We start from the raw sequence: 53,633 nt of genomic DNA on the forward strand, positions 1-53,633 counted from the left end.
CAAGCGCTTGAAACGCGCACCATGTCTGGACATGCAAAACCCCCGAAGGTTGTGTCCAACTTTCGGGGGTCAGTTCAACGTCCGGGGCTTTTTCTTTGCGTGGCCAGCCAGTCACTTTGCGATGCGCTCCTGATCCTGTTTGCAACAGGCATTCACTTTTCCCGGTAGTCCAGCAGCTTCGCGTGCCGAAGCTTCTCCTCACCCTTCAGGAATCGCACGCGACCGACGAGACCTGGCTTCAGCCATTCGGCCTTGTCGCTCTTGAGCCCTACAGGCGCTGGCCCGCCTACCTTTCCTTGCACGCGATCCCATAGGCGTTGGCGCATATCGGCCTTGAAGGTGACGAAAGCGCTGCCGGCATATCTGCCCTTGTCGGCCATGAGCACCATTGCGGGCTTTCCCACCTCGCGCTGCACGCCAATGATATCCATTTCCTTTTCGGCATAGCATTTGATCTTGCGCCAGTTCATCGTCGGCCCGCTGCGGTAGACGCTGTCCTTACGCTTTGAGACCATGCCCTCCAGCCCTGCCCTGTCCACCCGGCTATAGACTGCGGCCCCGGTGCCGGGCATGGCTTTGCTGAACTGAATGCGGCCGACGGCTGGTATCAATTCCTGCAGGATTTCGCGGCGGTCTTCCACCGGCAGTTTGCGCAAATCATGCCCGTTCAGGTGCAGGAGATCGAAGGCCACCAAATACAGGGCGCGCGACGGCTTACGGCTGGTGACGGCTGATTGTAGGGCGGGGAAGTCGGACAAGCCAGCCTCGTTGACCGTGATTGTCTCGCCATCGATGATGAAACTTTCCGCCTCGATCGCCTCCGCCTCTCCGGCAAGTTCGATATAGCGGCCGGTCCAGTCGTAACCGTTCTTGGTGAACAGACGGATCCCGTTTTCATCCTTGATAATCTGGGTGCGATACCCGTCAAATTTGATTTCATGGAGCCATTCGTCGCCTTGCGGTGGCGTGTCGACCAGCTCGGGTTCCATGGGCTTGATGAAATTCAGTGGCATGCGCTAACCCGCATAGTGCGATTCAATTAGCGCGCGCTAAAATGGTTCCGGAACATTTTAGGTAAATCAAATGTTTGATAGCTATGACGAAGCTATCCGACCTTGGACCTGCTATCAAAGGTACGCTTCACGGCGGGCCGCCGGCTAGCGAAGCTGACCATCTCTATACTTGTCCGACGTGTGGCCAGCCCGTGGACCAGCGCGACCTGCGGCAGGTCATCTGGCATGAGCAGCCAGGGCACGAGCCGCTGGAGATGGATGCCTAGAGAACGCTTTGCCCTTTATGTCACCAGCCGAAATGCAAAGCGGTTGCGGATGTGGTCGTTGAAATAGCGGCCTTTGGCAAAGGCAGATTTGAACCCGGCAAAGCTCTCCGGCGGCACGTCCAAGAATTGGTAATGCCTGCCGCTTGCCACGAACCACACCGACAAAATCCTGCTGTCTGGATCGTATTCGAACTTGCGTATCGAGGTCGACGGCACGGCATGCCCGAAAAGGCCCGCCGGCCGGAGCCAGCGGGAAGGTCTAGAGTGCGCTGGGATCAACCAGCACGAGTCAACGAATCGCGGCGGGGTTGGTTGCGATATCCAGGCGGACGCGGCAGGTGGGCCGGTTCGGCCGATTCGGATTATTCGTGGCATGTCTGTGGTTGCGAGCGCCGCGGTCAAACCAAAGGATTCGCTTCCGCCGCTTCCACCTGGCACCCGGAAGGTTTGACGCAATGAACCTTGCCCCTGCGGGAGGGGCGACAAATACAAATTCTGTCACTACCGAGTTGCATAGGGGAACGTGCGGCAATCTCGTTGTTATGTGGGACAAATCTGTGGGATGAGATCAGCCACTGAAGATCCCTCCGCGTAACCTTTGATTCTGTTGGCGCACCCGACAGGATTCGAACCTGTGACCTCTGCCTTCGGAGGGCAGCGCTCTATCCAGCTGAGCTACGGGTGCTTCCCGGGAACCGGAAAACGAACCAGCCGGTGAACCGGCAAGTCACGGCTTCTTAGCGGAAGCCGGGGCGGGCTTCAACGGGCAATTGGCGATTGGCTGTGCGGACCCCTACTGCCCAGCCTCACTCTTCACCGTTGGCCGCCGCACCCCGCGCACGGCTCGCTTCGCCTTCTTCGCACCCGTCAGCTCGTGCATCGCGTCGAGCTGCATCTGCTGCATTTCGGCGAGCCGCGTCCATTGGCGGGAGATGAGGTAGTCGAGTTTTTCGTGCAGGTGGCGCACTTCGAGCTCGGCCTTGAGGTTGACGCGGTAGTCGTTGAAGGAGCGCAGGCGATCCTTGGTCTCCTGGCGCTTCTGGCTCATCATGATGATCGGCGCCTGGATAGCGGCGATGCAGGAGAGCAGGAGGTTGAGCAGGATGAAGGGATAGGGGTCGAAGGCGCTGCTCATGCCCGCGATCAGGTTGATGCCGATCCAGATCAGAAGCACGCTGCCAAACGAGATCAGGAACCACCAACTGCCGCCGAAGGCCGCCATGTTGTCGGAGACGCGGTCGGCGAAGGAGCGGTGCTCCTCGAACTCTTCTTCCGAGTTTTCGGAAATCGTGTCCTGCCGGGCGATCGATTCCACCACCTGGCGGTCGAGCTCGGAGAACTCGCCGTGCTCCTGCTGCAGCAGCTCCTCCATGTAGCGCATGCGGTAGCGGCCGAGCTCCTCGCGGCTGATGCGGGCGCCCTTGGGCAGGTCCGGATGATCCGCGTGGATGCGGTCGGCGAGGCTCGGGCGCAGCGTGTCGATGCGCACCAGGTCGCGCTTGCGGAATTTGCGGCCCGAGATAGCCGACGGTTTCTTCTTCGGCTTGAACCGCGATGCGCCGGGGCCTGAAGGTTCGGAGTCCGGAACCTCGGGCGTGTCGAAATGCTCGTCGGAAACCTCGTGCAGGTCTTCCTGCGTGGTCGACGCCTCGAAATATTCGCCGCCGCTGTCGTTCTCATTGTCCGCCGCCTTCTGCTCGGATGCCTTGGGAACGGTGCTCATGGTGCTGGCTCCTGCTGTGGCGCTAAGGTGTGATGATATCCAGGTGAGGCCGGCCTGCAAACGACGGCCTTCTGCGCTTCCGGTGCTCACGTACGAAAAGTACGCTCCGCTCCGGTTCTCGAAAGCCATCGTTTTCAGCTCGGCCTGACCTGAATCTCAACACACCTTGGGCCTTCTGCCTGTCGCAGGCAGACGATACGCCAACGGGGCGGCGCATAGCCACCGTCGGTCTTCGCAGCCTATGCCATGGCTTCCGGACAATTGCGTGACAGTCGTGAAACAATAGCCGGCTGCCCACCTTTGTTGGCTCAGGCCGCAGGACTACTGCTGTTCGGCGAACATCAGCCGGGTCTTGGTGTCGGCCACCATGGGCGACAGGCTGCGCTGGATCAGCGCCTCGACATGGTCGTTGCGCTGGCGGGCCGAGTCGGCGCCCATCACCACCACGATCAGGCGTCGGCCGTCGGCATTGTAGGAGGTGACGATGTTGAAGCCGGAGGCCCTGATGTAGCCGGTCTTGATGCCGTCGACGCCGCGCACGCGGCCGAGCATGTCGTTGTGGCCGCGCACCAGCCGGCCACGGAACATGAAATCGCTCTCGGAGAAATAGTGGAAATGCTGGGGAAAGCGGGAATGCAGCGCCATGCCGAGCACCGCCATGTCGCGCGCCGTCGTCATCTGGCTGTCGTCTGGCAGGCCGGATGCGTTGCGGAAGGTGGTGCTGGTCATGCCGAGCTGGCGCGCCTTGGAGGTCATCATGGCGGCGAACTGATCCTCCGAGCCGCCGAGATATTCGCCGACCGCCACCGCCACGTCATTGGCCGACTTGACGACGATGGCGCGGATGGCGGAATCGACGTCGATGGTTTCGCCGCGCCGGAAGCGCATCTTGGTCGGCGGTTGCGAGGCGGCGTGGTCGGAGACCGGGATCTGCGTTTCCTTGGTGACGCGGCCGGAGTCCATCGCCTCGAACAGCAGATAGAGCGTCATCATCTTGGTCAGCGAGGCCGGGTAGCGCTGCGCGGTCGAGTTGACCTCGAACAGCTGCTTTCCGGTCTGTGCGTCGACGACGATGGCGGCATATTTCTGCGGCGGCGCGGGCACGGCCAGAACCGAATCCGGCGGCGTCGTGGTCGAGCAGCCGGCCAGCAGCACCAGCAAGGCAAAGGCCGCGAGAACTTTGTGGACGAACGAAAGGGGATGCAGGTGGGACAAGGGGCAGGTCTGTTCTTGGTAGGCCGTTGCTCGAGATGCGGCGAAGCTAACGTAACGCGATTGATGCGTCCATTTGGTTAATGATGGTTAGCCCCAGGAATATGGTGGCCATCGGAGACCTGGGTTCCTCTCCCTCACCGAGCGGTCGGTGATATGCGATCGCCCTGCGGAGTGGGGAGAGGAAGTGGTTGCGAAGGCCGCCCCGAAATAGCCCCGTTCCTATCTTTCTGTGCCAGAATCGCGTTTCCTGTGGGAAGGGGCGCGGCATCTGGCGGCTTTGGGGGGTGGCATGACGAATATCGGGGCCGGGGGCGCAGCGCCCTCGCTTATCAGGGCATCTCTCAGCCGCACCGGCAAATGGGCCGGCAGCATCGCCTTTGTCGGCGGGGCGGTTTCCGACATCCTCAATCCGCTGGCGCCGTTCGCCGCCTATATCGCGCTGGTCGCATCGATCGCGGCGGTCATCATCGCCATTGCCATCGTTCTGCGGCTCGTGCTGGCGGCCAAGGCGCTGCCGGCGCTGGTGTTCGCCACCAGTGCGGCGGCGGTCGCCGGCGGCGTCTATGCCGTGCAGAAGGAGACCAGCTCGCAGAACGGCATCATCGCCAGCCTTGTGCCGGCGGTCGCGAGACTGCAGCAGTCGATCGGCATCGTCTCCGAAAAGGTGGCGAAGATCGAGCAGACGGTCACGCAAACGCAGAAGACCGTCGAAGAGGTCAAGAAATCGACCGACACGGTGGCACAGAAGGCCGATCAGATCGCCTCCGCCCAGCAGCAGCAGACGCAGCAGGGCGCCGAGACGCAAAAGACCGTCGAGGCGGTCAAGCAGACCACCGACACGCTTGCCGCCGGCCAGCAACAGCAGCAGGCCCAGGCGGAGAAACTGCAGGCGACGACCGAGCAGATCGCCGTCTCGATCGACATGATCGCCAAGGGGTTTGCCCAATTGGCAGCGCAGGGCGGGGCGATCGCCGAGCCAAAACGGCCGGACGAGTTCTACCACAATGCCCGAGTCTACGAACTGTCGGGCGACATGCTCAACGCGCGGCGCGCCTACCTTGCCTTTGCCGGCTTCGATGTCGATGCCATCGACCCCTATACGCGCTTCGCCACGCTGCTTCGGGTGCAGGACGGCAAGGCCGGCGCGCGCGAAGTGTTCGGCCAGCTTGCGGAGAAGGCCAAGGCACCGTCGATCAAGCTCGTCCACCTGCTGCAGTTCGACGACGCCCAGCGGGTCGACAAGCTCAATGCGTTCATCGCCGCCAATCCCGGCTACGCGCCGGCCTATTACCTCCTGGCGCAGGAGTTTTCGGAAGACCGCCTCGGTAGCCAGACGCTGGCCGACAAGCGCGGCGAAGCCCAGGCGCTGACGAAATTCGTCGCTTCCGAGAAGGATGGCGGGCTGCTCAAATATTTCGTCGACCAGACCCAGCTGGCCGATTGGCTGGACCGCAGCCGCAGCCGGCTGACAGCGCTTGGCGACGTGCTCGACCCCGCCCGCTTCGCGCCGTCGCTGACGCCGATGCGCTCCAACCAGGGCTGGTCGATGACCATCTCGCTGCCGGAGCCGGCGACCGCGATTTCCTGGCGTCTCGGCGACAGCGGCGCCTTTACCGATACTGGCGTGCTGGCACTCAACGACCAGCGCACCGGCAAGCCGATGCCCAATCCGAGCTTCGAGTTGCCGGACAGCACGGCCGCGACCACCATCGCGATAAAATATCTCGACATCCGGGGCCGCGAGACCGGTCCGTTCGACATCCGCTTCGATCCCGATGCGGCGCTTCAGCAAGGCGACAAGCAGATCCTCGACCAATTCTGGACATCATGGATCGCCTTCGATGCCGGCGGCAATCATGGGCTGGTCTATTTCACGCAGATGCTGTCCTACCGCTGCGCCATCAAGGAAGTCCGCTACAGCCTGAACGGCGCGGCACTCGACAAGCAGATCAAGATGCCGCCCTGCGACAAGAGAGATCCTTATGCCATCCCCTACGACTACCAGCCCTATTTCAAGGTCGCCGACAGCGTGAAATCGATGTCGGTGCAGGTCACCTACACCGACAGCACAAAATCACCGGTGCGGGAATACAAGCGGCAGTAGGTCTGCTTACCCTGCCCCTTGTGTTCCCTGTGGGGAGGGTGAAAGCGGCGCTGATGCGAAATGCCCGACATCACGCTTGCGCAAGCCGCGCCGAACGGGTTCTGGTTGCGCCTTCAGAATCGGGTGAGAGCGCAATGGACATCAGCACGATCAAGGCCAGGGGCATTTCCGTTTCGCTCGATCTCACCGTCGGCCACATCGCCGACATGACCGTCGACGGCGACGGACGCCAGTTGAAGCCGCTGCATCGCGCGCCCTGGGTCGACGCGGGCGAGACCTTGCCGAAAGATCTGCCGCAAGGCACCGTTAGGCTCTCCGGCGATTTCCTGTGCGCGCCGTTTTCGCGCAGCGATGTCGAGGACGCGCCGCTGCATGGCTGGCCGGCCAACAGCGCCTGGGACATCACCGAAAGCAGCGCCACGGACGGTGGCTGGCGCGCCGTTTTCCGGCTGCGCCACAAGGTCATGGGCGCCAGCGTCGACAAGATCCTCACCCTCATCGACGGCCATCCCTTCCTCTACCAGGAGCACGTGTTTTCCGGCGGCCACGGCGCGATTTCCGTCGCCCATCACCCGATGACGGCGATGAAGGGCGGCGGCAGGCTGGCGTTTTCGCCGAAGCGCTTTGCCGCGACGCCGGCCGACCCGCTGGAGCCCGATCCCGCACGCGGCCGCTTCATGCTCGCCTATCCGGCGCGGTCGGCCGACCTCGGCCATTTTCCTGCCGCCGCCGGCGGCACATGCGACCTGACGGACTACCGCATGGACGATCGGCGCGAGGATTTCGTCACCCTGGTCGAGGCCGACCATGGCGGGCCGGGCTGGACGGCGCTGGCCCGCAAGGCCGAGGGCGACCTGGTGCTGGTGTTGAAGAACCCGGCCGAACTGCCTGTTACCATGCTGTGGCTCAGCAATGGCGGCCGCGACTACGCGCCGTGGAGCGGCCGCCATCTGGGCGTGCTCGGCATCGAGGATGGGCGCGCCGCCGTCGGCCACGCCGCCTCGATCGGCGACAACTGGCTGAAGCGCGAGGGCGTGGCGACCGCCTTTGCGCTCGGCGGCAGCTTCTCGTTTCGCCATGTCATCGGCGCCATGCCGCTGCCGGGTGGCGAACCGCCGCAGGAGGTTGTCACGACGGATGGCCGCATGCGGCTGTCGGCCGGCGGCTCGACATGGGACGTGCCGTTCGACAGCGATTTCCTGCGCATCGGCCAGCCTGCCGCGGCATAGGCACGAGATTGCGCAATGGCGGATTTGAAATTTCCGCCGACTGCCGCCAAGATGGGGGCGAAATTGTCCTGCATCATCAGGGCCGACCATCAGGGCCGACCATCTGGGCCGACCATCTGGGCCGACCATCTGGGCAAGTGAGGCTCCCATGTCCGAAATCGCTCACCTCGCCGCCACCATCTTCAAGCGCGCCGGCAAGGCAAAGCGCTTCATCGTCGCCATTGCGGGACCGCCGGGAGCAGGCAAGTCGACATTGTCGGCGAGCCTGCATGACCTTTTGCCCGAAGGAGCCGTGGAAGTCGTGCCGATGGACGGCTTCCATTATGACGACATCGTGCTCAACGCGCGCGGCCTGCGCGCGCGCAAGGGCGCGCCGGAAACCTTCGACTTCGCCGGTTTCGAAACCCTGCTGAAGCGAATCCGGGCCGGCGAGGCCGAGATCGCGATCCCCGTCTTCGACCGCGGCTTGGAGCTGTCGCGCGCCGCCGCCGCGATCGTCGGCACCGCGACCAAGTTCATCCTGGTCGAAGGCAATTACCTGCTGCTCGACGAGGAGCCGTGGTCGCGGCTGGCGCCGCTGTTCGATTATTCGATTTTCGTCGACGTGCCGCGCAACGAGCTCGAGCGCCGCCTGATGGAGCGCTGGCACGAGCATGGCCGTTCCGACGCCGATGCGCGCGCCTGGATCGCCTCCAACGACATGCCGAACATCGAACGCGTGCTGGCACGGCGCCGGGCGGCCGACCTGGTCATTGGTTAACCTGCTTAATTTTCGGTATTCTTGGACGGGAACCTTAAGAGTTTCGCGCCGTTATGCCTCAGAACCAGTTTGTGTGGCGTGAGGGATTTTGCATGGCAACCAAGGCTAGAAAACCCGCAAAGACGAAACCCGCGAAGGCAACGCAAGCGAAAGCCGGTGCTGGCCCCGCGGTAGCCGAACGCTCAAAAGACGCCAAAGGCGCTTTCGGCAAGGCGGCACCTAGAAAAGTGGTCCCGGCCGCCAAGACGGCCAGCCCGCGCAAAGCGGCGCCGAACAAAGCCGGTGCCGTCCGAACCGCAGCGAATGTCGCCGCAGGTGCGGTGGTTGCAACCGCCCGCGGGGCCGCCTCGCTTGCCGCCTCCGTGATCGGCAAGGGCAGTTCGAAGGCGAAAGCGAAGTAGCAGGCAGCAGGGCGGCAGTCCGCCTCAGGCCTTTGCCGGAATGGTCAGGCCCTTTTGCACGGCCGGCCGTGCCAGGCCGCGCTCCAGCCATGCCGCCACATTGGCGAAATCATCGAAACCGACGAGGTCGCGGGCTTCATAGAAGCCGATCAGGTTGCGCACCCAGCCGAGCAGCGAGATGTCGGCGATGGTGTAGTCGTTGGCCATGATCCATTTGCGGCCCTTCAGCCTGGCGTCGAGCACACCGAGGAGCCGCCGCGATTCGTCGCGATAGCGCTCCAACGGACGCTTGTCGGCGATCTCGCGGCCGGCGAATTTGTGGAAGAAGCCGACCTGGCCGAACATCGGACCGACCGAAGCCATCTGGAAGAACACCCACTGGATCGTCTCATAGCGGCGCGCGGCGTCCACGGGCATGAGCAGGCCGGTCTTTTCGGCGAGATAGAGCAGGATGGCGCCGGATTCGAACAGGCCGATCGGCTTGCCGTCCGGGCCGTTGGGATCGATGATCGCCGGTATCTTGCCGTTGGGATTGAGCGCCAGGAATTCCGGCGTCCAGCTTTCGTTCTGGCCGATATTGATCCAATGCGGCTCGTAAGGCAGGCCGATCTCTTCCAGGGCGATCGATATCTTCACTCCATTCGGCGTCGTTGCCGAATAGAGCTGGATCTGGTCCGGGTGCTTGGCCGGCCAGCGCGCGGTGATTGGAAAGGCGGACAGGTCGGCCATGGTGAACTCCTGAAAGGGGATGCGCAAAAGCGCGGTGCTGGCGGGTCCGCAAAGAATTAGGCGCGCAGCCGGGTGTGATCAATATGGCGGCGACGGTTTCGCCATGACGGACCGCCAACCAATCAGACGGGCGCAACCGCCGATGGCACGCGGGATCGCCCGGCAGTTGTAACTGCCGGTGGTGACCGCAGGGATGCGGTGGTGACCGCAGCGATCAAACAGCCTTGAAGGCCAGCACCGCGTTGGTGCCGCCGAAGGCAAAGCCGTTGCTGATCGCGACGCGCACCTTGCGTTCGCGGGCCACATTCGGCGTCACGTCGAGGTCGCAATCGGGATCGGCCTCGCGGAAATTCGCCGTCGGCGGCACGACGCCTTCGCGGATCGCCATGACGCAGGCGATCATCTCCAGTCCGCCAGAGGCGCCCAGGCAATGGGCGTGCATCGACTTGGTCGAGGAGACCGACAGCTTGTAGGCGTGCTCGCCGAAGACGCGCTTGATGGCGGTGGTCTCGATCTGGTCGTTGGCCTTGGTGCCGGTGCCATGGGCGTTGAGATAGTCGATGTCCTCGGGATTGAGCCCGGCATCGGCCAGGCAGAAGCGCATCGCGGCTTCCGGGCCCTCGATGGTCGGCGCGACGATGTCGGACGCATCGGCCGACAGGCCGGCGCCGGCGATTTCGGCGAGGATGGTGGCGCCGCGCGCCGTCGCATGTTCATAGCTTTCCAGGACAGCCATGCCGGCGCCTTCGCCCAGCACCAGCCCCTGGCGATCGGCCGAGAACGGCCGGCACGTGTCGGGCGACAGCACGCGCAATGCCTCCCAGCCCTTCAGCACGCCCCAGACCAGCGGCGCATCGGTGCCGCCGGCAACCATGACGTCGGCGCGGCCGAGCCTGATCTGGTCGACCGCCGAGGCGATGGCGTGGTTGGCCGACGAGCAGGCCGAAGTGACGCCGAACACAGGCCCACGCAGGCCAAGGTGCATGCTGACCTGGCCGGCGGCGGCGCCCGGCATGACCCGGGGCACGGTGAAGATGCCGGCGCGATTCTTGCCCTCGACCAGGATGGCGCGATAGTTCTCCTCGACCGTTTCGAACCCGCAGACGCCGACGCCGACAATGGTTCCCATGCGATAGGTATTGTCGGCGTGGGGGGCCAATCCGGACTGTTGCAGGGCTTCGCGCGCCGCGATCACCGCCAGCAGGCTGAAACGGTCCATCGACACCAATTGCTTGCGCTCGATGCCGTGATCGGGCAGCGCCTTGACCTCGCAGCCCGTCCTGACCTTCAGGTCGTGCAGGGAATGATTTTCGATCGGGCCTATAGCCGAGCGGCCGGCGCGCATCTCGCCCCAGATTGCCGGCGCATTGGTGCCGAGCCCGCATATGCCGCCAAGGCCGGTGATGACGACGCGTTTCAGCATTCGGTCAGGCTTTTTTCGCGATCAGCGCGCGAACGGCCTCGACCATGTCGCCAACGTTCTTCAGATTGCTCCAGGCATCGACCGTGTTCATCTCGATCTCGATGCCATACTGCTCCTCGAGATCGAAGATGATCTCCGTCAGCTCCAGCGAATGGATGCCGAGCGCCGTCAATTCGGTGGCGGTGGTGATTTCCTCACCGCCCGGCTCGGCATGGGCCTTGATCTTTTCGATGATTTCCGTTGCCAGTTGGTCGGCCATTCGGTTTCTTCCCCACTTTTTCGTTTCCCGACGCCAACTGAACAGCGCCTTTTTGTCCTCGATATCAGGCCGCGATTGTCGCCTTCTACCCCCGCCAGGCATCGCATGACCGCACCAAGGTGGCTCCCTCTATAGAAACGGAAACGCCATCAAGCAACAAGCTATATATCGACAAAACCGCCGCAGTGCTTAACCTGGCGGCGTGGACACGATCGAATATACGAAGTTTTCAGGCCAACCGGCCCAGCGCGCCGCTGGCCTGGCCCAGCTTGGCTGCGCCAGCATCGATGGCCGCACGCGGCTGCGCCGCCTCTATCAGGACGGCTCCGCCAAGATAAGGCTGCCGGCGGTTTCGGCCGGACCGCTGGAAGCGGTGCTGATCAATACCGCCGGCGGGCTGACCGGCGGCGACCGCCTCGGATGGGACGTGGATGTCGGCGCAAATGCCAGCGCTGCGATAACCACCCAGGCCTGCGAGAAGGTCTATCGCGCCGCGTCCGACCGCGCCGAGGTGTCGATCAAGCTGACCGTCGGCGAAAACGGCCGTATTGCGTGGCTGCCCCAGGAAACCATCGTCTTCGACCGGGCGGCCTTTGCCAGGACATTGGATGTCGAACTTGCCGCCGGCGCCGAGGCGCTGCTGGTGGAGGCGACCGTCTTTGGCCGCCTGGCAATGGGCGAACGTGCCGCGCAGGGCAATTTCCATGACCGCTGGCGTGTCCGTGGCAATGGGTCCCTCATCCATGCCGAGGATTTCCGCATCGGACCCGACATCGCCGCGATCCTTGGCCGTCCGGCTGTCGCCGGCGGCGCGATCGCGGTGGCAACGCTGCTGCTGGTGTCACCACGGGCAGAGGCGCTGCTCGATCCGGTCCGGGAGATCATCGGCGACCAGGGTGGCGCCAGCGTCTGGAGCGTAGGGACATCTGGCAAGCTTCTTGCGAGGCTTTACGCCGAGGACGGCTACCAGTTGCGCCAGCGGCTGGTTCCGCTCGTCGGATTGCTCAATGGAGAGGCGGGACTGCCCAAATTATGGTCACTGTGATTCTGTTCGCATCATTTCAGGCAAACGCATGAACCTGACGCCAAGGGAAAAGGACAAGCTGCTGATCGCCATGGCGGCAATCGTGGCACGCAAGCGGCTGGAGCGCGGTGTCAGGCTCAACCATCCGGAAGCGATCGCGCTGATCACCGACTTCGTCGTCGAAGGCGCCCGCGACGGCCGCCCGGTCGCCGAGCTGATGGAGGCGGGCGCCCATGTCGTCAGCCGCGCCCAGGTCATGGAAGGCATCGCCGAGATGATCCATGACGTGCAGGTGGAGGCGACCTTCCCCGACGGCACGAAACTGGTGACCGTGCACGAACCCATCAGGTGAGGAGACCGGAATGCTGGATCTGCGTCCAAACTGCGAATGCTGCGACAAGGACCTGCCGCCGGAGGCGACGGACGCGTTGATCTGCACATTCGAGTGCACCTTCTGCGCCGACTGCGCGGAAGGCGTGCTGGGTGGCGTCTGCCCGAACTGCGGCGGCAATTTTTCGGCCCGGCCGATCCGTCCCGCCGCGATGCTGAAGAAATACCCGGCTTCGACCAAGCGCGTCCTCAAGGCCGAGGGCTGCGGCCCGAGCAAGGCCGCGTGACCCTTTCGCCACCGCAAATGAAAGGCAAGTAGAATGATCCCTGCCAAACGCCTGTGCCTCTCGGCGATCCTGCTCCTGGCCGCCGCCATGCCGGCCTATGCCCATGTCGGCATCGGCACGACATCCTCCTTCACGGCCGGCTTCATGCATCCGCTCTCCGGCCTTGATCACATGACGGTGATGATCGCGGTCGGACTATGGGCGGCCCTCAAGGGCGGCAAGGCGATCTGGGCCTGGCCGGCGGCTTTTGCCGGCGTCATGCTGGTGGGAGGCGCCCTCGGCATGCTGCACATGCCGTTGCCGTTCGTCGAGCCGGGCATATTGGCGTCGGTCGTGGCGTTTGGGCTGCTGGTGGCGCTGGCGATCGATCTCCCGGTGTCCACTGGCGCCGCCATCATCGCCCTGTTCGCGCTGTTTCACGGCCATGCCCATGGCACCGAAGTGCCGGAGAATGCCGGCGGGCTCGAATACATGGCCGGCTTTGCCGTCGCCACCGTGCTGCTCCATGCCACCGGCATTGCCGCCGGCCTCAGCCTCGGCCAGAGGTTTCGCGGCCTGGCCCGCATCGCGGGCGCGGCCTGCGCGGCGATCGGCGTCGGCCTTGCCTTCGGCGTGGTGTGAGGTCCAATGATCCCCGGCGAAATCATCCCCGCACCAGGCGACATCGAACTGAACAAGGGCTTGGCGACCATCACCCTGAAAGTCGCCAACAGCGGCGACCGGCCCGTCCAGGTCGGCAGCCACTATCATTTCTTCGAAACCAATGAAGGGCTGAAGTTCGACCGCGAACGGGCACGCGGCATGCGCCTCGACATCGCCGCCGGCACCGCCATGCGCTTCGAACCGGGCCAGGAACGCGACGTCACGCTGGTGCCACTCGGCGGCAAGCGCGAGGTCTATGGATTCCAGCAGAAGGTGATGGGCAAGCTGTGAGATCGGTGGGATCTCATGCGTGGGGCGCCAAGACGGCGACAGGCTTTGGGGCAAGCGCACTAGCACACGGTGCTTTCAGCCCAGCCGGGCGATTTTCAGCCAGGCGGTTTGGCGGCCGCATAGATGACGATCTTTCCGGGATCGTCGAACTCGACGGCAAGGACGTCCTCGGCCAGCACGCGCCTCGAATCGATGGCATTGAAGAGCAAGGCGTTGGCCTCGATTTCCTTGCGCAGCTCCGCCACATCGTCCTGATGCTGCCGAACCTTGTTCTCGATGACCGGCGGCGGGCCGCCTTCGCTGCGTGCCGCATCGGTGAGGAAGACGATGTCGACCTTGTCGAGCTTGGACGTCTTGCGCACGGTGCTGATGTTTTCACGCGTGCGGTCGATCGCCGAACTGACTTTTCCAATTTCCGCGGTGGCCTTGGCCTCTTCCTGATTGACCTGCGACCCGACGATCCTGTCGACGGTCTCCGGGCTTTCGAGGCTCTGCGCGTTGAGCACGGCCTGCGGGATGCTTGCCGCGAGAAAGGCCGCCGCCGCAAAGGCATGCGGCCATCTGGCATCGGGCAGTATCGTGACGGTCATCGCTCGCTTTCGTGGTTCGTTCCAACCTCTGGGAAACGAAACGCTTCCAGCCTTGCCACGGTTCCCTTCACGATGCGCCCGGCGGACCGGATGCCGGCCCGCCAGGCCGGATCGTCAGCTGGCTTTCTTGGTGATCAGGGTCAGCGCGCCATTGGGCTCCATGCTGGCCGCGACCACTTGCGCGGAGGTCATTCCCTTGGCCTCCAGCGCGGATTTGACCTTGGGCGTGGCATCGATCGAGCTGCGCAGTTTCTTCAGGCCGTCATCGCCGCGCTGGGCGATCACCTGGTTGACCTGCGTCTGGGTGTCCTTCGGCAGTTCGGTGATGTCGACGATGTTGACGCTCTGGATCGCCGGCGCGGCCTGCTGACCGCCAGGAGCGGGCGCTGCCGGCGCCTGGGCGGGCTGTTGCGCGGGTTGCTGCTGGGCACTGGCGGCGCCAGCCAGCATGAGGGTGGCGGCGGCTGCAAGAACTATCGCTTTGCGCATGGATCTTCCTTCCATCGATTTGGCAAACGGTCGTTTTGGGGTGACCCCCCAACCTCAACCGCCAAATGGGATCAGAAGGTGTCGCCCAGCGGGTCATTGCATGACCATTGGATGGCGACAATGTGCAAGCCGGCTTCAACCGCACCGCAATTCGGGAGCAATCGCTGATGGCCAGAGTAACCCGTGCCGCCTATGCGCAGATGTATGGCCCGACGGTCGGCGACCGGGTGCGGCTCGCCGACACCGAGCTCTTCATCGAGGTCGAGAAGGATTTCACCATCCATGGCGAGGAGGTGAAATTCGGCGGCGGCAAGGTCATCCGCGACGGCATGGGCCAGAGCCAGGTTTCCCGCGCTCAGGGCGCGGTCGACACGGTCATCACCAATGCGCTGGTGATCGACGCCAGCGCCGGCATCTTCAAGGCCGATATCGGCCTCCGGGACGGCCGCATTGCCGCGATCGGCAAGGCCGGCAATCCGGACACGCAGGATGGGGTCACCATCATCATCGGCCCCGGCACCGAAATCATCGCCGGCGAGGGCAAGATCCTGACCGCCGGCGGCTTCGACGCGCATATCCATTTCATCTGCCCGCAGCAGATCGAGGAAGCGCTGATGTCGGGCATCACCACGATGCTCGGCGGCGGCACCGGCCCCGCGCACGGCACGCTGGCGACAACCTGCACGCCGGGACCCTGGCACATGGCCCGCATGATCCAGTCCTTCGACGCCTTTCCGATGAATATCGGCCTGTCGGGCAAGGGCAACGCCTCGCTGCCGGCGGCATTGGAAGAAATGGTGCTGGGCGGCGCCTGCTCGCTGAAGCTGCACGAGGACTGGGGCACGACGCCGGCGGCCATCGACTGCTGCCTGTCGGTGGCCGACGATCATGACGTGCAGGTGATGATCCACACCGACACGCTGAACGAATCCGGCTTTGTCGAAAACACCGTGGCTGCGATCAAGGGCCGCACCATCCACGCCTTCCACACCGAAGGTGCGGGCGGCGGCCACGCACCCGACATCATCAAGGTCTGCGGCCTGCCCAACGTCATCCCGTCCTCGACCAATCCGACGCGACCCTACACGGTCAACACGCTGGCCGAGCATTTCGACATGCTGATGGTCTGCCATCACCTGTCGCCGTCGATCCCCGAGGACATCGCCTTTGCCGAAAGCCGCATCCGCAAGGAGACGATCGCCGCCGAGGACATCTTGCACGACATCGGCGCCTTCTCGATCATCTCGTCCGACAGCCAGGCCATGGGCCGGGTCGGCGAGGTGGCGATCCGCACCTGGCAGACCGCCGACAAGATGAAGCGCCAGCGTGGTTCACTGCCGCAGGAGACAGGCAACAACGACAATTTCCGCGTCCGCCGCTACATCGCCAAATACACGATCAACCCGGCCATCGCGCATGGGCTGTCGAAAGAGATCGGCTCGATCACGGTCGGCAAACGCGCCGACCTGGTGCTGTGGAACCCGGCCTTCTTCGGGGTGAAGCCGGATATGGTGCTGATCGGCGGCATGATTGCCGCCGCCCCGATGGGCGACCCCAACGCCTCGATCCCGACGCCGCAGCCGATGCATTACCGGCCGATGTTCGGCGCCTATGGTAAGGCCAGGACCAACTCGTCGGTGACCTTCGTTTCCAAGGCAGCGCTCGAGTCGGGCCTGCATGGCCGGCTTGGCGTCGACAAGCAGATGGTCGCAGTCGAAAACACCCGTGGCGGCATCGGCAAGCATTCGATGGTGCTCAACGACGCCACGCCGCATGTCGAGGTCGATCCGGAAACCTACGAGGTCCGCGCCGATGGTGAATTGCTCACCTGCGAGCCGGCAACGGTGCTGCCGATGGCGCAGCGGTATTTTCTTTTTTGATGCCTCCCCAGGTCATGACTGGTTCATGAATTCGGTTATGCGTCTGACTGAAGATGCGCGCATTGCGTCAATCGCTAGCGCAAAAACCGTACGCGGTTGGTCAACCTCGACGCCGACAAAGTTTTCGCTGGATCGCCTTATCGCCCTATCCTTTGCGTCCAACTTGGAAATTCGGGGCCATTGGAGCAATATAGGCTGCATGAACAAGATTTTTCGCAAACAGCAATTGACGCCCTACGAGGCGGACTATGCTCAGTGGTGCGCCGAGCAAGGCGCGCTGTTGCGCGAAGGTCGTCTGTCCGATCTTGATCGCGAGAATCTTGCCGACGAGATCGAGAGCTTGGGGCGGGGCGACAAGAGGGAAATTGCGAGCAGGCTTGGCACCTTGATCCTGCATTTGCTCAAATGGGAGTTTCAGCCCGAGCAGCGCAAAACCGGATGGCTGCTCACAATCCGTGAACAGCGATATCGGATTGAAAATCTGCTCGATGAAAGTCCGAACCTGAAAGCCTATCCGGCGCAGATGCTCGGACGAGAGTTCAAGATAGCAAGGTTAAAGGCGCTGGACGAAACCGGCTTGAGCGATCGCGATTTTCCTGTTGATTGCCCATTTACAATCAGGGAAATTCTGGACCATGGCTATTTTCCAGGCACGCCGTGGTCTTCGGATAAACTTATTCGCGAGTAGCCGCGAAGTGGCCCGTCGCAAATATTTCATCCCGTCGTGAGCATTGTTATTATCCGCCCATGGCCACCGAAATAGCCTCTCCCCACGACATCTTCCCGCATATCCGCATCGTCATGGGCATGGTGATCGGGCTTGGCGTCGCCCGCCTGCTGTCGGGCGTGGCGCGCATCGTCCAGCATCCGGGCCAATACCGGCTTTATCCCGTGCATCTGGCCTGGGTCGCTTCGGTGCTGCTGATGCTGGTGCATTTCTGGTGGTGGGAGTTCGGCCTTTACGCCATCGAAACGTGGACCTTCGGCAAATACCTGTTCATCATCTTCTACGCGATCACGCTGTTCCTGCTATGCGCGCTGCTGTTTCCGGATTCGATGCTGGACTACACCAGCTACGAGGATTTCTTCTATTCGCGCCGCGCCTGGTTCTTCGGCCTGCTGGCGGCGACCTACCTGCTCGATGTGATCGATACGCTGCTGAAAGGGCCGGAGCATTTCGCCCGCTTCGGCAACGAGTATCTGTTCCGCACGCCGGTCTTCGTCGCGCTGTGCATCGCCGCGATCCTGGTGCGCGACCGCCGCTTTCACATCGCCTTTGTCACGGCAGCGCTGATCTATCAGATATCGTTCATCCTGCGGCTCTTCGACACGATCGTGTGACCAAGGCGCATGGTCTAGAGTTTAGGGAAAGGCAGGGTCCAACCATGTACAAGGCCGTCGGATCGCGAGGCTGGGCCCGCGCCGGAAAATTTCCGATCGAGTCCGGGCGCCTCAACGCTTATTTCGACCGTGTTCTGGCGCGCCCTGCGCTCGTCCGGGCACAGGCTAATGGAGGCTCGATGAAATGAAGCTCAATCTCAACACCGACTTCACGAAATTCCCGCGCGCCGTCTCGGTGCTGACCGCCGGCAATACCGGAACCGGCGCGCCATCGGGCCGTGCGGTTCTGGCCCATGACGAACGGCATCTACGCCGCCGCGCCATCGAACTTGCCGACGGCAGCAAGGTGCTGGTCGACCTGCCCGAGCCTGTCGCTCTCAACGACGGCGACCGGCTGGTGCTGGAGGGTGGCGGCCATATCGAGATCATCGCGGCGCCGGAGGACGTCTATGACGTCCGCGCCCGGGACGCCGTGCATCTGACCGAACTTGCCTGGCATATCGGCAACCGTCACCTCGCGGCGGGTATCGAGGCGGACCGCATCGTCATCCTTCGCGATCATGTCATCAAGGCGATGCTGGAGGGGCTCGGCGCCACGGTGCGCGAGGTCTCCGAGCCGTTCAAGCCGGTGCGCGGCGCCTATTCAGCCCATGGTGGTGCCCATGGTCATGATCAAGGCCATCATCACGCGGAGGCGCATGCCCATAGCCACTCGGAGGCGCATTCGCACGCGCACGGCGAACAGCATTCCCATTCGCACAGCCATTCCCACGACGGTCACCACCACGACCATGACTGACCAGCCTTCCAACATCGCCCTGCTGCGGCTGATGGCGTGGCTGTCGCCGGCCTTTCCGGTCGGTGGCTTTGCCTACAGCCACGGTCTGGAGCGCGCGGTGCATGACGGGCTGGTTGCCGACGCCGCAACCCTCGCCGGATGGCTGGAAACGCTGGTCGAGATGGGTTCGGGCTGGAACGATGCCGTGCTGTTCGCCGAGGCCTGGCGCCGCGCCCGCAACGTCGGCGATCTCGTCGAAGTGGCCGCGCTCGCCGAGGCGCTCGCCGGTTCGCGCGAACGCCACACCGAGACCATGCTGCAAGGTACCGCCTTCATCAAGGCCGCATCGGCCTGGCGAAATCCCGTGCTGGAGCGCTTGCCGGCCGAATGCGCCTATTGCATCGCTGTCGGGACCATCGCCGGCGGCAATGGCATCGCGCTGCGGGACGCGCTGTCCGCCTTCCTGCAAGCCTTCTTCTCCAACCTTGTCCAGGCGGCGATCAGGTTGGGTGTCGTCGGCCAGTCGGAAGCAACAGTGCTGCTTGCGGGCTTCGAGCCGCTGGCCCTGGCAACCGCTGCCCGCGCCGCCAGTTCCTCGCTCGACGATCTCGGCGGCTGTGCCTTCGTCTCCGATGTCATGGCGATGAAGCACGAAACCCAATATTCGCGGCTGTTCCGCTCATGATCGCCCTCGCCTTCGTCCTTTCATTCGTCCTGCTGCTGATCACGACGCTGCATGTCTATTGGGGCATTGGCGGCATCTGGCCGGGCAGGGATGCCACGTCATGCGCCCATGCCGTCATCGGTTTTCGCGGCATCGATGAAATGCCGACGCCATCCGCCAGTTTCGCCGTTGCCGCCTGTCTCGCCCTGGCAACGTTGTGGCCTCTGGCGCTGATCGGCTTTTTCGCATCGCCCTTCCCGAGGGAAGGCCTCGCCGCCACCGCGCTGCTCATCGGGCTGGTGTTTCTCGGGCGCGGCATTGCCGGCTTCACGCCCTGGTGGCGCCGGCTGACCCCCGAGCAGCCCTTCGCGCGGCTCGATACCAGCTATTATTCGCCGCTGTGCCTGTTGATCGGGCTCGGCTTCGCAGTCCTTGCCATCACGGAGTTCCCGACATGACCCAAGCCAACGGTCCCCTTCGCATCGGTATTGGCGGCCCCGTCGGCTCGGGCAAGACGACGCTCACCGAAAAACTCTGCAAGGCGCTGCGCGATGAATTCTCCATCGCGGTCGTCACCAACGACATCTACACCAGGGAAGACGCCATGATGCTGGCGCGGCTGCAGGCGCTGCCGGAGGACCGCATCGTCGGTGTGGAAACTGGCGGCTGCCCGCACACCGCCATCCGCGAGGATGCCTCGATCAATCTGCAGGCGATCACCGAGCTCAACCGGAAGTTTCCCGATCTCGATATCATCTTCATCGAATCCGGTGGCGACAACCTTGCCGCCACCTTCTCGCCGGACCTTGCCGACCTGACACTCTACGTCATCTCGGTCTGCCAGGGCGAAGAAATCCCACGGAAAGGCGGACCGGCGATCACCCGCTCGGACTTCCTCATCATCAACAAGAGCGACCTGGCGCCCTATGTGAACGTCAACCTCGACGTGATGGAGAGCGACGCCGGCCGCATGCGCGGCAAGCGCCCGTTCGGCTTCACCGATCTGTCGCGCGGCAAAGGGCTGCAGGAGGTCATCGATTTCATCGTCGAGCATGGGGGACTGAGGGCCGGCACTGCCGCCAGCACCGCGGCCTGACCGGCAGCCGCCTCTTCCTGCACCAACCGAAACCCGTTGCGGGCGGACGTGGGTCGCGGCATTCTTGGCAAAACCGGAGGATCTTCGATGAGCATCGCCCGCCTGCAGAAGGAAACGCTGACCAACCTGCCCTTCTACGAGGAGCGCGTCGATCTCGCCTGCGCCTTCCGCTGGACGGCACGGCTCAACATGCATGAGGCGGTGGCCAACCATTTCTCGCTAGCGGTCAACGAGGACGGCACGCAATTCCTGATGAACCCCAACCAGGTGCATTTCTCGCGCATCAAGGCGAGCGACCTGTTGATGATCGACGCCAACGATCCCGACACGCTTACGGGGCCGAACGCGCCCGACCCGACCGCCTGGGGACTGCACGGCGCCATCCATCGCAATGTCCGCCATGCGCGCTGCGTCATGCATGTCCATTCCATCCACGCCACTGTACTGGCCTCGCTTGCCGATTCCCGCCTGCCGCCGATCGACCAGAATTCGGCGATGTTCTTCAACCGCCATGTCGTCGACGCCCATTATGGCGGGCTGGCCTTCGAGGAAGAGGGCGAACGTTGCTCGCAGCTTCTGACCGACCCCAAGGTCAAGGTGATGGTGATGGGCAATCACGGTGTGCTGGTTATCGGCGATACCGTTGCGGACGCCTTCAACCGCATGTTCTATTTCGAGCGCGCCGCCGAAACCTACATCAAGGCACTTTGGACCGGCCGGCCGCTGCGCACGCTGTCCGACGCGATCGCCGAGAAGACGGCCAGCGAAATGGACGACTATCCCGGCCAGGCCGAGCGCCACCTCAGCGAACTGAAGGCGATCCTCGACGAGCAGGAACCGGTCTACCGGAACTGAGCGTCTGAGAACTCAGAGCCCAAGCTCTCTGCGCAACTCCTCGGCGCTGTTGATGACGGCGGCGCCGGGCGGTCCTTCCATCGGCTTCTCCGGCCAGAAGATCGTCTTCATGCCCGCCGCCAGCCCTGCCAGGGCGCCCGGCCAGCTGTCGTCGATCGCCACGGCGTGCGCGGGATCGACATCGGCGAGATAGGCGGCGCGCAGGAAGGGTTCGGCGTGCGGCTTGCCTTCGCGCACGTCGTTGCGGCTGATCGTCTTCATGCCCGGATAGGTCAGCCCGACCATGCGCAGATTGGCATCGACGATCATCCGGTCCGAATTCGACACCACGGCTTGCGCCACGCCCTTTGCCCGCAACTCGTTGAAAACCTCGATCGCGCCGGGGCGCGGCTGCAAGCTTTCGACAAGCGGCAGATAGTGCTCGTATTTGTGGACGATCCATTCGTCGAAGGGCAGGTCCAGGCCGAACTCGTCGCGCATCATCTCGTAGACCGGCCAGGCGGCAACGCCGAGCACCCGCTCATGCAAATTATCAGGCGGTATCAGACCGGCATTGCGCATCGCCGCCACGAGGGCTGCCTCATGCAGCGGTTCGCTGTCGACCAGCGTGCCGTCCATGTCCCAGAAAACCGCTTTCGGTGTCATGCAGCGCTCCTTTTTTCGATCCCTTAAAGGGTTTGCGCCGGGAGATAAACCTTCGAGGCGGCAGAACGCGGCTCCGGCCGGCAACCGACGCCGGATTGCTTCTCCGACCAGACATTGGTGGATACAAAATCCGGGTTGGACAGACGCAGGCATTTGCCCTTTCGATTGACAATTGCACAGCAGGCAGTTCCCTGCGAAACTAGGCATGGACCGCCTCGATGACCGGCGGCCTCGGGGAGGCAGGACGTGAATACGCGGCAGGATGGCGGCAACAACAGGCTGGACGACGCGGCGCGCGCCGGGTGGCTTTACTATGTTGCCGGCAACACACAGGACCAGATCGCCGCGACGCTCGGCATATCGCGGCAGACCGCGCAGCGGCTGGTGTCGCTGGCGGTGTCGGAAGGGCTGATCAAGGTGCGCGTCGACCATCCGATCGCCAACTGCCTGGACCTCGCAGCCCGGCTCAAGTCGCGTTTCGCGCTCGACCTGGTCGAGGTGGTGCCGAGTGACCCGAATTCATCCTCCACCACCATCGGTATCGCCGAGGCGGCCGCCGCCGAGATCGAGCGCCGGCTGCGGTCACCGACGCCGATCGTCATGGGGATCGGCACCGGGCGCACGCTGAAGGCGGCGATCGAACAGCTGCCGCCGATGGAATGCCCGCAGCACAAGGTGGTTTCGTTGACCGGCAACATCTCGCCGGACGGCTCGGCCGCCTTCTACAACGTCATCTTCACCATGGCCGACAGGGTCAAGGCGCGCTCCTTTCCGATGCCGCTGCCGGTCATCGCCTCCTCGCCGCAGGAGCGCGAGATGCTGCTCAACCAGCCGATGATCCAGCCGACGCTGGCGCTGGCGGCCGAGGCCGACGTCACCTTCATCGGCATCGGCGACCTCGGCCCGAAGGCGCCGCTCTACGAGGACGGCTTCATTTCAGAAAGCGAGCTGAAAGCCCTGCAGAAGGCGGGAGGCATCGCCGAGATCGTCGGCTGGGTGTTCGATCGCGAAGGCCGCATGATCGAGGGCATCACCAATGACCGGGTGTCGTCGGCATCGCTGCCGTCGCGCGAGAAATCGCTGGTCATTGCGCTGGCCATGGGCGAGCGCAAGCTGCCGGGTATCCTGGCGGCCGTGAACCGCCGGCTGGTCAACGGGCTCATCACCGACGAGCGGACGGCAGCCGCGCTGCTGGCCAGCATCTGACTGGAACCCGCTGCGATCGATTTGCGATAAAGAGAGCAATGCTATCCGTGCCGCCCGAAAGGGTCGTTGCCATCGAGGAAACCGAGGTCGCGCTGCAGATGCGGCGACAGGTCCCTAATGTCGAGATGTGCCTTTTTTCTCACTGAAAACCAGCCGAATCCGTCCGCGAGCCACGAAATCCAGCGATGATCGGGGGCGGGAGTGCATTTTTGCTGTGCCATGGTCATGATCGTCAACCTTCGCTATCCTGGACCCGAATGACGGGTTGACGCTGAATGTCGGTCTTGCCGGCCGCCTTGGCCAATCGAACGTCGATAAGGACCCATAAGGAGGCTTTATGCCGGACCTCAGCTCGCGGCAGGTTTCGCAGCTCCCGCCGTTGCAGGCGATCCGGGTGTTCGAAGCGGTGGCGCGGCACCTTTCCTTCACCAAGGCGGCCGAGGAACTTGCCATGACGCAAGCGGCGGTCAGCTATCAGATCAAGGTGCTGGAGGAACGGGTCGGCGCGCCGCTTTTCCTGCGGCGGCCGCGCCAGATCGCACTCACCGAGGCCGGACAGCGCCTCGCGCCGGCGGTCAGCGAGGCCTTCGCCATTCTTGGCCAGGCCTATGCCGCGGCGCGCGGCGGCGCGGATGGCGTGCTGTGCGTCACCACCGTGCTGACCTTCGCCTCGAACTGGCTGGCACACCATCTGGGCTCGTTCCAGATCGCTCATCCTTCGCTCGCCGTGCGGCTCGAAACGTCGAGCCGGCTGACGGATTTCGCCCGCGAGGATGTCGACCTCGCCATCCGGTCGGGCGGCGGCAAGTGGCCGGGGCTGGAAGCCTACAAGCTTCTCGATGCCGATTTCACGCCGATGCTGAGCCCGAAGCTCGCGGCAAGCATCGGCGGCGTCAGGGAACCGGCGGACCTGTTACGGCTGCCGATCCTCGATCCCGGCGACGTCTGGTGGACGCAATGGTTCGAGGCTGCCGGCGTGCATTCGCACGATCTCGCCAAGCGGCCCGGCAGCAGCATGGGCGCACAGGCCTATGAGGCCAATGCGGCGATCGCCGGCCATGGCGTGGCCATCCTGACCCGGGCACTGTTCAAGGCGGAACTCGCCGACGGCCGCCTGATCCAGCCCTTCGACCTCGTCGGCGACGATGGCCACGCCTATTGGCTGGTCTATCCGGAGGCGCGGCGCAACGTGCCGAAGATCCGCGCCTTCCGCGACTGGCTGCTGGCCGAAATAGCCTGCTGACTGGCAAGGTGCATCGCTTCGAAGCGAAGTTCCGCGACGCGTCTTAATGCATGCCGTTCAAAATGCCGGTCGTTTTGGCCTCCGGATCCGATCGGGCTGCGCGACCTCTGAATTATGAGAGGCAGCAGCCACAGCCTGCCCGGCTATTTCCTCTACTCCATATCCGGCCAGCGTCGTGCTGCGCTGCAGCATCGAATCTGGCTTGACATAATATGGGACTTAATGAGTAATTGCTCACAGCCAAGGCAAATGCTCATCTTGGTCCATGGGAGGAATTTGATGAAACTTCGTACGCTCATCCTGGGCTTGTGCTCGACCAGCGCGCTGGCGTTCGCTGCGCACGCCGAATCCATCACCATCGCCACCGTCAACAATGCCGATATGGTCCGCATGCAGACGCTGACCGACGACTTCACCAAGGCGAACCCCGACATCACGCTCAATTGGGTGACGCTCGAAGAGAACGTGCTGCGCGAGCGTGTCACCACCGACATCGCCACGAAGGGCGGCCAGTACGACGTGATGACGATCGGCACCTATGAGGTTCCGATCTGGGCAAAGCAGAGCTGGCTGTTGCCGCTCGACAAGCTTGGCGACGACTACGACGCCAAGGACATCCTGCCGGCCATCGCCGGCGGCCTTTCGGTCGACGGCAAGCTCTATGCCGCGCCCTTCTACGGCGAGAGCTCGTTCGTCATGTACCGCAAGGACCTGATGGACAAGGCCGGGCTGAAGATGCCCGATGCGCCGACCTGGGACTTCATCAAGCAGGCCGCCGACAAGATGACCGACCGCGCCAATGGCGTGAACGGCGTGTGCCTGCGCGGCAAGGCCGGCTGGGGCGAAAACATGGCCTTCCTGACCGCCATGTCGAACTCCTTCGGCGCCCGCTGGTTCGACGAGAACTGGAAGCCGCAGTTCGACCAGCCGGAATGGAAGAACACGCTGCAGTTCTATGTCGACCTGATGAAGGCCGACGGCCCCGAGGGGGCGTCCTCCAACGGCTTCAACGAAAACCTGGCACTGTTCCAGCAGGGCAAGTGCGGCATGTGGATCGATGCCACGGTCGCAGCCTCCATGGTGTCCGACCCGAAGAGCTCCAAGGTCGCCGACAAGGTTGGCTATGCGCTGGCCCCGGACAATGGGCTGGGCAAGCGCGGCAACTGGTTGTGGGCATGGTCGCTGGCCATTCCGGCCGGTACGCAGAAGGGTGACGCAGCCCAGAAGTTCGTCGGCTGGGCGACCAGTAAGCATTACTCGGAGCTCGTCGCTTCCAAGCTGGGCTGGGCCAGCGCTCCTCCAGGAACGCGCACCTCGCTCTACGCCAATGCCGAGTACCAGAAGGCGGCTCCGTTCGCCAAGATGACGCTGGACTCCATCAACGCCGCCGACCCGACGCATCCGACCGTCAAGCCGGTGCCCTATGTCGGCGTGCAGTTCGTCGCCATCCCTGAATTCCAGGGCCTTGGCACCACTGTCGGCCAGCTGTTCTCGGCGGCTCTCGCCGGCCAGTCGAGCGTCGACGATGCCCTGAAGCAGGCCCAGGACGCCGCCACGGCGACAATGACCGAAGGCGGTTATATCAAGTAGGCTCCTCCCGGTGCCGAATGCCGGTCGCGCATCATGACCGGCAATGGCCGCCCGAGTCCCAGTTCGGGCGGCCATCTTCAAAATCCTGGAATTTCTGGCGCAACTCTAAAATCCAGCTGACCTTTGGAGGGTGACCGTCATGGCTACTCAGCAGACCCGTTCGCTTGCCCGTTTCATGATGGCGCCATCTGTCGTCCTGCTCCTGGTCTGGATGGTTGTCCCACTGGCGCTCACGCTGTGGTTCTCGTTCCAGCAGTACAATCCGCTCAATCCGATCCGCGACGGGTTCGTCGGCGTCTCCAACTACGCGCTGTTCTATTCCAATCCAGCCTTCCTGCAGTCGATCCTCAACACGCTCGTCCTGGTGATCAGCGTGCTGCTGATCACGGTGATCGGCGGCATCCTTTTGGCGCTGCTGATCGACCAGCCGATGTGGGGGCAAGGGATTGTGCGCATCCTCGTCATCTCGCCGTTCTTCGTCATGCCGCCGGTGGCCGCCTTGGTCTGGAAGAACATGATCATGCATCCGCAATACGGGGTGTTCGCCGATATAGCGCGGTTCTTCGGGGCGCAGCCGATCGACTGGTTCGGGCAGCATCCGATGACGGCGATCATCATCATCGTCGCCTGGCAATGGCTGCCTTTCGCGACCCTGATCCTGCTCACCGCCCTGCAGTCGCTCGACGGCGAGCAGAAGGAGGCCGCCGAGATGGACGGCGCCGGCTTCGTCAGCCGCTTCATCTATCTGACGCTGCCGCACATGTCGCGCGCGATCACCGTCGTCATCCTGATCCAGACGATCTTCCTTTTGTCGGTCTATGCCGAGATCCTGGTCACCACCAATGGCGGCCCGGGATATGCCTCCACCAACCTGCCATTCCTGGTCTACCAGAAGGCGTTGCTGGAATTCAAAATCGGCCAGGCATCCGCAGGCGGTGTGATCGCCGTCATTCTCGCCAACATTGTTGCCTTCTTCGCCATGCGCGCCGTCGGCAAGAACCTGGACAAGTAAGGGAGGATACGATGGCACGCTCAGTCACCACCCAGCACAAGACGATCGCGACCGTTGCGGCCTGGATTGTCGCCCTGCTGATCTTCTTCCCGATCCTCTATACGATCATCACCTCGTTCAAGTCCGAACAGGAGGCGATCCAGGGCTTCAACCTGATCCCATCGGGAACATTCGAGAGCTATACCGAGGTCCAGGCGCAGAGCGGCTACTTCAAATTCTTCTTCAACTCGGTGCTGCTCTCGGTCGGCTCGACCATCCTGGCCTTGCTGGTCGCCATTCCGGCGGCATGGTCGATGGCTTTCTCGCCGACCAAGCGGACCAAGGACATATTGATGTGGATGCTGTCCACCAAGATGATGCCGGCGGTCGCCGTGCTGTTCCCGATCTACCTGATCTTCCGCAATCTCGGACTGCTCGACAGCCGCATCGGCCTGATGGTCATGCTGATGCTGATCAACCTGCCGATCGTGGTGTGGATGCTCTACACCTACTTCCGCGAAATCCCCGGCGAGATCCTGGAAGCGGCACGCATGGACGGCGCATCGCTGTGGAACGAGATCGTCTATGTGCTGACCCCGATGGCGGTACCCGGCATTGCCTCGACCATGCTGCTCAACATCATCCTGGCCTGGAACGAGGCGTTCTGGACAATCCGGCTGACCACCACGGACGCTGCCCCGCTGACCGCCTTCATCAGTTCCTTCTCCAGTCCGCAAGGCCTGTTCTGGGCCAAGCTTTCGGCGGCCTCGACACTGGCCATCGCGCCGATCCTGATCATGGGCTGGTTCAGCCAGAAGCAGCTGGTGCGCGGCCTGACATTTGGCGCCGTCAAATAATGGCGGTGCGGTGAAGTAACGGAATTTGCCTGAAGCAACCGGCAGGAAAATAACCCCTCGGGGAGGAAACCATGGGAAACATCACGCTCAAGAACGTCTCCAAATCCTTTGGATCGACGTCCATCATCCCCGGCCTCGACCTGGTCATCGAGAATGGCGAGTTCGTCGTCTTCGTCGGTCCGTCCGGTTGCGGCAAGTCCACGCTGCTGCGGCTGATCGCCGGTCTCGAAGACACCAGCGGCGGCACCATCAACATCGATGGCCGTGATGTCACCGGCGAGGCGCCGGCCAAGCGCAAGCTCGCCATGGTGTTCCAGTCCTACGCGCTCTACCCGCATATGACGGTGGCCAAGAACATCGCCTTCCCGCTGAAGATGGCGGGCGAGGATCAGGCCACCATCGACAAGAAGGTGAAGGACGCGGCGCGCGTGCTCAACCTCACCAACTATCTCGAGCGCCGGCCGGGCCAGCTCTCGGGCGGCCAGCGCCAGCGCGTCGCGATCGGCCGCGCCATCGTGCGCCAGCCATCGGCCTTCCTGTTCGACGAACCGCTGTCCAACCTCGACGCCGCATTGCGCGGCACGATGCGGCTGGAGATCAGCGAACTGCATCATCAACTCAAGACCACGATGATCTATGTCACCCACGACCAGGTCGAAGCCATGACCATGGCCGACAAGATCGTGGTGCTCAACGCCGGCAACATCGAGCAGGTCGGCTCGCCGATGGAGCTCTACAAGACGCCGCGCAACCTGTTCGTCGCCGGCTTCATCGGCTCGCCGAAGATGAACCTCATCGAAGGCGCACCGGCGGCCAAGCATGGCGCCAAGACCGTCGGCATCCGTCCCGAGCACATGGAAATCTCGACCACGGCGGGCGAATGGAAGGCGACCGTCGGTGTCGCCGAGCATCTGGGATCGGACACGTTCCTGCATGTCCAGGCCGATGGCGTCGGGCCGCTGACGGTGCGCGCCGACGGCGAGCTGGCGGTTCATCACGGCGACACCATCTACCTCACGCCCGACAAGGCCAAGCTGCATCGCTTCGGTGCCGACGGAAAGGCAATGGTGCAGTGAGGTTGAACGGCAAATCGGCGCTGGTCACGGGTTCGGCCCGTGGCATCGGCAGGGCCTTCGCCGAAGCCTATGCGCGCGAAGGCGCTGTCGTGGCGATTGCCGACATCAACCTGGAAGCTGCCGAGAAGACAGCCGCCGAGATCGGTGCCAAAGCCTACGCCGTGAAACTCGATGTCACGGACCAAGCCTCCATCGACGCGGCGGTGAAGGCGGTCGAGACCAGGACCGGCGGCCTCGACATCCTGATCAACAACGCCGCTTTGTTCGACCTGGCGCCGATCGTCGAGATATCGCGGGCAAGCTACGAGAAACTGTTCTCCGTCAATGTCGCCGGCACGCTGTTCATGCTGCAGGCTGCGGCCCGCTCGATGATCGCGCGTGGCAAGGGCGGCAGGATCATCAACATGGCGAGCCAGGCCGGGCGGCGCGGCGAGGCCCTTGTCGGCGTCTATTGCGCCACCAAGGCCGCCGTCATCTCGCTGACCCAGTCGGCCGGGCTCGACCTGATCAAGCACCGCATCAACGTCAACGGCATCGCGCCCGGCGTCGTCGACAGCGATATGTGGGATCAGGTCGATGCGCTGTTCGCCAAATACGAGAACCGGCCCAAGGGCGAGAAGAAAAGACTGGTCGGCGAAGGCGTGCCTTACGGCCGCATGGGCCGACCGGAGGATCTGGCCGGCATGGCCGTGTTCCTGGCCAGCGACGACGCCGAATACATCGTCGCCCAGACCTACAATGTCGATGGCGGCCAGTGGATGAGTTGAGGGGGGACGGCCTCTTCTTCCCGTACCTCCGCGGGGAGAGGAGGCCGACAGTCCGGTGAGAGGCGAGCACTCGTGCCGATGGTGCGCCGCCCTCGCCTTTGCCCTTCCCGTAGAAGACGGGGAGAGGAGCGTAACGAAGGCCGGAGCCCGGCCAAAGGGTAAAGCAGATGACCGTGAAACTCTCTTCCTCCAATCTAGCCAGGCTTCCGGCCAACGTCGCCGGACCGAAATACGACCGTTCGAAGCTCAAGGCCGGCATCGTGCATTTCGGCGTCGGCAATTTCCATCGCTCGCATCAGGCCGTCTATCTCGACGATTTGTTCAATGCGGGCATCGGCCATGACTGGGCGCTGGTCGGCGCCGGCGTATTCGAGGGTGAGAAGATCGGCCGCGGCAAGCTGGAAGAGCAGGACTGGCTGACCACGGTGGTCGAGCAGGATGAAGGTCACATGAGCGCCCGCGTCACCGGCGCCATGATCGACTTCCTGATGCCGGGCGATGCGGCTGAAATCATCGAGAGGCTGGCCGACCCGGCGATCAAGATCGTTTCGCTGACCATCACCGAAGGCGGCTATTTCATCGATCCGGCGTCCGGCGTCTTCAACCCGGCCCATCCCGACATCGTCGCCGACGCGCAACCGGGCGCCACGCCGAAGACGGTGTTCGGCATCATCCTCGCCGGCCTGATGCGCCGCCGCGACGACGGCATCGTGCCGTTCACCGTGATGTCCTGCGACAACATCCCTCACAATGGCCACGTCACGTCGGATGGCGTCATCGGCCTGGCCCGCCTGATCGACGAGGATCTGGCGGCCTGGGTCGGCGAGCATGTCGCCTTCCCGAACGGCATGGTCGACCGCATCACGCCCGCCACCACCGATCGCGAGCGCGGCATCCTGGCCAAGGATTTTGGCGTCGAGGACAGCTGGCCGGTGTTCTGCGAGCCGTTCCGGCAGTGGGTGCTGGAAGACCATTTCACCGATGGCCGTCCGCCGCTGGAAAAGGTCGGCGTGCAATTCGTCAGGGATGTCGCGCCCTACGAGTTGATGAAGATCCGTATCCTCAATGGCGGCCACGCCACCATCGCCTATCCGGCCGGACTGATGGACATCCATTTCGTCCATGAGGCGATGCAGGAGCCGCTGGTGCGCGGCTTTCTCGACAAGCTCGAGCACGACGAGATCATTCCGACCGTGCCGCCGGTACCGGACACGGTGCTGGAAGACTACTACCAGCTCATCGAGAAGCGCTTCTCCAACCCGAAGATCGGCGACACGGTGCGCAGGCTCTGCCTCGATGGCTCCAACCGCCAGCCGAAATTCATCATCCCGACCATCGCCGACCGGCTGAAGGCCGGAAAGGGCGTCGCGGGTCTGGCGCTGGAATCGGCGCTTTGGTGCCGCTACTGCTTCGGCACGTCAGACAGCGGCGCCGTCATCGAGCCCAACGACCCGAGCTGGGACCGGATGCAGGCAACGGCCAAGGCGGCAAAGGACGCGCCCGCCGCCTGGCTTGCCATGGAGGACATCTATGGCGATGTCGGCCGCGCGACGGCGTTCGTCGAGGCCTTTGCCCATGCCCTCAAGATGCTGTGGGCGAACGGCGCGCGCGCCACGCTGACACGCTACATCGCCGGCAAGCTCTGAGAGCCATTCGACGCCATGACGCCTGAATTGGTCATTTTCGACTGCGATGGCGTGCTGGTCGACAGCGAGGCGCTCTCCGTTTCGGCGCTGCTCGGCATGATCGCACTGGCCGGCGGCAATGTCGGCGAGGACGCCGCCTACGAGCATTTTCTGGGCAAGAGCATGAAAAGCGTGCGCGAAATCCTCGGCCGCGACTTCGGCCTGGAGATCAGCGACCAGCACCTCACCGCCATGCGCGTCGACCTGATGCGAAAGTTTCGTGAAGAGCTGAAGCCGATCCCCGGCATCAGTGAGGTGCTGCCGAAGCTCGGCCTGCCGTTCTGCGTCGCCTCCTCCGGCACGCTGGAGCGAATCCGCTACGCGCTCGACGTCACCGGCCTGCTCGGGCTGTTGGAGCCGCATCTGTTCAGCGCCGCCATGGTGGCCAAGGGAAAGCCGGCGCCCGACCTTTTCCTGCATGCCGCCGCCAGCATGCGGGCGCATCCGCGCAAATGCCTGGTCATCGAGGACAGTCCGGCGGGCATCGCGGCAGCGCGGGCGGCGGGCATGCGCGTGTTTGCCTTCACCGGCGGCTCGCATGCCGGCAACCCCGCACTGAAAGCGCGGCTTGCGTCGAGTGAACCGGACTTTATATTCGCTGACATGCTGCAATTGCCCGATCTGATTGCAGGCCTGGGAGCGAGAGTTAGAGCATCTTGACGAAACAGTTTGTTTGCGCGGTCGATGTCGGCACCGGGAGCGCCCGCGCGGGCATTCTCGACACCAGTGGCAGCTTGCTTGGCCGCGCCGAGCGGCCGATCGCCATGCACCAGCCGAAGGCCGATCACGCCGAGCACGATTCGCGCGATATCTGGTCGGCCGTCTGCACCGCCGTGCGTGCGGCGCGCGAAAAGGCTGGCGTCGCCGCTGAGGATATTGTCGGCATCTCCTTTGACGCCACCTGTTCGCTGGTGGTGCGCGACCGGCAGGGCGATCAGCTCAGCGTTTCGACCACTGGCGACAAGCGTTGGGACACCATCGTCTGGCTCGACCACCGCGCCATCGCCGAAGCCGACGAATGCACGGCGAGCGGCCACGAGGTGCTCAACTATATTGGCGGCGTCATGTCGCCCGAAATGGCAACCCCGAAGCTTATGTGGCTGAAGCGCAACCTGCCGAGGACATGGAACGAAGCCGGCTATCTATTCGATCTCACTGACTTCCTGACCTGGCAAGCGGCGGGATCGCTCGCCCGATCGCAATGCACGCTGACAGCCAAGTGGACTTATCTGGCGCATGAGGAAACAGCCTGGCAGCGCGATTTCTTCGCGATCGTCGGCCTCGATGACCTCTTCGAGCACGGCAATCTGCCCGAGCGGGCGAGCCTCGTCGGCGGCTACATCGGCTCGCTGACGGCAAAAGCAGCAGACGAGCTCGGCCTCACCGAAAAATGCCGGGTCGGCGCCGGGGTCATCGATGCCTATGCCGGCGCGCTTGGCGTGCTCGGCGGCTTTGCCGGCGACGAGCAGAATATCGGCCGGCATCTGGCGCTGATCGCCGGCACATCCTCCTGCGTCATGGCGATGTCGCCCGACCCGCAGCCTTTCGCGGGCGTCTGGGGGCCTTACTACGGCGCGGCGCTGCCGAAGCTGTGGCTGTCGGAAGGCGGCCAGTCGGCCACCGGCGCGTTGCTCGACCACATCATCCGCTGGCATGGCGCCGGCGGCGAACCGGATGCAGCCATGCATGCCAGGATCGCCAAGCGTGTCGCCGAACTGCGCGCCGCCCAAGGTGACAATCTCGCGGCAAGGCTGCACGTGCTGCCGGACTTTCACGGCAACCGCTCGCCGCTCGCCGACCCACATGCCGTCGGCGTGGTCAGCGGACTGACGCTGGATTCCTCCTTCGACAGCCTGTGCAAGCTCTACTGGCGCACGGCCGTCGGCATCGCGCTCGGCGTGCGCCATGTGCTGGAGGCGCTGAACGAGAACGGCTATCTGATCGACACGCTGCATGTCACCGGCGGCCACACCAAGAACCCGCTCCTGATGGAGCTCTATGCCGACGCCACCGGCTGCACAGTGGTCGAGCCGCTGGCCGACGAGGCGGTGCTGCTCGGCACCGGCATGGTGGCGGCGACCGCGGCCGGGCTGTTCCCCGACCTCAACGCCGCCTGCCTCGCCATGCAGCAAGGCGGCAAGACGCGTGCGGCAAACCCGGCCGCCGGCGCCCGTTTCGATCGCGACTACCGGATCTTCCTCGAGATGCACCGGCAGCGGCAGGCGCTCGACGCGATCCGGTAGAACGCGCCCTACCGTGCCAGCAAGGACAGGCCGGATTTGGCATCGAACAGATGCATGTTCGATTCGTCGAACGTATAGCGGACATCGCTGCGGACAACGGGACAGGCGCGGCTTGATACCAGCGCGCTGATCTCCTTGCCGCCGAGAGCGAACGTCACCAGCGCATCATTGCCGTGGAATTCGATGAGATCGGCGGTTCCCGCCAGGACATTTTCGGAGCGGTCGGCTGCCGCGATCCTCAGATCGGGAGGCCGGATCCCAAGCACCGCCTGCTCGCCGTGCTGAAGCTTGAAGCGCGAGCCATCGACGGTGAAGACAGTCGCGCCATTGGTCAGCGTCCAGCCATTGCCTTTCCGGCCCACCGTCACATCGATGAAATTCATGTTCGGCGTTCCGATGAAGCCGGCAACGAACAGATTGCCCGGCCGCTCGTAGATTTCCGCTGGCGAGCCGATCTGCTCGATCCTGCCGTCGCGCAGCAGCACGATACGGTCGGCGAGCGTCATCGCCTCAAGTTGGTCGTGGGTGACGTAGACGGTGGTCGTGTTCAACGACTGGTGCAGCCTAGCGATCTCGACGCGCATGTGGTTGCGCAGCTTGGCATCGAGATTGGACAGCGGCTCGTCGAACAGGAACACCTTCGGCGTCTTGATCATGGCACGGGCGATGGCGACGCGCTGCTGCTGGCCGCCGGACAGTTCGGCGGGCTTGCGGCCGAGATAGGGGTCGAGACCCAGGGTCTTCGAGACCGCCTCGACGCGCTTCTGTATCTCGGCCTTCGGCACCTTCTGCCGCTTCAGGCCGAAGGCGATGTTGTCGAAGATCGTCATGTGCGGGTAGAGCGCGTAGTTCTGGAACACCATGGCGATGCCGCGATCGCCGGGATCGAGGTCGTTGACCACCTTGCCGCCGATCGAGACCTCGCCGCCGCTGATGTCCTCCAGGCCGGCCAGCATCCTGAGCAGGGTCGACTTGCCGCAACCGGACGGGCCGAGGAAGACGACGAACTCGTGATCCTCGATGGCGAGGTTCAGGTCGCGGATGACTGACGTGGCGCCGTAGGATTTGTCGACATGGGAACAGACGATCGCGGACATGGTCTGGTCAGGCCTTCTCGCTCGAAATCAGGATCTGCAGCTTGACGTCTTCCGGCTTGCCGGCCGCCGCCCGCTCGAACGCCGCGATGCTGTCGGAGAAATCATAGGTGCCGGTGATCAGCGGATTGAGGTCGACCTTGCCCGATGCGATGAGCTGCAAGGCGCGGTCGAAGATGTTGGCGTAGCGGAACACCGTCTCGATGCGTACTTCCTTCGATATGGCCGCCGGCACGTTGAGGGCCACCGGCTCCACCGGCAGCCCGACCAGGACCACCGCGCCGCCGGGGCGCACGACGTCGAACAAATTGGTGAACGCCTTTGGGCTGCCGCTGGCCTCGAAGACGATATCGGCTCCCCAATTGTCGGTCGCTGCCGCCACCGCATCGGCCAGCGACTGTTCGCCGATGTTGACCGGAACGATGCCGGGATAACGCGCCCCGATTTCGAGCTTGGGGGCGGAGAAGTCGGAAATCAGCACCTTCGAGCAACCGCCGGCGAGAGCCGCCAACGCGATCATGATGCCGATCGGGCCGCAGCCGACGACGACGGCGACGTCGCCCGGAACGATGCGTGCGCGGGCGGCCGCCTGCATGCCGATGGCGAAAGGTTCGACCATCGCGCCTTCGGCGAAGGAGACATTGTCCGGCAGCCTGTAGGTGAACGCCGCCGGATGGACGGCTTCAGGGGCGAGAATGCCATGCACCGGCGGCGTCGCCCAGAAAGTGACGTCCGGGTCGACATTGTAGATGCCGAGCTTTGTCGCGCGCGATGACAGGTTCGGCACGCCCGGCTCCATGCAGACGCGGTCGCCGACCTTCAGCGTCCTGACGTTGGCGCCGATTTCGATAATCGTTCCGGACGCTTCGTGGCCGAGCACCATGGGCGCGCGCACGACATAGCTGCCGATGGCGCCGTGGGTGTAGTAATGCACGTCGCTGCCGCAGACACCGACCGTGTGGATGGCGATCCTGACGTCGTCCGGCCCGACATCGAGCGGCAACGCGATCTCGCGCAAGGCCAGCTCACCCTTTTTCTCAAGCACCAGTGCCCGCATCGTATCGTCCTCGCTTCAAGTCTTTTTTTGCCGGAAAACGGAATTCAGGAAGCCGCTGAGCACGCCGAGAAACAAAAGCGGCGGCAGCGACAAAAGCACGACCGAGGCGTTGAGGATCCCCCACGGCACGTTCATGCCTTGCTGGGACAGTTCCGAAGCGACGATCGGCAAGGTCTTAGCGTTGGAGCTGGACAGCATCAGCGCGATCAGGAACTCGTTCCAGACCAGCACGAAGCTGAAGGCGACCGCGCCCGCCAGGGAGCGGGCAGCCACGGGCAGTGCGATCCGCCAGAACACCGAATAGGCGCCGTAGCCATCGACGAAGGCGGCTTCCTCGACCTCCTTCGGCACGGCCTGGAAGGCGGGGATGGCCAGCCACATGATCACCGAGATGGTGAGCAGCGAATAGGTGACGATCAGCGCCGCCAGCGTGTCATAAAGCCCGAGCTGAAGCCAGATCACCATCAGCGGGATGGCGACCGCCACCGGCGGCAGGAAGCGCAGCGACAGCACGAAGAACTGGATGTCGCCGGCCCAGCGGTTGGGATAGCGCGCGACGGCGTAGGCGGCCGGCAGGCCGAGCACCACGCCGATCAGCACCGCGACCCCGCAGGCGATGACCGAGTTGTAGAGACCGGTCATGACGCTGTCGCGGCCGATGATGTAGCTGATGTTGGCAAGGGTCGGCGTGAACACCAGGCGCGGGACGCGGGTGATGATGTCGACATTGTTCTTCAGCGAATTGAGAGCTGTCCACAGCAGCGGAAACACAGCCATGAAGCCGGCAAATGCCAGCACGGCCTTGCCGATGAGCCTACCCGGCCTCATGCCTGCACCCGCTTCCACAGCATGGTAAAGGTGATGACGGTGGCGATCATCATCAGCACGGCCATCGCCGAGGCGTAGGACACCTTGCCGGATTCGATGAAGCCTTGCGAGAAGGCGTACATGTCGAGGGTTTCGGTGGCCACGCCCGGGCCGCCGCGGGTCATGACATAGATCAGGTCGAAGGAGCGCAGTGATTCGATCATCTTGACGAACATCAGGCTGATCAGCGGCGCCTTGAGCATCGGCAAGGTCACATAGGCGTGGATCTGCCAGCGCCTGGCATGGTCAAGCCGCGCGGCCTCGATCGGCTGCGGCGGCAGCGTTTCCAGGAGCTTCAGGACGATGACGGCGAAGAACAGGCCCCATTGCCAGACATCGACCGAGGCGACGGCGAACAACCCCGTCGCCGGCTTGGAGAGTGGGTCGAAGATCAGCCCGCCGGTCAGCAGGCGATAAGGGTAGGTGGCGATGCCGTAGAGCGGGTGATAGGCGAACTTCCAGACGAAGGCCGCCGAAACGCGCGGCAGCAGCACCGGGATGATGAACAGCAGGCAGTAGACATTGCGCAGGCGTGGGCTGGCGACCTCGAACATCAGGACGCCGAGGCCAATGGCCACGGCCATCGTCGCGACAACGGTGACGAACTCCCATTTCACCGACACCCAGACGGCGTTGAGAAAGCGTCGGTCGGCGAACAGGTCGGCGAAATTCGAGAGCCAGACATAGGAATAGGCTGTCGAAGAGAGCTCGCGGTTCTGCAGGGCGATGACAATGGCATAGAGCGTCGGCACCATCGACAGGATCAAGAGAATGACGAGCGTCGGCACCACAAACGTGACCGGCAAGGAGGAGCGTCGCGGCATCTGTCTATCCCTGGCTGCGTCTCGAGCGATTGAGCATGGCTGGACCTTTTCGCGATGGCTGCTCGAACGGCAATGACGGGAACCCGCGGCGCACAGGTCCCGACATCCGCTTGAATGCCGTGGACCGTGCGCCGCGGGGGGAGGATGGCTTATTTCTTCACCAGATCGTTGGCATAGGCCTCGAGTTCGTTGAGGCCGCCCTTGATGTCGGTGCGGGTGCCGGTGACCAGTTCCTCGAGGATGATGCCCCAGCGGTCGCCGAGATCCGGCCAGCGCGGGTCCTGCCAGAAGTTGACCGCCGTGACCTTGCCGGTTTCGGCCAGCGCCTGTCCGAGATCGGCGCCGTAGATATCGGAGAATTCCTTGCTGGACAGGACGCTGGTGCGGTTCAGCTCACCGAACTGGTGGGCATCGAGCCGACGCTTCTCGTTTTCCTTCGAAGTCGCCCAGGCGATGAACAGGCCGGCGCATTTCTTCGAGGCATCGTCGGCATTGGCCTTCGCGGCGATGGCGAGGCCATGGCCATAGCCGCCGCCGGTGAGCGGCGATGGCGGCGGCAGGAAGCCGATCTTGCCGACCACTTGCGAGGTCTTCGGGTCGACCGCCATGCCGGACAGCGGCGTCGATTCGACGAGGATGGCGACCTGGCCCGACAGGAAGGCGCCGGTCGATTCATCCCAGCTGCCGGTCTGCGTGCCGGGCGCAGAATCCTTGAACAGCTTCAGATAGGTCTCGGTTGCCTTGACCGCCGCATCCGAATTGAAAGCCGGCTTGTCGCCGTCGAACCACTTGCCGCCATAGGCCTTGAAGAACGGCATCCAGCGCCAGACATTGGCGCCCGAGCCGCGTGCGCCGCGCAGCGCGATGCCGTACATGCCCTTGTCCGGATTGGTCAGCTTCGGCACATCGGCGATCAGCTCGTCCAGCGTCTTTGGCGGCTGGATGCCGGCGGCTTCAAGCACGTCCTTGCGGTAGACCATCAGGTCGCCGCCACCGGTCAGCGGCGCAAACCACACCTTGCCGTCATAGGTCGCGACCTTCTGGCGGCCAGGATCGAAGTCGGCGTAGTCATAGTCAGCCGGATAGTAATCGGTCAGCGGCACGATCCATTTCGAGGAGGCAAACAACGCGACGTTGGCTTCGTCGACATAATAGACATTGTAGTTGCCGACAGTAGACGCATCGGCACGCGATTTGGCCCGGCGGTCGTTCTCGTTCAGATAATCGATCTGGAAACCGGCGCCGGCTAGCTTCTCGAACTCGGCCTTGGAGTCCTCCAGAAGGGTCAGGCCATCACGTGGCTGAGCCAGCACCTTGACCGGCGCCGAGCAGACCGGTGCCTGCGCAAGCGCAAGGGTGGAAACGGTAGCGGAAAGCAAAAAAGCTGCGCCAAGGCTGGCAGCGAGCCGAACTGGTTTCATGGTCTTTCTCCTCCAGGAACACTTCGCAGGAAGCGCAAAGTCCTCGGTTCAGCGATCCTCACCATCGCCCGAGCGACATGCCACCCATCGCCAAAATGCGGAGTTGCGGCGCCTCGTGCTAGAAGCTCCGTTGCAGCAGACCGGTACTTTTATGCATTGTGCAGCGCAAAAAAGGGCACCCATCCAGGGCACCATTCACGTGAGTACCGATTGCACCTGAAATGGCGGTTTATGGGCGCATCGTCAGCCGCTGCCGCGACAGCTTGCGATAGGACGACGGTGTCATCTTGTGCTTGCGCATGAACGCACGGTTGAAGTTCGAGATGTTCATGTAGCCGACCTGGAAACAGATGTCGGTGATCGGAATATCGGTGTCGGCCAACAGCTTGCAGGCCTGCCACAGCCGGAGCTTGGCGAGGTGGTCGCTGAAGGAGTTGCCGGTGTTCTTCTGGAAGAAGCGCGAGAATGTGCTCTCGGTCATCCCCGCGAGTTCCGCCACTTCCGGCAGCTTCAGGTCCTCGGCGAAATGCTGGAAGAGATAGGTCAGCGCGCGCTGGATGATGTCCAGCGAAGCGGCATCCAGGACCGGCGAGAAATCCGGCGACGACAGCAGTTCGTATTCGTCGGTCCTGGCGAGGAGATCGACCAGTTCGAGGAACAGGCAGAGGCGGGCGAGCCCATGCACGGTTCCCATCCGCTCCATAAGCGCGGCGCCTTCCAGCGCGGTGCGGCCATGGAAGACCATGCCGCGCAGCGACCGCTCGAGGAACGGCTCCAGTTCGCGCAATTCAGGCAACAGACCGGCCGAGCCGCGCAACCTCTGCGCATCGAACTGCAGGACGATGTCGCGGCCCTCGATCAGTTCGCCCGGCTGCACCGCCGTGACCCAGTCGTGCGGCAGCCCGCCGCCGACGATGGTCAGGTAACCCGGCCCGAACTCGCCGATATGATCGCCGACCAGGACCACGCCGGAGGATTTCCGCAGCAGGTGGATTTCGTATTCCGGATGGAAGTTCCAGACATTGCGCTCCCACGGATAGTCGTCCAGCCGCCACAGGAAACTGTCGCTCGCCTCGGTGACGATATGTTCGAAGGCCGGCGCCGTGCGCAGCGTCGCAACCGGGTTCCTCCTGCGTTTGAACGGCATGCTGCCTCCTAGTTATCTACCTATCGCGGTAGTGCCGCTTGCGATCAGCTCAGACGATGAGGCGAATTCGACGAAGAAATGTTTTTAAGGCCGCGTCGTCAGTTGCGGCTCGGTGAACTCCAGCCATGGATATCTTCCTGGAGACCTGCAGGCTGGTCATCGGCTTTTTGTAGTCTGGCCAAACTTCCAGTAACGCGGTTAGTGCGAGAGTTGGCGTAGCAGGGCGGTGATTATGGTATCCTTCAAAGTGTCGTAACAAAAAAGCTTCGTGGCAGGGTTGCTGCCATACAATGGAGATGCCGCAACTGGCGGCCAGCGTCTCGACCTGTTGGGGTCTCTGGTGATCATTTTCGATTTGATCCGAATCCATTAAAATCGTTTTGAACCTAAATTCGGCTCGACGATTACTGCGGCGCTTCACTTCCTGCTCGGCTCGCTTGATGCGAGCAACTGGATCACCCGCGCCAGGGTTGAGATTCACCACCTCGATATGAAATGGCAGGTTCGACTCTCTGACTATGGTATTTAAGAACTGGCCGTAGGCTTGTTCGGACTCCCCTTCGCAGCCGAGAAAAATCGGAATGCGAGGCGGTATGATTGTCCCGCGCCGCCTCATCCGATTTGCGGAACCGCCCCATATGTTCCACTAAGGTACTTCTTGTAGAGGTTGTCGCTCCTCCTGACAGCCTGCACGTCCATCAAGCTATAGATTCGCGATATTCCCAAGCGGTCCTTCTCGCAAAAAACGATCTCTTCCTTGGTCAGATCATCAAGCAGGGAAACTGAATGGCACGACGCCCATAGCTGAGCCGCATAAGGGTTCCTCTCCTTGTCGTAGAACCACCGCACGATCTCGGGCAAGATCAATGGGTGGATAGAAAGATCGAGTTCATCGACGATCGCGATCCCCCCTTTCTGCAATGCAAGCTGCAAGAGGGGGAAAATCTTGATGAAGGATCTGGTGCCTTGGCTCTCCAATTGCCATGGCATATTCACATGCAGGCCTTCATGTTTGAATAGAGCGGTAGGTCCGGTCGCTGTCTGCACTATCTGCATCTGCTCTACGCCGACGTCAATGCGTTGAAGCTCCCGATTGAGAGCTTCAACAGCGGACGGGTTCTGAGCTAGAAATTGCACTACGTCCCGATCAGTAAAGTCGATATGATCAGTCCAGATATTCCTGAAAACGGCCTCAGCAGCCTGCAAAAGTACCTTCGAAGGTTCGTGTTCAAACAATGCAAGTGTGGCAACGACGCTTGCATCCGGCCTAACTTTATCGATCACTTGGCTGAACCCGGAAAGAGCGAATGCCCGTGACCCCTGGATAGTTTTGTCGCTCTCGCGTTCAAAAACCTTCAGCCATTTCCCCTGTCCATTCCGCTTTTGGCGAAGCACTTCGCGCGTAACGGTCCGAATTTCACCATTCTTCGGCAATAGCTCAAGTTCATAGCGATACGTTCCAAAATCGCTATTGTCATGCGTAACAGCGTTCTGCGCTGCAAACGACAAATCCATCAATCCGCCTGCCTCGATCGCGAGGCGGATTGGTCTATTGGCAGATTCTTCATCGTTAAAGCGCTCACATGGCAAAGCGCCTTTGTTTTGAAAACTCTCCCTCAAAAACCAAGGAATGAAGGCCAGCGCTTTCAGTACAGAAGATTTGCCTGAGCCATTCGCTCCGAAAAGCGCCACCACTTTGGGGGCTCTTTCATCTGCTCCTGGAAAAATTGGAGCGAACCGCTCCGGGTAGTCAGGCACATTCTTCGGTATCCGAAGATCGAGCACCTGTAAGTCCCGCACGGAATAAAAATTCTCAATCTCAAGCCGATACAGCATAGCGCACAAGATAAGACCTTACAGCCGAACTTCAACAAAAAAATGTCAAACTGAAGAGTAGGCTCACAAAGATGGGCGATATGGGTGAGAATTTCACACAATGGGTATGATGCAAGACGACACCCAAATCTCCCCACCACGGTCAAAGCTGAGCTCCTTGGCTCAATCTGTTCCCGCCCCTCCTCCCTTGCCTTCATGTCGCGTTTCGTCCAAAAGCTGACGCAAACGCCGCGAAACCGAAGGTTTTGCCGTTTGACATGCGGCTTCCGGCTTTAATGCCGACGTGCCGTATCTGGAAAGAGCGGAACAATGTCTGCGATCGAAGCCGGCGCTCGCGCGCCGGAAAACCTTTGGCGTCAGGAAATCAGGGCGACGCTGGCGCTCGCCTGGCCGATGGTGCTGACCAATCTCGGCCAGACCGCGATGACGGCGACCGACGTCATGATGATGGGGCGTTTGGGGCCGGACACGCTGGCCAGCGGCGCGCTTGGCGCCAATCTCTATTTCATGCCGCTGATCTTCGGCCTCGGCCTGATGCTGGCGACCTCGCCGATGATCGCCACCGAGCTTGGCCGCCGCCGCCATTCGGTGCGCGACCTGCGCCGCACCGTGCGCCAGGGCCTGTGGCTGGCGATCCTGATCTCGATCCCGATCTGGCTGGTGCTCTGGCATGGCGAGGCCATCCTTCTGGCCATGGGCCAGGAACCGGCCCTGGCGCATCAGGCCGGCATTTACCTGCGCTGGCTCGAATGGGCGGTGCTGCCCTTCTATGGCTATATCGTGCTGCGCTCGTTCATCTCGGCGCTGGAGCGGCCGGGCTGGGCGCTGGTCATCGTCTTCGTCGCCGTCGCCTGCAACGCCTTCTTCAACTGGGTGTTCATGTTCGGCAGTCTCGGCGTGCCGTCGATGGGCATCGCCGGCTCGGGCCTTGCCACCTCGCTATCCTCGACGCTGATGTTCACCGGCATGGCTGTTGTGGTGATGCTGGAGAAGAAGTTCCGGCGCTACCGCCTGTTCGGCCGCTTCTGGCGGTCCGACTGGCCGCGCTTCAAGGGCCTGCTGCGGCTCGGTCTGCCGATCGCCGGCATCCTTGCCTTCGAGGTGACGATCTTCAATGCGGCGGCGCTGCTGATGGGCCTGATCGACGCGGACTCGCTTGCCGCGCACGCCATCGCCATCCAGATCGCCTCGATCTCCTTCATGGTGCCGCTTGGCCTCAACCAGGCGGTGACGGTGCGCGTTGGTCTTGCCCATGGCGCCGGCAATCCGGAAGGCGTGTCGCGCGCCGGTTGGACCGCCTTCGTCATCGGCGTCTCGTTCATGGCGCTGATGGGCTTGGTAATGGTGCTGTGGCCGCACCTTTTGATCAGCGCCTTCATCGATCTCGCCAACCCGGCCAATGCCAGGGTGATCGCGCTTGCCGTGTCGTTCCTGGTGTTTGCTGCCCTCTTCCAAGTGTTTGACGGCGCGCAAGCGGTGGCTGCCGGCATGCTGCGCGGCCTGCACGACACCAAGGTGCCGATGATCTATGCAGCGATCGGCTATTGGGGCGTCGGCCTGCCGCTCGGCGTGCTGCTCGCCTTCCATTTCGGCTTCCACGGGGTCGGCATCTGGATCGGCCTATCTTCGGGACTGGCCGTGGTGGCGGCCCTGCTTCTGGCGCGCTGGCTGCGGCGCGACAGGATCGCACCGCCACTGGTGTTCGGGCATTGAGATCAGACCGTCGCCGGTTGCCCGCCACCGAACTTTCAGCCGGGATTCATCCCGTTGACGCCGGAACTACGCCGCCTGGACGATCTCGACCAGTTCAACGTCGAACACCAGATCCTTTCCGGCCAACGGATGATTGCCATCCAGCTTGACGCTGGCGTCGTTCACGCCGACGACCGTCACCGGCATGGGGCGCCCTTCGCTGGTTCTGACCTGCAATCGAGTACCGATATCGACATTGATGTTATCCGGCACGCGGGCGCGGTCGATGGTCATGACAGCTTCGGGGCGGTGGGGGCCATAGGCGGCTTCGGCGGGAACGGTGACGGTGCTTTTCGCGCCGACCTCCATGCCCTCGACATGGGTTTCGAGACCGGCGATCACCTGCCCTTCACCCAGGGTGAATTGCAACGGTTCGCCGCCGGAAGCGTCGAATTGAGTGCCGTCGGCCAGACGTCCAGTATAATTGATGCGCACGGTGTCGCCATTCTTGGCCTGTGTCATGGCAGTCATCCTTTTGGGAGCTTTTGAGGGGACCGGCCAGAGGTCGCGGTCCGTTTTCGATCATCCACACACTGAGGTGCACGGCGCGAAACACTAAAACTAGGTGCCCGGCCGCAGATGTAAAGCGCTGGAGCTGCCAACCGGCTTCCCCGTGTGCCGCCTTCACCACCGAAAATCGCTTAATGTAGTCGCCGTCGATGCCGTCGATGCCGGGCCAATACAACGTCCTCGCGGCTCAGTGCGCCGACGCGCGCTTCTCCAGACGGCGGGCGTACTGCGTCAATAGAAAGCGCATGGCGAAGAAAGATCAGCGCCACCAGGCCGTAGACCTTGAACGGTTCGAAAATCGCGTAGGCGGTCATGCCCCCTCAGTCGGGCCAGTCCAGATTTCCGCAAACCCCTCGACGGCGCAGGGGAATCGATGGGCGGCTGCGACCGCCTCTACTCATTCACACTTGTATGGATCGCCATCGCGTGAGGGCTAAAGCCTTTTCGGTCGGCGTCGGTGATCAATGCAATCTGAGCTATCTGCTGCGGCCCTCCAGCAACCTTTCGATCTGTCGGGAGGATACCGGTTTGCTGAAGTGATAACCCTGCATCTCATCGCAATTGTTTTTGCGGAGAAACGCCACCTGCTCGTCAGTCTCGACTCCTTCCGCAATGACTCTCATATTCAGTTTTTGACCGAGCGATATGACGGCACTCGCAACCGCCTGATCGTCTTCGTTCGTAGCGACGTCGTCGATGAAGGACTTGTCGATTTTTAGCCGTGCGATTGGAAATGTCTTGAGAGCAGTCAAGCTTGAATACCCTGTGCCGAAATCGTCGATCGAAATCTGAACCCCTAAGCTTTGGAGTTTGTTCATCGTTGTGACTGCCAGACCGACATCCTGCATGATCAGGCTCTCTGTGAGCTCAAGTTCGAGATAGCAGCCCTCCAGGTCGCTCTCATTGAGCGCGTGAACGACACGTTCAACCAGGTTTTTTTCACTGAACTGGCGAGCCGAGACATTCACGGAAACGGTGATCGGCTCCAATCCGATATCTTGCCATGCCTTGTTCTGTCGACAAGCCTCATGCAGGACCCAATCGCCTATGGGTACGATCAGGCCTGTCTCCTCGGCCGTGGGGATGAAGCCAACTGGAGCCATCGTCCCGTGTGTTGGATGGGTCCAGCGTATCAGCGCTTCTACGGCCATGATCTGCCCGGATCGGAGATCTATCTGCGGCTGATACAAAAGTTCGAACTCTGATCGTTCCAGCGCATTTCGAAGCTCTTCCTGCAATAAGAAGCGTTCATGGGCCCTGGTGTTGAACTCAGGAGCATAGAACTGGAAGTTGTCGCGCCCGACCTCTTTCGCCCGATACATTGCAGCATCGGCATTGGCCACGAGGCTTTCCGGGGCTTTTCCATCTTTTGGGTAATTTGCGATACCGAAGCTTGCTGTCGCCCTTACGCAATGGTCGCCCAATTGAAGCGGCTCCGCTATTGCTGTGCGGAGTTTCTGCAGCGTTTCTGCGATGAGGTCGACGTTCTTCGGTTGATCCGAAAGCACAAGGACGAACTCGTCACCGCCAAGTCGAACAATAGTATCGGTCGAACTGATGCACCCCACCATCCGTTCGGCGGCCGTTTTGAGCAGCCTGTCGCCTGCGTTGTGGCCGAGTGTGTCATTGATGAGCTTAAAATTGTCCAGATCGATGAAGACGACCGAAACCCAGCGATCATATCTTTCGGCGTGTAAAATCGCTTGCGAAAGTCGGTCCTGAAGCAGGGCTCGATTGGGCAGTCCGGTAAGCACATCATGGTTAGCCATGAAGTGGATCTGGTCTTCCGCCTTCTTGCGCTCAATGGCGATGCCGGCGATGCGAGTGGTAAAGTTGATCAGACGGGTCTCGGCCTCCGCGGGCTCACGAACCGTCATAGAGTACATTGCAAAGACACCCAGAACAGCGCCTTGGTGGGAAACTATCGGGGTGGACCAGCAAGAGCGGTAACCGTACCTCTCCGCCAGGTCGCGATAATCCTCCCAGAGAGGATTTCGCATGATGTCCGCAACTACAACCGGTTCGCGTCGAAACACAGCGGTCCCGCAAGATCCGACCTTGGGTCCGATGGCGACTCCATCGATGGCATTTATGTACCCTTCCGCCAAGCTCGGCGCCGCGCCGTGCCGCAGATGCCTGCCCTCCTTGTCGAGGAGCAGCACCGAACCCAGAATCCCCGTGAGTTGCGATTCCATGAGATGCATCAGGCGGTCCAGCACGTCGTCCAGCGGCGCGCCGGTCGCAATCATCTCAAGGATTTGCGCCTGCCCGGTGCGGAGCATGTCTTCCCGCTTGCGGCCTGTTATGTCGTGAGCAATGCCGACCAAGCCAAAGACGTCATTTCGGTCGTTGCGCAACGGTACCTTGGTTGAGGAAAGCCATTTGCCCGCCCCTGATCGATCGACAACGAATTCTTCCTCATCGATCATCGGCTGCCCTGTCTGCAGAACACTCAATTCGTCAGCTCGAAATTTGCTCGCAAGTTCGGGGGCGTGAAGATCGAAGTCTGTCAATCCAATCATGTCGCGGGTCGTTTCGCGTCCGCTGTCAGCTGCGAGCGACCTATTGGCCACAATGAAGCGGCTTTCCGAATCTTTGACCCAAAGATAATCGGGTACCCAGTCGATCAAGGTCTGCAGCGATATCCGCTCGTCGACTATCTGGCGTGTAGCGATTAGCTCGGTGACATCCTCGTGGGTCGAAACCCAACCTCCGTCCGGCATAGGGTGATGATAGACTTGCACCGTTCGTCCGTCGGCAAGATCGGCAGCCCACGTTCGCGATATCGCAGCTGAATTAACTGACCTGGCCAAAGCAAGATATTCGTCGACCGACATTGCGGATGTCCCTGCGGCGACGCGGTGCACCACGATCTCCCGCAGTGTAATGCCCGGGACAAGACGCTCGGGCGGCACCCGGTAGATTTCAGAGTACCGAGGGTTCGATAATATCAACCGCTCCTCGGGATCGAATAAACAGATACCTTGGGAGATGTTATCAATGACAGTCGCTAGCCGAAGGGCCTGAGCTTCGAGATTTTGAAGTTTAGCTTCCAAATCGGACTGGCGGCCTCCGTAGGAAGTCCTGACCAGTTTGGCCAATGCGGCAAGCCCTACCGACTCCGAATCTTCTACCGCCTTCTTCGCTGATTTTGATGCCAAGCTGGGCTCCTCCGGTTAGCTACTCCTCCGAAAGCAACAAACCCAGATTGAGCCTAGCCCGTAAACGTTATTGAAAACTGACTGACCGCAGGTGAATTGGACAGGATTTTGCCAACGCGTTGCGATCGGTCTCGTGGTGAGAAGCCGTGATTGCCTTCTGCCGCCGGGGACTCGAGTCGGCTTGTGGCGACACCACGATCCCAAGGCGGCCGCCTGCGACGTCAGCTTTCGGGAAACGGTGAAGCTGATCTATACGGCCGACATGAAGCGCAACAGTCATCTGCGCCCTCATACTCTCAGCTCAGCGAGCTTGCACCCGCTTCTCCAGCCGCCGCGCGTACTGCGTCAGTGGAAAGCACATGACGAAGAAGATCAGCGCCACCAAGCCGTAGACCTTGAACGGTTCGAAGGTCGCGTTGTTGATGGCGTTGGATGTCCTGACCAGTTCCTCGAAGCCGATGATTGAGGTCAGCGCCGTCGATTTGATCAGCTGCACCAGGAAGCCGACCGTCGGCGCGCGGGTGATCGAGAACGCCTGCGGCAGGATGATCAGCCTGAGCTCCTGCAGATAGTGCAGGCCGAGGCTGGCGCCGGCGTCCCACTGACCCAATGGCAGCGCGTCGACACCGGAGCGCCATATCTCGGCGAGATAGGCGCTGGCGAAGAAGGTCAGGCCGAGCACGGCCGCCGTCCATGGCTCGATGCGCAGGCCGAGCATCGGCAGGCCGAAGAACATCAGGAAAAGCTGCATCAGCAGCGGCGTTCCCTGGAAGAGCGCGATGTAGCCCGAGGCGATGCGCCGGCTCCATGTGTTCTTGGAGATCCTGAAGAACAGCACAATCATGCCGACAATCGCGCCGCAGATGAAGGCGGCCAGCGACAACAACACCGTCCACCGGGCGGCCAGGAGAAGGTTGCGAATGATGTCCCAAAGCGTGAACTCGATCATGACACGCCAGCCCCCAGAACCTGGCGCCCGCCTGTGACCAGGAGCCGCCGCAAGGCCATCGACAGCAGAAGATAGACCAGCGTCACGACGAAATAGGTCTCGAACGAGCGGAAGGTGCGCGCCTGCAGCATGTCGGCTTCGTAGGTCAGCTCACGCACCGCGATCTGCGACACCACGGCCGATTCCAGCATCATGATGACGATCTGGCTGGTGAGTGCCGGATAGATGATCGTGAGCGCCTGCGGCAGCACAATCTTGATGAACACCTGGCGGGGGCGCAGCCCGAGCGCAAGGGCTGCTTCCGTCTGCCCGCCCGGCACCGCGTCGAGCCCGGCGCCGACAATCTCGATGGTGTAAGCCGCCATATTGAGCGTCATCGCCAGCATGGCGGCCAGGATCGGATCGAGCCTGATGCCGAGGCTCGGCAGGCCGAAGAAGATGAAGAACAGCTGCACCAGGAACGGCGTGTTGCGCATCACCTCGACATAGCAGGCGATCGCCCGTTTGAGCGGCACGGGACCGTTCCGCCGTCCCGCGGCGCCAAGGATGCTGAGCAGCGTTCCGGCCAGCGTTGTGACGGCGATCAATAGGATCGTCGTGGCGGCGCCGTGGGCAATGTCGCCCACAGCACCTGGGAGCCAGCCGAAGGCCACGGAAACTCAATCCTTGAGGTTGTCGGGGTTGAGCGGGGTCTTCAGCCAGGCTTTCGAGCTTTCGTCCAGTTTGCCGTCGGCCAGCATCTTGGCGATGGCATCGTTGACTGCCTTCTTGAGGGCGTCCTCATTCTTGTTGAGCCCGATATGCGAGGGCGAGGTGAGAAGCTGGAATTTCTGCTCCGGCTTCAGAGCGTCCTGCTTGGCCAGCACCTGCGCGCCGACATCGTTGCCGACGACCATCAGCTGGGTCTGGCCGGAGATGAAGGCCTGGATCACCGAATTGTAATTGTCGAAACGCTTGATGTCGGCCGAGGCGGGCGCGGCCTCGGTCAGCGAGGTGTCTTCGAGCGTGCCGCGGTTGACGGCGATCGACTTGTCGGCAAGGTCTTCCTTGCCTTTGACGGCCATCGCGGCCGGCCCGATCACCGCGATGTAATAGGGGGCGTAGGCGGCGGCGAAGTCGATGACCTGCTCGCGCTCCTTCGAATAGCCAACGCTCATCAGGATATCGACGCGATGGTCGTTCAGATAGGGAATGCGGTTCTGGCCGGTGACGGCGACCGGATTGAGCTTCACCTTGAGCGTATCTGCGATGTATTGCGCGACGTCCATGTCGTAGCCCTTGAGGCTCATGTCGGCACTGGCCGAGGAGAAGGGCGGGAAGTCGGCGAAGACGCCGACATTGATGCTGCCGGCCTTGGTGATATCAGCCAGCGCGTCGGCGTTGGCGGCCTGCGTGGCGAAGCCCATACTGGCGGCGCCGAGCACCAGGACGGCGGCGATGGATGATTTGAGTGTCGTGCGGATTGTCATTGTCATTCCCCTGTCTGGAAGCTTTGATTGTTGGGTCGGCCGCCGGCTCCAGCGCGGCGGCCGCCTTTGCGTTTTCGAACGTCAGGCGTTCTTGCCAGCAATTGCGGGGCTGAACACCATCAGGCTCAATATCTCGAACAGCACCTGGGCGGCGGCATGGGCGGTGTTGGTGGTGGCGTCATATTGCGGCGCCACCTCGACGACGTCGCCGCCGACAATGTTAAGGCCTTTGAGGCCGCGCAGCAGTTCCAGCACTTCGCGCGTGGTCAGACCGCCGACTTCCGGCGTGCCGGTGCCCGGCGCGAAGGCCGGATCGACGCTGTCGATGTCGAAGGACACATAGGTTGGACCGTCGCCGACGATCTTGCGCGCTTTCTCGATGATGGCCGGGATGCCGAGCCCGGTCACCTCCTCGGCGTGAACGACCGTCATGCCGGACTCGTAGGTGAACTCCCACAGATACTCGGCCGAGCCGCGGATGCCGATCTGGATGGTGCGGGTCGGGTCGAGCACGCCGTCGAGCACCGCGTTGCGGAACGGCCCGCCGTGGTGGAACTTGGTCATGTCGAACAGGCCGCTGGTGTCGCAATGGGCATCGATGTGGATGAGGCCCACCGGCGCCTTCTTGCCGACGGCCTTCAGGATCGGATGGCTGATCGAATGGTCGCCGCCGACCGACAAGGGAATGACGCCAGCATCGACGATCTGGTTGGTACGGCGTTCGATGTCCTCATGGCTGGTCTCGAGCCGATAGCGGCTGCGGAAGGGCGTATCGCCGATGTCGGCGACCCTGAGTTCATGCGTCGGCGCGCATTCCAGCACGTGATTGTAGGGGCCGATGCGTTCGATGGCCCGCAGCGCCCTCGGCCCGAAGCGCGAGCCCGGCCGGTTGGTGACGCCGAGGTCCATCGGCACGCCGATCATCGCCACCTGCAAATCGCCGAAATCCGGATTCTCCGCCGCTATCTCGCGGTAGGGCGCGGCAAGGAAGGTCGGGATACCGGCATAGGGCGCCAGCCGCGTGCCGCTCTTGGAAAAGATCTTGTCGGCGACCTTGCGGAACTTCGGGTCGAACATCTCGCCGCCATGGCTCTCGCCATATTTGCGACGCAACGCGTCGAGCTTGCCGCGATCGTAACCCATATCCGCTCCTCCTGGGCTGATGCAGTGCGATCCGTCGACGATCCGATGCGAACTGGCCGTCATCCGGCCGGGTCGCTGTCCCGCTGGCTGCCTGCAGATTTGACGTCTTGGTGCTATTCCGTGCCAAAGTGTCCGGCAGCCGCCTTGAAAAAGCAATTGATATTGTTAGGGTGTTTCCTGTGAGAAAAACTCACAACCAACCTGGATGCCGATGGCTAAGCGCCTGCCACCCCTGAACCCGCTGCGCGCCTTCGAGGCAACGGCCCGCCATGGCTCGCTGACCAAGGCGGCGAGTGAGCTGAATGTCACGCATGGTGCCGTCAGCCACCAGATCAAGGCGCTGGAGCAATCGCTCGGCGTCAAGCTGTTCGAACGCGTCGGCCAGCGGGTCAAGCTGACACCGCATGGTGCAGAACTCCTGCCGGCGGTATCGACCGCTTTCGATGGCATCGCCGCGGCCACGCAGCGGCTGACGCGGCCGGCAAGCAGCGGCGCGCTGTCGGTGTCCTGCGTCCCGGCACTGCTGCTTTTGTGGATGACGCCCAGGCTAGGCAGCTTCACGGCGCAATATCCCGACATCCAGCTGACGCTCATCCCCTCCAACGACGCCAGGGATATCCGTGCGCCGCATATCGATGTCTGCGTGCACTATGGCAACGGAACCTGGACCGATTGCTGGATGCGCAAATGGTCGGGCCTCGAACTGTTTCCTGTGGTCAGCCCGACCTTGATCAACAACCGCCCGATCCGCAGCGTCAGGGACCTTGCCGACCACGTCTTCCTGCATGGCGACGACGGCCGCGAGTGGCACACCTGGCTGGCCGCCGCCGACGCATTGGACCTCGAACGTGGCCGCCGCCATCATCTCGGCGATGCCCGCATGGCGACCGAGGCCGCGGTGCACGGCCATGGCGTGGCGCTGGGCGATTCCGTCACGGCAAGCGCGCTGCTGGCCAGGGGCATGCTGGTCGCGCCGTTCAGCCTGTCGGTACCGGCGGTCGATGATTTCTATGTCGTCTGCCGCAATGAAATGCGGGCGACGCCGATCGTGCAGGTGTTCATCGACTGGCTGTTCGCCGAGAAGGCCGGAGATGACGGCCGCGCCGGCGCCCCGGTCGCCGGCCGTATCATCAGCCGCCGCAAGCGCCCGGCGCTCAAGGTCATCGGCGCAAAGACCGCGGGCTGAAGCCGGCTGCGGATGGCTATACGCAGGCCGTTCTTTTTGTCGGGCCAGCCTGAAAGCGGGCAGCGTTTTGGCCAATTCGATGCTATGAGGCCTGTCGCGATTGTGGATGGCAGGCAGCGAAGGCGGCAGCGAGCATGGCAAAAACCGATATAGCGCGGCGCGTCTACAACCACACCTGGAAGCTCGATCCGATCGTGCGCAGCCTGCTCGACACGGATTTCTACAAGCTTTTGATGCTGCAGATGATCTGGGGCATGTACCCCAAGGTCGACACTACCTTCTCGCTGATCAATCGTACGACTTCGGTGCGGCTCGCCGACGAGATCGACGAAGGCGAGCTGCGCGAACAGCTCGACCATGCCCGCACCTTGCGCCTCTCCAAGAAAGAGATGATCTGGCTCGGCGGCAACAATTTCTACGGCCGCAAGCAGATCTTCGAGCCGGAGTTCCTTGCCTGGCTGGAAGGCTTCCGGCTGCCCGACTACGAACTGTCGAAGCGCGACGGCCAGTATGAGCTGACCTTCAGCGGGCCGTGGATGTACACCACGCTGTGGGAGATCCCGGCGCTCGCCATCATCAACGAATTGCGATCGAGGGCCGCCATGCGGGCCTTCGGGCCGTTCGCGCTCGATGTGCTCTATGCCCGCGCCAAGGCCAAGATGTGGGCCAAGACCGAGCGGCTGAAGGCGCTGCCCGGCATCCGCATATCGGATTTCGGCACGCGCCGGCGGCATTCCTTCCTGTGGCAGCGCTGGTGTGTCGAAGCGCTCAAGGAAGGCATCGGCGAAGCCTTCACCGGCACCTCCAACGTGCTGCTCGCCATGGACAACGACCTCGAAGCGCTCGGCACCAACGCGCACGAGCTGCCGATGGTGTTTGCCGCCCTTGCCAAATCGGAGAAGGAGCTGAAGCAGTCGCCCTACAAGGTGCTGCAGGACTGGCAGCGCTACTATGGCGGCAATTTGCTGATCGTGCTGCCCGATGCCTTCGGCACCGCCTCGTTCCTGCGCGATGCGCCGGACTGGGTCGCCGACTGGACCGGCTTCCGCCCCGACAGCGCGCCGCCGATCGAAGGCGGCGAGAAGATCCTGTCCTGGTGGCGCGAGAGGGGCAAGGATCCCAAGCAGAAGCTTTTGATCTTCTCCGACGGACTCGAGGTCGAGACCATCGAGGAGACCTACCGCCACTTCAAGGGCAAGGTGCGCATGTCCTTCGGCTGGGGCACCAATCTGACCAATGATTTCGAGGACTGCGCACCGATCGAAACCAACAGGCTGGACGCCATATCGCTGGTCTGCAAGGTCACCGAGGCCAATGGCAGGCCTGCGGTGAAGCTTTCCGACAACCCGGCCAAGGCGACCGGGAACCCTAGGGAGATCGAGCGGTATCTCAGGATTTTTGGCGAGAAGGATCGCGTGGAGCAGCTGGTCAAGGTGTGAGGGGTGGCTACGCCAGCCAAGATCGCAATCTTGGATATGCCGGGTTCCTTCGCGCCCCCCTCTGTCCTGCCGGACATCTCCCCCAC

The 53,633-nt window shown here is 62.6% G+C and carries 57 protein-coding genes, 1 tRNA gene and 1 pseudogene; 32 read left to right on the forward strand and 27 right to left on the reverse strand.

What is annotated here, in order from left to right; translation table 11 throughout:
• Positions 1 to 152: 152 nt before the first annotated feature.
• A complete protein-coding gene (locus LB577_RS27010; RefSeq protein ID WP_224689640.1) occupies positions 153 to 1,013 on the reverse strand; it encodes an RNA ligase family protein in 861 nt (286 codons plus the stop codon).
• Positions 1,014 to 1,294: 281 nt separating this feature from the next.
• A complete protein-coding gene (locus tag LB577_RS27015) occupies positions 1,295 to 1,495 on the reverse strand; it encodes a KTSC domain-containing protein (protein WP_023769281.1) in 201 nt (66 codons plus the stop codon).
• A gap of 235 nt (positions 1,496 to 1,730) precedes the next feature.
• On the opposite strand from LB577_RS27015, the pseudogene LB577_RS33560 reads away from it, so the two are divergent.
• Positions 1,731 to 1,796, forward strand: a pseudogene (locus LB577_RS33560) (SEC-C metal-binding domain-containing protein); the annotation flags it as partial.
• A 91-nt stretch (positions 1,797 to 1,887) separates the two neighbouring features.
• Here LB577_RS33560 and LB577_RS27025 read toward each other — a convergent pair.
• The 3 genes from LB577_RS27025 to LB577_RS27035 all read right to left on the reverse strand — a co-directional run bounded on the left by LB577_RS27025 (position 1,888) and on the right by LB577_RS27035 (position 4,217).
• Positions 1,888 to 1,964, reverse strand: a tRNA-Arg gene (locus tag LB577_RS27025).
• A gap of 108 nt (positions 1,965 to 2,072) precedes the next feature.
• Positions 2,073 to 3,002, reverse strand: a complete 930-nt coding sequence (locus tag LB577_RS27030; RefSeq protein ID WP_224689641.1) for a DUF1003 domain-containing protein — start codon at positions 3,000 to 3,002, stop codon at positions 2,073 to 2,075.
• Positions 3,003 to 3,323: 321 nt separating this feature from the next.
• Positions 3,324 to 4,217: a D-alanyl-D-alanine carboxypeptidase family protein gene (locus LB577_RS27035; protein ID WP_023765539.1), complete on the reverse strand. Its 894-nt coding sequence runs from the start codon at positions 4,215 to 4,217 to the stop codon at positions 3,324 to 3,326.
• Positions 4,218 to 4,506: 289 nt separating this feature from the next.
• On the opposite strand from LB577_RS27035, the gene LB577_RS27040 reads away from it, so the two are divergent.
• The 5 genes from LB577_RS27040 to LB577_RS27055 all read left to right on the forward strand — a co-directional run bounded on the left by LB577_RS27040 (position 4,507) and on the right by LB577_RS27055 (position 8,711).
• Positions 4,507 to 6,321: a methyl-accepting chemotaxis protein gene (locus LB577_RS27040; RefSeq protein ID WP_224689642.1), complete on the forward strand. Its 1,815-nt coding sequence runs from the start codon at positions 4,507 to 4,509 to the stop codon at positions 6,319 to 6,321.
• Positions 6,322 to 6,455: 134 nt separating this feature from the next.
• Positions 6,456 to 7,550, forward strand: coding sequence for a hypothetical protein (locus tag LB577_RS27045; RefSeq protein WP_224689643.1), 1,095 nt, complete (start codon positions 6,456 to 6,458; stop codon positions 7,548 to 7,550).
• Between the two features lie 15 nt (positions 7,551 to 7,565).
• Positions 7,566 to 7,691 (forward strand): hypothetical protein, encoded by a 126-nt coding sequence (locus LB577_RS33185; RefSeq protein WP_263496238.1) that lies wholly within the window; start codon positions 7,566 to 7,568, stop codon positions 7,689 to 7,691.
• Between the two features lie 7 nt (positions 7,692 to 7,698).
• Complete coding sequence (locus LB577_RS27050) at positions 7,699 to 8,310, forward strand: nucleoside triphosphate hydrolase (RefSeq protein WP_224689644.1); 612 nt, start codon at positions 7,699 to 7,701, stop codon at positions 8,308 to 8,310.
• A 92-nt stretch (positions 8,311 to 8,402) separates the two neighbouring features.
• Positions 8,403 to 8,711: a hypothetical protein gene (locus LB577_RS27055; RefSeq protein WP_140574307.1), complete on the forward strand. Its 309-nt coding sequence runs from the start codon at positions 8,403 to 8,405 to the stop codon at positions 8,709 to 8,711.
• Between the two features lie 24 nt (positions 8,712 to 8,735).
• On the opposite strand, the gene LB577_RS27060 is transcribed toward LB577_RS27055, so the two are convergent.
• From LB577_RS27060 to LB577_RS27070, 3 genes are all read right to left on the reverse strand, one after another.
• Entirely contained in the window at positions 8,736 to 9,440 is a 705-nt protein-coding gene (locus LB577_RS27060) for a glutathione S-transferase family protein (protein ID WP_224689645.1), read from the reverse strand.
• 214 nt (positions 9,441 to 9,654) lie between these two features.
• Positions 9,655 to 10,863, reverse strand: coding sequence for a beta-ketoacyl-[acyl-carrier-protein] synthase family protein (locus tag LB577_RS27065; RefSeq protein ID WP_023776050.1), 1,209 nt, complete (start codon positions 10,861 to 10,863; stop codon positions 9,655 to 9,657).
• 4 nt (positions 10,864 to 10,867) lie between these two features.
• Positions 10,868 to 11,122 carry an acyl carrier protein gene (locus LB577_RS27070; protein ID WP_013891779.1) on the reverse strand — a complete coding sequence of 85 codons (255 nt, stop codon included), beginning with the start codon at positions 11,120 to 11,122 and terminating at the stop codon, positions 10,868 to 10,870.
• A 202-nt stretch (positions 11,123 to 11,324) separates the two neighbouring features.
• Between LB577_RS27070 and LB577_RS27075 the strand changes: the two genes are divergently transcribed.
• From LB577_RS27075 to LB577_RS27095, 5 genes are read left to right on the forward strand one after another with little or no spacing between them, the layout of a single operon-like run.
• Complete coding sequence (locus tag LB577_RS27075) at positions 11,325 to 12,167, forward strand: urease accessory protein UreD (protein ID WP_023765532.1); 843 nt, start codon at positions 11,325 to 11,327, stop codon at positions 12,165 to 12,167.
• A gap of 28 nt (positions 12,168 to 12,195) precedes the next feature.
• Positions 12,196 to 12,498 (forward strand): urease subunit gamma, encoded by a 303-nt coding sequence (locus LB577_RS27080; RefSeq protein WP_013891781.1) that lies wholly within the window; start codon positions 12,196 to 12,198, stop codon positions 12,496 to 12,498.
• 10 nt (positions 12,499 to 12,508) lie between these two features.
• On the forward strand, positions 12,509 to 12,763 hold the full coding sequence (locus LB577_RS27085; protein WP_023776051.1) for a DUF1272 domain-containing protein: 255 nt from the start codon (positions 12,509 to 12,511) through the stop codon (positions 12,761 to 12,763).
• A gap of 33 nt (positions 12,764 to 12,796) precedes the next feature.
• The gene (locus LB577_RS27090) at positions 12,797 to 13,384 is read left to right on the forward strand and encodes a HupE/UreJ family protein (protein ID WP_224689646.1); all 588 of its coding nucleotides are present in this window, start codon (positions 12,797 to 12,799) and stop codon (positions 13,382 to 13,384) included.
• Positions 13,385 to 13,390: 6 nt separating this feature from the next.
• Positions 13,391 to 13,696: an urease subunit beta gene (locus LB577_RS27095; RefSeq protein ID WP_023776053.1), complete on the forward strand. Its 306-nt coding sequence runs from the start codon at positions 13,391 to 13,393 to the stop codon at positions 13,694 to 13,696.
• Positions 13,697 to 13,791: 95 nt separating this feature from the next.
• Here LB577_RS27095 and LB577_RS27100 read toward each other — a convergent pair whose 3' ends face one another.
• Together LB577_RS27100 and LB577_RS27105 are read right to left on the reverse strand one after the other, a co-directional pair.
• Positions 13,792 to 14,286 carry a hypothetical protein gene (locus tag LB577_RS27100; RefSeq protein ID WP_023765528.1) on the reverse strand — a complete coding sequence of 165 codons (495 nt, stop codon included), beginning with the start codon at positions 14,284 to 14,286 and terminating at the stop codon, positions 13,792 to 13,794.
• 114 nt (positions 14,287 to 14,400) lie between these two features.
• Positions 14,401 to 14,775 carry a hypothetical protein gene (locus tag LB577_RS27105; protein WP_023765527.1) on the reverse strand — a complete coding sequence of 125 codons (375 nt, stop codon included), beginning with the start codon at positions 14,773 to 14,775 and terminating at the stop codon, positions 14,401 to 14,403.
• A gap of 167 nt (positions 14,776 to 14,942) precedes the next feature.
• Between LB577_RS27105 and ureC the strand changes: the two genes are divergently transcribed.
• The 8 genes from ureC (at position 14,943) to LB577_RS27145 (ending at position 21,389) form a co-directional block, all read left to right on the forward strand.
• A complete protein-coding gene (ureC, locus tag LB577_RS27110; protein WP_411969341.1) occupies positions 14,943 to 16,655 on the forward strand; it encodes an urease subunit alpha in 1,713 nt (570 codons plus the stop codon).
• A 199-nt stretch (positions 16,656 to 16,854) separates the two neighbouring features.
• Positions 16,855 to 17,343: a DUF29 domain-containing protein gene (locus LB577_RS27115; RefSeq protein WP_224689647.1), complete on the forward strand. Its 489-nt coding sequence runs from the start codon at positions 16,855 to 16,857 to the stop codon at positions 17,341 to 17,343.
• Between the two features lie 59 nt (positions 17,344 to 17,402).
• Complete coding sequence (locus tag LB577_RS27120; RefSeq protein ID WP_023776057.1) at positions 17,403 to 17,996, forward strand: hypothetical protein; 594 nt, start codon at positions 17,403 to 17,405, stop codon at positions 17,994 to 17,996.
• A gap of 184 nt (positions 17,997 to 18,180) precedes the next feature.
• A complete protein-coding gene (gene ureE / locus LB577_RS27125; protein ID WP_224689648.1) occupies positions 18,181 to 18,795 on the forward strand; it encodes an urease accessory protein UreE in 615 nt (204 codons plus the stop codon).
• Positions 18,788 to 19,459 carry an urease accessory protein UreF gene (locus tag LB577_RS27130; protein WP_224689649.1) on the forward strand — a complete coding sequence of 224 codons (672 nt, stop codon included), beginning with the start codon at positions 18,788 to 18,790 and terminating at the stop codon, positions 19,457 to 19,459. The genes ureE and LB577_RS27130 overlap by 8 nt, the downstream gene beginning before the upstream one ends.
• Positions 19,456 to 19,896, forward strand: coding sequence for a DUF3995 domain-containing protein (locus LB577_RS27135; protein ID WP_224689650.1), 441 nt, complete (start codon positions 19,456 to 19,458; stop codon positions 19,894 to 19,896). The genes LB577_RS27130 and LB577_RS27135 overlap by 4 nt, the downstream gene beginning before the upstream one ends.
• Positions 19,893 to 20,534: an urease accessory protein UreG gene (gene ureG / locus LB577_RS27140; RefSeq protein ID WP_224689651.1), complete on the forward strand. Its 642-nt coding sequence runs from the start codon at positions 19,893 to 19,895 to the stop codon at positions 20,532 to 20,534. Before LB577_RS27135 ends, ureG begins: the two co-directional genes overlap by 4 nt.
• 87 nt (positions 20,535 to 20,621) lie before the next feature.
• Positions 20,622 to 21,389, forward strand: coding sequence for a class II aldolase and adducin N-terminal domain-containing protein (locus LB577_RS27145; protein ID WP_224689652.1), 768 nt, complete (start codon positions 20,622 to 20,624; stop codon positions 21,387 to 21,389).
• Between the two features lie 12 nt (positions 21,390 to 21,401).
• Here the strand turns inward: LB577_RS27145 and LB577_RS27150 are convergent, their stop codons facing one another.
• The gene (locus LB577_RS27150) at positions 21,402 to 22,034 is read right to left on the reverse strand and encodes an HAD family hydrolase (RefSeq protein ID WP_224689653.1); all 633 of its coding nucleotides are present in this window, start codon (positions 22,032 to 22,034) and stop codon (positions 21,402 to 21,404) included.
• A gap of 246 nt (positions 22,035 to 22,280) precedes the next feature.
• On the opposite strand from LB577_RS27150, the gene LB577_RS27155 reads away from it, so the two are divergent.
• Positions 22,281 to 23,240: a sugar-binding transcriptional regulator gene (locus LB577_RS27155; RefSeq protein WP_013891797.1), complete on the forward strand. Its 960-nt coding sequence runs from the start codon at positions 22,281 to 22,283 to the stop codon at positions 23,238 to 23,240.
• 41 nt (positions 23,241 to 23,281) lie between these two features.
• On the opposite strand, the gene LB577_RS27160 is transcribed toward LB577_RS27155, so the two are convergent.
• Positions 23,282 to 23,467 (reverse strand): hypothetical protein, encoded by a 186-nt coding sequence (locus tag LB577_RS27160; protein WP_023765518.1) that lies wholly within the window; start codon positions 23,465 to 23,467, stop codon positions 23,282 to 23,284.
• Positions 23,468 to 23,577: 110 nt separating this feature from the next.
• Between LB577_RS27160 and gcvA (LB577_RS27165) the strand changes: the two genes are divergently transcribed.
• From gcvA (LB577_RS27165) to LB577_RS27205, 9 genes are all read left to right on the forward strand, one after another.
• Positions 23,578 to 24,483 carry a transcriptional regulator GcvA gene (gcvA, locus tag LB577_RS27165; protein WP_023765517.1) on the forward strand — a complete coding sequence of 302 codons (906 nt, stop codon included), beginning with the start codon at positions 23,578 to 23,580 and terminating at the stop codon, positions 24,481 to 24,483.
• A gap of 279 nt (positions 24,484 to 24,762) precedes the next feature.
• On the forward strand, positions 24,763 to 26,073 hold the full coding sequence (locus LB577_RS27170) for an ABC transporter substrate-binding protein (RefSeq protein WP_224689654.1): 1,311 nt from the start codon (positions 24,763 to 24,765) through the stop codon (positions 26,071 to 26,073).
• 139 nt (positions 26,074 to 26,212) lie between these two features.
• Complete coding sequence (locus LB577_RS27175; protein WP_224689655.1) at positions 26,213 to 27,085, forward strand: carbohydrate ABC transporter permease; 873 nt, start codon at positions 26,213 to 26,215, stop codon at positions 27,083 to 27,085.
• 11 nt (positions 27,086 to 27,096) lie between these two features.
• Positions 27,097 to 27,921, forward strand: coding sequence for a carbohydrate ABC transporter permease (locus tag LB577_RS27180; RefSeq protein WP_013891802.1), 825 nt, complete (start codon positions 27,097 to 27,099; stop codon positions 27,919 to 27,921).
• 71 nt (positions 27,922 to 27,992) lie between these two features.
• Positions 27,993 to 28,997 (forward strand): ABC transporter ATP-binding protein, encoded by a 1,005-nt coding sequence (locus LB577_RS27185; protein WP_023765515.1) that lies wholly within the window; start codon positions 27,993 to 27,995, stop codon positions 28,995 to 28,997.
• A complete protein-coding gene (locus LB577_RS27190) occupies positions 28,994 to 29,764 on the forward strand; it encodes an L-iditol 2-dehydrogenase (RefSeq protein ID WP_224689656.1) in 771 nt (256 codons plus the stop codon). Before LB577_RS27185 ends, LB577_RS27190 begins: the two co-directional genes overlap by 4 nt.
• Positions 29,765 to 29,931: 167 nt before the next feature.
• A complete protein-coding gene (locus LB577_RS27195; protein WP_224689657.1) occupies positions 29,932 to 31,410 on the forward strand; it encodes a mannitol dehydrogenase family protein in 1,479 nt (492 codons plus the stop codon).
• Between the two features lie 15 nt (positions 31,411 to 31,425).
• Positions 31,426 to 32,109 carry an HAD family hydrolase gene (locus LB577_RS27200; protein ID WP_013891806.1) on the forward strand — a complete coding sequence of 228 codons (684 nt, stop codon included), beginning with the start codon at positions 31,426 to 31,428 and terminating at the stop codon, positions 32,107 to 32,109.
• Entirely contained in the window at positions 32,106 to 33,692 is a 1,587-nt protein-coding gene (locus LB577_RS27205) for an FGGY-family carbohydrate kinase (protein WP_224689658.1), read from the forward strand. The genes LB577_RS27200 and LB577_RS27205 overlap by 4 nt, the downstream gene beginning before the upstream one ends.
• 8 nt (positions 33,693 to 33,700) lie before the next feature.
• Here LB577_RS27205 and LB577_RS27210 read toward each other — a convergent pair whose 3' ends face one another.
• From LB577_RS27210 to LB577_RS27245, 8 genes are all read right to left on the reverse strand, one after another.
• A complete protein-coding gene (locus LB577_RS27210; RefSeq protein WP_224689659.1) occupies positions 33,701 to 34,789 on the reverse strand; it encodes an ABC transporter ATP-binding protein in 1,089 nt (362 codons plus the stop codon).
• A gap of 7 nt (positions 34,790 to 34,796) precedes the next feature.
• Positions 34,797 to 35,843, reverse strand: a complete 1,047-nt coding sequence (locus tag LB577_RS27215) for an NAD(P)-dependent alcohol dehydrogenase (protein ID WP_224689660.1) — start codon at positions 35,841 to 35,843, stop codon at positions 34,797 to 34,799.
• 15 nt (positions 35,844 to 35,858) lie between these two features.
• Positions 35,859 to 36,671, reverse strand: coding sequence for a carbohydrate ABC transporter permease (locus tag LB577_RS27220; RefSeq protein ID WP_023765510.1), 813 nt, complete (start codon positions 36,669 to 36,671; stop codon positions 35,859 to 35,861).
• Positions 36,668 to 37,534, reverse strand: coding sequence for a carbohydrate ABC transporter permease (locus LB577_RS27225; protein ID WP_224689661.1), 867 nt, complete (start codon positions 37,532 to 37,534; stop codon positions 36,668 to 36,670). Before LB577_RS27225 ends, LB577_RS27220 begins: the two co-directional genes overlap by 4 nt.
• Before the next feature lie 149 nt (positions 37,535 to 37,683).
• Entirely contained in the window at positions 37,684 to 38,955 is a 1,272-nt protein-coding gene (locus LB577_RS27230) for an ABC transporter substrate-binding protein (RefSeq protein WP_224689662.1), read from the reverse strand.
• Between the two features lie 229 nt (positions 38,956 to 39,184).
• Positions 39,185 to 40,102 (reverse strand): AraC family transcriptional regulator, encoded by a 918-nt coding sequence (locus LB577_RS27235; RefSeq protein ID WP_224689663.1) that lies wholly within the window; start codon positions 40,100 to 40,102, stop codon positions 39,185 to 39,187.
• Positions 40,103 to 40,151: 49 nt separating this feature from the next.
• Positions 40,152 to 40,718, reverse strand: coding sequence for an RloB domain-containing protein (locus LB577_RS27240; protein ID WP_224689664.1), 567 nt, complete (start codon positions 40,716 to 40,718; stop codon positions 40,152 to 40,154).
• A complete protein-coding gene (locus tag LB577_RS27245) occupies positions 40,715 to 41,938 on the reverse strand; it encodes an AAA family ATPase (RefSeq protein WP_224689675.1) in 1,224 nt (407 codons plus the stop codon). Before LB577_RS27245 ends, LB577_RS27240 begins: the two co-directional genes overlap by 4 nt.
• Before the next feature lie 309 nt (positions 41,939 to 42,247).
• Between LB577_RS27245 and LB577_RS27250 the strand changes: the two genes are divergently transcribed.
• Positions 42,248 to 43,651, forward strand: a complete 1,404-nt coding sequence (locus LB577_RS27250) for an MATE family efflux transporter (RefSeq protein ID WP_224689665.1) — start codon at positions 42,248 to 42,250, stop codon at positions 43,649 to 43,651.
• A 66-nt stretch (positions 43,652 to 43,717) separates the two neighbouring features.
• On the opposite strand, the gene LB577_RS27255 is transcribed toward LB577_RS27250, so the two are convergent.
• The 7 genes from LB577_RS27255 to speB form a co-directional block, all read right to left on the reverse strand.
• Positions 43,718 to 44,152 carry a peptidylprolyl isomerase gene (locus tag LB577_RS27255; protein WP_013891815.1) on the reverse strand — a complete coding sequence of 145 codons (435 nt, stop codon included), beginning with the start codon at positions 44,150 to 44,152 and terminating at the stop codon, positions 43,718 to 43,720.
• 179 nt (positions 44,153 to 44,331) lie between these two features.
• Positions 44,332 to 44,514: a hypothetical protein gene (locus LB577_RS27260; RefSeq protein ID WP_224689666.1), complete on the reverse strand. Its 183-nt coding sequence runs from the start codon at positions 44,512 to 44,514 to the stop codon at positions 44,332 to 44,334.
• 162 nt (positions 44,515 to 44,676) lie between these two features.
• Entirely contained in the window at positions 44,677 to 47,361 is a 2,685-nt protein-coding gene (locus LB577_RS27265) for an EAL domain-containing protein (protein WP_224689667.1), read from the reverse strand.
• A gap of 301 nt (positions 47,362 to 47,662) precedes the next feature.
• Positions 47,663 to 48,310 carry an amino acid ABC transporter permease gene (locus LB577_RS27270; protein ID WP_224689668.1) on the reverse strand — a complete coding sequence of 216 codons (648 nt, stop codon included), beginning with the start codon at positions 48,308 to 48,310 and terminating at the stop codon, positions 47,663 to 47,665.
• Positions 48,307 to 48,963, reverse strand: a complete 657-nt coding sequence (locus LB577_RS27275) for an amino acid ABC transporter permease (protein ID WP_224689669.1) — start codon at positions 48,961 to 48,963, stop codon at positions 48,307 to 48,309. The genes LB577_RS27270 and LB577_RS27275 overlap by 4 nt, the downstream gene beginning before the upstream one ends.
• Before the next feature lie 6 nt (positions 48,964 to 48,969).
• Positions 48,970 to 49,779: a transporter substrate-binding domain-containing protein gene (locus tag LB577_RS27280; protein ID WP_224689670.1), complete on the reverse strand. Its 810-nt coding sequence runs from the start codon at positions 49,777 to 49,779 to the stop codon at positions 48,970 to 48,972.
• Between the two features lie 81 nt (positions 49,780 to 49,860).
• A complete protein-coding gene (gene speB / locus LB577_RS27285) occupies positions 49,861 to 50,922 on the reverse strand; it encodes an agmatinase (RefSeq protein ID WP_224689671.1) in 1,062 nt (353 codons plus the stop codon).
• Between the two features lie 211 nt (positions 50,923 to 51,133).
• On the opposite strand from speB, the gene gcvA (LB577_RS27290) reads away from it, so the two are divergent.
• Together gcvA (LB577_RS27290) and pncB are read left to right on the forward strand one after the other, a co-directional pair.
• Positions 51,134 to 52,108, forward strand: coding sequence for a transcriptional regulator GcvA (gcvA, locus tag LB577_RS27290; protein WP_140574285.1), 975 nt, complete (start codon positions 51,134 to 51,136; stop codon positions 52,106 to 52,108).
• Positions 52,109 to 52,242: 134 nt separating this feature from the next.
• Positions 52,243 to 53,547 carry a nicotinate phosphoribosyltransferase gene (pncB, locus tag LB577_RS27295; RefSeq protein ID WP_224689672.1) on the forward strand — a complete coding sequence of 435 codons (1,305 nt, stop codon included), beginning with the start codon at positions 52,243 to 52,245 and terminating at the stop codon, positions 53,545 to 53,547.
• Positions 53,548 to 53,633 lie beyond the last annotated feature (86 nt).

The organism is Mesorhizobium sp. B283B1A, assembly GCF_020165735.1.
Taxonomy (GTDB): Bacteria; Pseudomonadota; Alphaproteobacteria; order Rhizobiales; family Rhizobiaceae; genus Mesorhizobium; species Mesorhizobium opportunistum.

Excerpts from the sequence above, each read along its gene's own strand:
- LB577_RS27240 (WP_224689664.1), bottom strand. The coding sequence starts at position 40,718 with ATGAGGCGGCGCGGGACAATCATACCGCCTCGCATTCCGATTTTTCTC.
- LB577_RS27150 (WP_224689653.1), bottom strand. The coding sequence starts at position 22,034 with ATGACACCGAAAGCGGTTTTCTGGGACATGGACGGCACGCTGGTCGAC.
- ureE (WP_224689648.1), top strand. The coding sequence starts at position 18,181 with ATGAAGCTCAATCTCAACACCGACTTCACGAAATTCCCGCGCGCCGTC.
- LB577_RS27250 (WP_224689665.1), top strand. The coding sequence starts at position 42,248 with ATGTCTGCGATCGAAGCCGGCGCTCGCGCGCCGGAAAACCTTTGGCGT.
- LB577_RS27145 (WP_224689652.1), top strand. The coding sequence starts at position 20,622 with ATGAGCATCGCCCGCCTGCAGAAGGAAACGCTGACCAACCTGCCCTTC.
- LB577_RS27230 (WP_224689662.1), bottom strand. The coding sequence starts at position 38,955 with ATGAAACCAGTTCGGCTCGCTGCCAGCCTTGGCGCAGCTTTTTTGCTT.
- LB577_RS27220 (WP_023765510.1), bottom strand. The coding sequence starts at position 36,671 with ATGAGGCCGGGTAGGCTCATCGGCAAGGCCGTGCTGGCATTTGCCGGC.
- LB577_RS27225 (WP_224689661.1), bottom strand. The coding sequence starts at position 37,534 with ATGCCGCGACGCTCCTCCTTGCCGGTCACGTTTGTGGTGCCGACGCTC.
- LB577_RS27080 (WP_013891781.1), top strand. The coding sequence starts at position 12,196 with ATGAACCTGACGCCAAGGGAAAAGGACAAGCTGCTGATCGCCATGGCG.
- LB577_RS27280 (WP_224689670.1), bottom strand. The coding sequence starts at position 49,779 with ATGACAATCCGCACGACACTCAAATCATCCATCGCCGCCGTCCTGGTG.
- LB577_RS27255 (WP_013891815.1), bottom strand. The coding sequence starts at position 44,152 with ATGACACAGGCCAAGAATGGCGACACCGTGCGCATCAATTATACTGGA.
- LB577_RS33185 (WP_263496238.1), top strand. The coding sequence starts at position 7,566 with ATGGCGGATTTGAAATTTCCGCCGACTGCCGCCAAGATGGGGGCGAAA.
- LB577_RS27160 (WP_023765518.1), bottom strand. The coding sequence starts at position 23,467 with ATGACCATGGCACAGCAAAAATGCACTCCCGCCCCCGATCATCGCTGG.
- LB577_RS27235 (WP_224689663.1), bottom strand. The coding sequence starts at position 40,102 with ATGCCGTTCAAACGCAGGAGGAACCCGGTTGCGACGCTGCGCACGGCG.
- LB577_RS27185 (WP_023765515.1), top strand. The coding sequence starts at position 27,993 with ATGGGAAACATCACGCTCAAGAACGTCTCCAAATCCTTTGGATCGACG.
- LB577_RS27045 (WP_224689643.1), top strand. The coding sequence starts at position 6,456 with ATGGACATCAGCACGATCAAGGCCAGGGGCATTTCCGTTTCGCTCGAT.
- LB577_RS27040 (WP_224689642.1), top strand. The coding sequence starts at position 4,507 with ATGACGAATATCGGGGCCGGGGGCGCAGCGCCCTCGCTTATCAGGGCA.
- LB577_RS27180 (WP_013891802.1), top strand. The coding sequence starts at position 27,097 with ATGGCACGCTCAGTCACCACCCAGCACAAGACGATCGCGACCGTTGCG.
- LB577_RS27065 (WP_023776050.1), bottom strand. The coding sequence starts at position 10,863 with ATGCTGAAACGCGTCGTCATCACCGGCCTTGGCGGCATATGCGGGCTC.
- LB577_RS27210 (WP_224689659.1), bottom strand. The coding sequence starts at position 34,789 with ATGTCCGCGATCGTCTGTTCCCATGTCGACAAATCCTACGGCGCCACG.
- LB577_RS27090 (WP_224689646.1), top strand. The coding sequence starts at position 12,797 with ATGATCCCTGCCAAACGCCTGTGCCTCTCGGCGATCCTGCTCCTGGCC.
- LB577_RS27175 (WP_224689655.1), top strand. The coding sequence starts at position 26,213 with ATGGCTACTCAGCAGACCCGTTCGCTTGCCCGTTTCATGATGGCGCCA.
- LB577_RS27260 (WP_224689666.1), bottom strand. The coding sequence starts at position 44,514 with ATGACCGCCTACGCGATTTTCGAACCGTTCAAGGTCTACGGCCTGGTG.
- ureG (WP_224689651.1), top strand. The coding sequence starts at position 19,893 with ATGACCCAAGCCAACGGTCCCCTTCGCATCGGTATTGGCGGCCCCGTC.
- LB577_RS27100 (WP_023765528.1), bottom strand. The coding sequence starts at position 14,286 with ATGACCGTCACGATACTGCCCGATGCCAGATGGCCGCATGCCTTTGCG.
- LB577_RS27055 (WP_140574307.1), top strand. The coding sequence starts at position 8,403 with ATGGCAACCAAGGCTAGAAAACCCGCAAAGACGAAACCCGCGAAGGCA.
- LB577_RS27200 (WP_013891806.1), top strand. The coding sequence starts at position 31,426 with ATGACGCCTGAATTGGTCATTTTCGACTGCGATGGCGTGCTGGTCGAC.
- ureC (WP_411969341.1), top strand. The coding sequence starts at position 14,943 with ATGGCCAGAGTAACCCGTGCCGCCTATGCGCAGATGTATGGCCCGACG.
- LB577_RS27010 (WP_224689640.1), bottom strand. The coding sequence starts at position 1,013 with ATGCCACTGAATTTCATCAAGCCCATGGAACCCGAGCTGGTCGACACG.
- LB577_RS27120 (WP_023776057.1), top strand. The coding sequence starts at position 17,403 with ATGGCCACCGAAATAGCCTCTCCCCACGACATCTTCCCGCATATCCGC.
- pncB (WP_224689672.1), top strand. The coding sequence starts at position 52,243 with ATGGCAAAAACCGATATAGCGCGGCGCGTCTACAACCACACCTGGAAG.
- LB577_RS27050 (WP_224689644.1), top strand. The coding sequence starts at position 7,699 with ATGTCCGAAATCGCTCACCTCGCCGCCACCATCTTCAAGCGCGCCGGC.
- LB577_RS27115 (WP_224689647.1), top strand. The coding sequence starts at position 16,855 with ATGAACAAGATTTTTCGCAAACAGCAATTGACGCCCTACGAGGCGGAC.
- LB577_RS27085 (WP_023776051.1), top strand. The coding sequence starts at position 12,509 with ATGCTGGATCTGCGTCCAAACTGCGAATGCTGCGACAAGGACCTGCCG.
- LB577_RS27095 (WP_023776053.1), top strand. The coding sequence starts at position 13,391 with ATGATCCCCGGCGAAATCATCCCCGCACCAGGCGACATCGAACTGAAC.
- LB577_RS27130 (WP_224689649.1), top strand. The coding sequence starts at position 18,788 with ATGACTGACCAGCCTTCCAACATCGCCCTGCTGCGGCTGATGGCGTGG.
- LB577_RS27270 (WP_224689668.1), bottom strand. The coding sequence starts at position 48,310 with ATGATCGAGTTCACGCTTTGGGACATCATTCGCAACCTTCTCCTGGCC.
- LB577_RS27105 (WP_023765527.1), bottom strand. The coding sequence starts at position 14,775 with ATGCGCAAAGCGATAGTTCTTGCAGCCGCCGCCACCCTCATGCTGGCT.
- LB577_RS27135 (WP_224689650.1), top strand. The coding sequence starts at position 19,456 with ATGATCGCCCTCGCCTTCGTCCTTTCATTCGTCCTGCTGCTGATCACG.
- LB577_RS27060 (WP_224689645.1), bottom strand. The coding sequence starts at position 9,440 with ATGGCCGACCTGTCCGCCTTTCCAATCACCGCGCGCTGGCCGGCCAAG.
- speB (WP_224689671.1), bottom strand. The coding sequence starts at position 50,922 with ATGGGTTACGATCGCGGCAAGCTCGACGCGTTGCGTCGCAAATATGGC.
- LB577_RS27215 (WP_224689660.1), bottom strand. The coding sequence starts at position 35,843 with ATGCGGGCACTGGTGCTTGAGAAAAAGGGTGAGCTGGCCTTGCGCGAG.
- gcvA (WP_023765517.1), top strand. The coding sequence starts at position 23,578 with ATGCCGGACCTCAGCTCGCGGCAGGTTTCGCAGCTCCCGCCGTTGCAG.
- LB577_RS27195 (WP_224689657.1), top strand. The coding sequence starts at position 29,932 with ATGACCGTGAAACTCTCTTCCTCCAATCTAGCCAGGCTTCCGGCCAAC.
- LB577_RS27245 (WP_224689675.1), bottom strand. The coding sequence starts at position 41,938 with ATGCTGTATCGGCTTGAGATTGAGAATTTTTATTCCGTGCGGGACTTA.
- LB577_RS27030 (WP_224689641.1), bottom strand. The coding sequence starts at position 3,002 with ATGAGCACCGTTCCCAAGGCATCCGAGCAGAAGGCGGCGGACAATGAG.
- gcvA (WP_140574285.1), top strand. The coding sequence starts at position 51,134 with ATGGCTAAGCGCCTGCCACCCCTGAACCCGCTGCGCGCCTTCGAGGCA.
- LB577_RS27070 (WP_013891779.1), bottom strand. The coding sequence starts at position 11,122 with ATGGCCGACCAACTGGCAACGGAAATCATCGAAAAGATCAAGGCCCAT.
- LB577_RS27170 (WP_224689654.1), top strand. The coding sequence starts at position 24,763 with ATGAAACTTCGTACGCTCATCCTGGGCTTGTGCTCGACCAGCGCGCTG.